Annotated in this window: 52 protein-coding genes (2 of these 52 running past the window's edge); 28 read left to right on the forward strand and 24 right to left on the reverse strand. The window is 66.1% G+C overall.

From position 1 onward, the window contains the following. The 4 genes from POM99_RS05680 to POM99_RS05695 form a co-directional block, all read right to left on the reverse strand. A protein-coding gene (locus POM99_RS05680; protein WP_277275890.1) for a beta strand repeat-containing protein crosses the window boundary here: on the reverse strand, window positions 1–3,811 show its 5' portion. 347 nt of this gene lie to the left of the window's left edge; only the first 3,811 of its 4,158 coding nucleotides appear in the window; it begins with the start codon at window positions 3,809–3,811; the stop codon falls past the left edge of the window. Window positions 3,812–3,986: 175 nt separating this feature from the next. After that, window positions 3,987–4,895, reverse strand: a complete 909-nt coding sequence (locus POM99_RS05685) for an SDR family NAD(P)-dependent oxidoreductase (protein WP_277275891.1) — start codon at window positions 4,893–4,895, stop codon at window positions 3,987–3,989. A 69-nt stretch (window positions 4,896–4,964) separates the two neighbouring features. Next, a complete protein-coding gene (locus tag POM99_RS05690) occupies window positions 4,965–6,062 on the reverse strand; it encodes a branched-chain amino acid aminotransferase (RefSeq protein WP_277275892.1) in 1,098 nt (365 codons plus the stop codon). Window positions 6,063–6,500: 438 nt separating this feature from the next. Continuing rightward, window positions 6,501–7,064, reverse strand: a complete 564-nt coding sequence (locus POM99_RS05695; protein ID WP_277275893.1) for a hypothetical protein — start codon at window positions 7,062–7,064, stop codon at window positions 6,501–6,503. Between POM99_RS05695 and POM99_RS05700 the strand changes: the two genes are divergently transcribed. The 3 genes from POM99_RS05700 (at window position 7,063) to POM99_RS05710 (ending at window position 8,916) form a co-directional block, all read left to right on the forward strand. Further along, entirely contained in the window at window positions 7,063–7,848 is a 786-nt protein-coding gene (locus POM99_RS05700) for a TlyA family RNA methyltransferase (protein ID WP_277275894.1), read from the forward strand. The genes POM99_RS05695 and POM99_RS05700 overlap by 2 nt on opposite strands. 128 nt (window positions 7,849–7,976) lie before the next feature. Continuing rightward, on the forward strand, window positions 7,977–8,531 hold the full coding sequence (locus POM99_RS05705; RefSeq protein WP_277275895.1) for a TspO/MBR family protein: 555 nt from the start codon (window positions 7,977–7,979) through the stop codon (window positions 8,529–8,531). 100 nt (window positions 8,532–8,631) lie between these two features. Next, window positions 8,632–8,916 (forward strand): accessory factor UbiK family protein, encoded by a 285-nt coding sequence (locus POM99_RS05710; protein WP_277275896.1) that lies wholly within the window; start codon window positions 8,632–8,634, stop codon window positions 8,914–8,916. A 4-nt stretch (window positions 8,917–8,920) separates the two neighbouring features. Here the strand turns inward: POM99_RS05710 and POM99_RS05715 are convergent, their stop codons facing one another. Further along, window positions 8,921–10,258: a sensor histidine kinase gene (locus tag POM99_RS05715; RefSeq protein ID WP_277275897.1), complete on the reverse strand. Its 1,338-nt coding sequence runs from the start codon at window positions 10,256–10,258 to the stop codon at window positions 8,921–8,923. 93 nt (window positions 10,259–10,351) lie between these two features. After that, window positions 10,352–11,560 (reverse strand): trans-sulfuration enzyme family protein, encoded by a 1,209-nt coding sequence (locus POM99_RS05720; RefSeq protein WP_277275898.1) that lies wholly within the window; start codon window positions 11,558–11,560, stop codon window positions 10,352–10,354. Between the two features lie 86 nt (window positions 11,561–11,646). Between POM99_RS05720 and POM99_RS05725 the strand changes: the two genes are divergently transcribed. Beyond that, window positions 11,647–12,948 (forward strand): phospholipid carrier-dependent glycosyltransferase, encoded by a 1,302-nt coding sequence (locus POM99_RS05725; RefSeq protein ID WP_277275899.1) that lies wholly within the window; start codon window positions 11,647–11,649, stop codon window positions 12,946–12,948. On the opposite strand, the gene POM99_RS05730 is transcribed toward POM99_RS05725, so the two are convergent. The 5 genes from POM99_RS05730 to recO form a co-directional block, all read right to left on the reverse strand. Further along, on the reverse strand, window positions 12,945–13,532 hold the full coding sequence (locus tag POM99_RS05730; RefSeq protein ID WP_277275900.1) for a twin-arginine translocation pathway signal protein: 588 nt from the start codon (window positions 13,530–13,532) through the stop codon (window positions 12,945–12,947). The two genes, POM99_RS05725 and POM99_RS05730, sit on opposite strands and share 4 nt — an antisense overlap. Window positions 13,533–13,604: 72 nt before the next feature. Then, entirely contained in the window at window positions 13,605–14,258 is a 654-nt protein-coding gene (locus POM99_RS05735; RefSeq protein ID WP_277275901.1) for a DUF2238 domain-containing protein, read from the reverse strand. 162 nt (window positions 14,259–14,420) lie between these two features. Next, window positions 14,421–15,545, reverse strand: a complete 1,125-nt coding sequence (locus POM99_RS05740; RefSeq protein ID WP_277275902.1) for a glycosyltransferase — start codon at window positions 15,543–15,545, stop codon at window positions 14,421–14,423. Between the two features lie 11 nt (window positions 15,546–15,556). Beyond that, a complete protein-coding gene (gene leuB, locus POM99_RS05745) occupies window positions 15,557–16,612 on the reverse strand; it encodes a 3-isopropylmalate dehydrogenase (RefSeq protein ID WP_277275903.1) in 1,056 nt (351 codons plus the stop codon). Beyond that, complete coding sequence (recO, locus tag POM99_RS05750) at window positions 16,609–17,232, reverse strand: DNA repair protein RecO (RefSeq protein ID WP_277275904.1); 624 nt, start codon at window positions 17,230–17,232, stop codon at window positions 16,609–16,611. The genes leuB and recO overlap by 4 nt, the downstream gene beginning before the upstream one ends. Window positions 17,233–17,319: 87 nt before the next feature. On the opposite strand from recO, the gene apaG reads away from it, so the two are divergent. The 3 genes from apaG to POM99_RS05765 all read left to right on the forward strand — a co-directional run bounded on the left by apaG (window position 17,320) and on the right by POM99_RS05765 (window position 20,641). After that, window positions 17,320–17,718, forward strand: a complete 399-nt coding sequence (gene apaG / locus POM99_RS05755; RefSeq protein ID WP_277275905.1) for a Co2+/Mg2+ efflux facilitator ApaG/CorD — start codon at window positions 17,320–17,322, stop codon at window positions 17,716–17,718. 32 nt (window positions 17,719–17,750) lie between these two features. After that, complete coding sequence (locus tag POM99_RS05760; RefSeq protein ID WP_277275906.1) at window positions 17,751–18,551, forward strand: LysR family transcriptional regulator; 801 nt, start codon at window positions 17,751–17,753, stop codon at window positions 18,549–18,551. Between the two features lie 86 nt (window positions 18,552–18,637). Next, window positions 18,638–20,641: a putative bifunctional diguanylate cyclase/phosphodiesterase gene (locus POM99_RS05765; RefSeq protein ID WP_277275907.1), complete on the forward strand. Its 2,004-nt coding sequence runs from the start codon at window positions 18,638–18,640 to the stop codon at window positions 20,639–20,641. 17 nt (window positions 20,642–20,658) lie between these two features. Here the strand turns inward: POM99_RS05765 and POM99_RS22385 are convergent, their stop codons facing one another. Then, entirely contained in the window at window positions 20,659–21,213 is a 555-nt protein-coding gene (locus tag POM99_RS22385; protein WP_313792113.1) for an MFS transporter, read from the reverse strand. Between the two features lie 30 nt (window positions 21,214–21,243). After that, on the reverse strand, window positions 21,244–21,885 hold the full coding sequence (locus POM99_RS22390; protein WP_313792114.1) for an MFS transporter: 642 nt from the start codon (window positions 21,883–21,885) through the stop codon (window positions 21,244–21,246). Window positions 21,886–21,996: 111 nt separating this feature from the next. Between POM99_RS22390 and dinB the strand changes: the two genes are divergently transcribed. Next, on the forward strand, window positions 21,997–23,130 hold the full coding sequence (gene dinB, locus POM99_RS05775) for a DNA polymerase IV (protein WP_277275908.1): 1,134 nt from the start codon (window positions 21,997–21,999) through the stop codon (window positions 23,128–23,130). Here the strand turns inward: dinB and POM99_RS05780 are convergent. Beyond that, window positions 23,119–23,604, reverse strand: coding sequence for an NUDIX domain-containing protein (locus tag POM99_RS05780; RefSeq protein ID WP_277275909.1), 486 nt, complete (start codon window positions 23,602–23,604; stop codon window positions 23,119–23,121). The genes dinB and POM99_RS05780 overlap by 12 nt on opposite strands. Window positions 23,605–23,833: 229 nt before the next feature. Here POM99_RS05780 and POM99_RS05785 point away from each other — a divergent pair, with 229 nt between their 5' ends. From POM99_RS05785 to POM99_RS05825, 9 genes are all read left to right on the forward strand, one after another. After that, the gene (locus POM99_RS05785) at window positions 23,834–24,214 is read left to right on the forward strand and encodes a hypothetical protein (RefSeq protein WP_277275910.1); all 381 of its coding nucleotides are present in this window, start codon (window positions 23,834–23,836) and stop codon (window positions 24,212–24,214) included. A gap of 108 nt (window positions 24,215–24,322) precedes the next feature. Then, window positions 24,323–25,174 carry a type II secretion system protein N gene (locus tag POM99_RS05790; RefSeq protein ID WP_277275911.1) on the forward strand — a complete coding sequence of 284 codons (852 nt, stop codon included), beginning with the start codon at window positions 24,323–24,325 and terminating at the stop codon, window positions 25,172–25,174. Beyond that, window positions 25,171–27,363 carry a type II secretion system secretin GspD gene (gene gspD, locus POM99_RS05795; protein ID WP_277275912.1) on the forward strand — a complete coding sequence of 731 codons (2,193 nt, stop codon included), beginning with the start codon at window positions 25,171–25,173 and terminating at the stop codon, window positions 27,361–27,363. The genes POM99_RS05790 and gspD overlap by 4 nt, the downstream gene beginning before the upstream one ends. Window positions 27,364–27,367: 4 nt before the next feature. Continuing rightward, entirely contained in the window at window positions 27,368–28,918 is a 1,551-nt protein-coding gene (gene gspE / locus POM99_RS05800; protein ID WP_277275913.1) for a type II secretion system ATPase GspE, read from the forward strand. A gap of 241 nt (window positions 28,919–29,159) precedes the next feature. Next, complete coding sequence (gene gspF, locus POM99_RS05805; protein WP_277275914.1) at window positions 29,160–30,392, forward strand: type II secretion system inner membrane protein GspF; 1,233 nt, start codon at window positions 29,160–29,162, stop codon at window positions 30,390–30,392. 110 nt (window positions 30,393–30,502) lie between these two features. Further along, the gene (gspG, locus tag POM99_RS05810) at window positions 30,503–30,940 is read left to right on the forward strand and encodes a type II secretion system major pseudopilin GspG (protein WP_277275915.1); all 438 of its coding nucleotides are present in this window, start codon (window positions 30,503–30,505) and stop codon (window positions 30,938–30,940) included. Between the two features lie 9 nt (window positions 30,941–30,949). After that, entirely contained in the window at window positions 30,950–32,068 is a 1,119-nt protein-coding gene (gene gspL / locus POM99_RS05815; RefSeq protein WP_277275916.1) for a type II secretion system protein GspL, read from the forward strand. Beyond that, window positions 32,065–32,538, forward strand: coding sequence for a type II secretion system protein GspM (gspM, locus tag POM99_RS05820; protein ID WP_277275917.1), 474 nt, complete (start codon window positions 32,065–32,067; stop codon window positions 32,536–32,538). Before gspL ends, gspM begins: the two co-directional genes overlap by 4 nt. After that, window positions 32,535–33,113: a hypothetical protein gene (locus POM99_RS05825; RefSeq protein WP_277275918.1), complete on the forward strand. Its 579-nt coding sequence runs from the start codon at window positions 32,535–32,537 to the stop codon at window positions 33,111–33,113. The genes gspM and POM99_RS05825 overlap by 4 nt, the downstream gene beginning before the upstream one ends. A 16-nt stretch (window positions 33,114–33,129) precedes the next feature. Here POM99_RS05825 and nhaA read toward each other — a convergent pair whose 3' ends face one another. Next, entirely contained in the window at window positions 33,130–34,287 is a 1,158-nt protein-coding gene (gene nhaA / locus POM99_RS05830; protein ID WP_277275919.1) for a Na+/H+ antiporter NhaA, read from the reverse strand. A 130-nt stretch (window positions 34,288–34,417) separates the two neighbouring features. Between nhaA and POM99_RS05835 the strand changes: the two genes are divergently transcribed. The 5 genes from POM99_RS05835 (at window position 34,418) to POM99_RS05855 (ending at window position 40,882) form a co-directional block, all read left to right on the forward strand. Beyond that, entirely contained in the window at window positions 34,418–36,121 is a 1,704-nt protein-coding gene (locus POM99_RS05835) for a glycosyl transferase family protein (protein ID WP_277275920.1), read from the forward strand. Further along, on the forward strand, window positions 36,121–37,314 hold the full coding sequence (locus POM99_RS05840) for a hypothetical protein (RefSeq protein WP_277275921.1): 1,194 nt from the start codon (window positions 36,121–36,123) through the stop codon (window positions 37,312–37,314). Before POM99_RS05835 ends, POM99_RS05840 begins: the two co-directional genes overlap by 1 nt. Window positions 37,315–37,376: 62 nt before the next feature. Beyond that, entirely contained in the window at window positions 37,377–38,291 is a 915-nt protein-coding gene (locus tag POM99_RS05845; RefSeq protein WP_277275922.1) for a sulfite exporter TauE/SafE family protein, read from the forward strand. A gap of 50 nt (window positions 38,292–38,341) precedes the next feature. After that, window positions 38,342–39,061: a TIGR02186 family protein gene (locus POM99_RS05850; RefSeq protein ID WP_277275996.1), complete on the forward strand. Its 720-nt coding sequence runs from the start codon at window positions 38,342–38,344 to the stop codon at window positions 39,059–39,061. An 81-nt stretch (window positions 39,062–39,142) separates the two neighbouring features. Further along, window positions 39,143–40,882 (forward strand): ATP-binding protein, encoded by a 1,740-nt coding sequence (locus POM99_RS05855; RefSeq protein WP_277275997.1) that lies wholly within the window; start codon window positions 39,143–39,145, stop codon window positions 40,880–40,882. Window positions 40,883–41,067: 185 nt separating this feature from the next. Here the strand turns inward: POM99_RS05855 and POM99_RS05860 are convergent, their stop codons facing one another. From POM99_RS05860 to POM99_RS05885, 6 genes are all read right to left on the reverse strand, one after another. After that, entirely contained in the window at window positions 41,068–42,534 is a 1,467-nt protein-coding gene (locus POM99_RS05860; RefSeq protein WP_277275923.1) for a PepSY domain-containing protein, read from the reverse strand. Then, entirely contained in the window at window positions 42,521–44,686 is a 2,166-nt protein-coding gene (locus tag POM99_RS05865; RefSeq protein WP_277275924.1) for a TonB-dependent receptor, read from the reverse strand. The genes POM99_RS05860 and POM99_RS05865 overlap by 14 nt, the downstream gene beginning before the upstream one ends. A 379-nt stretch (window positions 44,687–45,065) precedes the next feature. After that, window positions 45,066–46,154: a hypothetical protein gene (locus POM99_RS05870; protein ID WP_277275925.1), complete on the reverse strand. Its 1,089-nt coding sequence runs from the start codon at window positions 46,152–46,154 to the stop codon at window positions 45,066–45,068. A gap of 175 nt (window positions 46,155–46,329) precedes the next feature. Beyond that, window positions 46,330–47,790: an MATE family efflux transporter gene (locus POM99_RS05875; protein ID WP_277275926.1), complete on the reverse strand. Its 1,461-nt coding sequence runs from the start codon at window positions 47,788–47,790 to the stop codon at window positions 46,330–46,332. Window positions 47,791–47,796: 6 nt separating this feature from the next. Next, window positions 47,797–48,303 carry a YceD family protein gene (locus POM99_RS05880; protein WP_277275927.1) on the reverse strand — a complete coding sequence of 169 codons (507 nt, stop codon included), beginning with the start codon at window positions 48,301–48,303 and terminating at the stop codon, window positions 47,797–47,799. Beyond that, a complete protein-coding gene (locus tag POM99_RS05885; RefSeq protein WP_277275928.1) occupies window positions 48,300–48,815 on the reverse strand; it encodes a ubiquinol-cytochrome C chaperone family protein in 516 nt (171 codons plus the stop codon). The genes POM99_RS05880 and POM99_RS05885 overlap by 4 nt, the downstream gene beginning before the upstream one ends. Before the next feature lie 204 nt (window positions 48,816–49,019). Between POM99_RS05885 and POM99_RS05890 the strand changes: the two genes are divergently transcribed. The 5 genes from POM99_RS05890 to POM99_RS05910 all read left to right on the forward strand — a co-directional run bounded on the left by POM99_RS05890 (window position 49,020) and on the right by POM99_RS05910 (window position 52,602). Next, window positions 49,020–49,529 carry an outer membrane protein assembly factor BamE gene (locus POM99_RS05890; RefSeq protein ID WP_277275929.1) on the forward strand — a complete coding sequence of 170 codons (510 nt, stop codon included), beginning with the start codon at window positions 49,020–49,022 and terminating at the stop codon, window positions 49,527–49,529. 396 nt (window positions 49,530–49,925) lie between these two features. Continuing rightward, the gene (gene hslV / locus POM99_RS05895; protein ID WP_039333452.1) at window positions 49,926–50,483 is read left to right on the forward strand and encodes an ATP-dependent protease subunit HslV; all 558 of its coding nucleotides are present in this window, start codon (window positions 49,926–49,928) and stop codon (window positions 50,481–50,483) included. A gap of 146 nt (window positions 50,484–50,629) precedes the next feature. Next, window positions 50,630–51,931 carry an ATP-dependent protease ATPase subunit HslU gene (gene hslU / locus POM99_RS05900; RefSeq protein WP_277275930.1) on the forward strand — a complete coding sequence of 434 codons (1,302 nt, stop codon included), beginning with the start codon at window positions 50,630–50,632 and terminating at the stop codon, window positions 51,929–51,931. 53 nt (window positions 51,932–51,984) lie between these two features. After that, on the forward strand, window positions 51,985–52,389 hold the full coding sequence (locus POM99_RS05905) for a GFA family protein (protein WP_438822988.1): 405 nt from the start codon (window positions 51,985–51,987) through the stop codon (window positions 52,387–52,389). Between the two features lie 9 nt (window positions 52,390–52,398). Next, window positions 52,399–52,602: a DUF1737 domain-containing protein gene (locus tag POM99_RS05910; RefSeq protein ID WP_277275932.1), complete on the forward strand. Its 204-nt coding sequence runs from the start codon at window positions 52,399–52,401 to the stop codon at window positions 52,600–52,602. 118 nt (window positions 52,603–52,720) lie between these two features. Here POM99_RS05910 and POM99_RS05915 read toward each other — a convergent pair whose 3' ends face one another. After that, the gene (locus POM99_RS05915) at window positions 52,721–54,541 is read right to left on the reverse strand and encodes an ABCB family ABC transporter ATP-binding protein/permease (RefSeq protein ID WP_277275933.1); all 1,821 of its coding nucleotides are present in this window, start codon (window positions 54,539–54,541) and stop codon (window positions 52,721–52,723) included. Between the two features lie 134 nt (window positions 54,542–54,675). Here POM99_RS05915 and POM99_RS05920 point away from each other — a divergent pair, with 134 nt between their 5' ends. Then, the gene (locus tag POM99_RS05920) at window positions 54,676–54,990 is read left to right on the forward strand and encodes a hypothetical protein (protein ID WP_277275934.1); all 315 of its coding nucleotides are present in this window, start codon (window positions 54,676–54,678) and stop codon (window positions 54,988–54,990) included. Between the two features lie 19 nt (window positions 54,991–55,009). On the opposite strand, the gene POM99_RS05925 is transcribed toward POM99_RS05920, so the two are convergent. Both POM99_RS05925 and POM99_RS05930 read right to left on the reverse strand, forming a co-directional pair. Next, window positions 55,010–55,939 (reverse strand): retroviral-like aspartic protease family protein, encoded by a 930-nt coding sequence (locus POM99_RS05925; protein ID WP_277275935.1) that lies wholly within the window; start codon window positions 55,937–55,939, stop codon window positions 55,010–55,012. Between the two features lie 25 nt (window positions 55,940–55,964). Beyond that, window positions 55,965–56,823 carry the 3' portion of an oligosaccharide flippase family protein gene (locus POM99_RS05930; RefSeq protein WP_277275936.1) on the reverse strand. 713 nt of this gene lie beyond the right edge of the window, so the window shows 859 of its 1,572 coding nt (coding positions 714–1,572); its start codon lies beyond the right edge, outside the window — the gene reads right to left on this strand; its stop codon occupies window positions 55,965–55,967.

Here is a 56,823-nt window from a genome sequence, read left to right on the forward strand (position 1 = left end):
GGTTGATGCCGCCATCGCCGCGGATCGCATCGTCGAAGGCGCTGCCGGTCACGTTCTCGAAGCCGGCCAGCGTATCCGACACGCCGGTCCCGTCGTTAAGCGTCAGCAGGCGGCCAAGATTGACCGTCACCGCGCCATTCGCGTTGGCATAGGAGACCGTGTCGATGCCCGTTCCGCCATCCAGCGTATCGGCCCCGTCGCCCCCGGCGATCACGTCATTCCCGCCCAGGCCGGTGATGATGTTCGCGCCCTCGTCGCCGGAAAGCGTGTCGGCAAAGCCCGATCCGGTCAGGTTCTCGATGTTGATCAGCGTATCGGTGCCCTCGCCGGTCACCTGCGCAGTGGTGTTCTGGAGATCAACCGTGACACCGGCCGAGGCGGAGCTGTAGCTTGCAGTATCGTTGCCGCCGCCGCCGTTGATTGCATCGTCGCCGGAATTGCCCAGCAGCAGGTCGTCGCCCGCGTCACCGCGCAGCGTATCGTTGCCAGCGCCCCCGGTGAGGGCATCGTTGCCGGCGCCGCCAGACAGGCGGTTGGCGTTGAGATCCCCGATGAGGGAATCGTTGAAGAGCGATCCGGCCAGGTTTTCGATCCCGGTCAGGGTGTCGGTGCCGGCACCGATGGTGTTCTGCGCCGTGGTGACACCCAGATCGACAGCGACGGCGGCCGCTGCCTGCCGATAATTGACGGTGTCGTTGCCGGTGCTGCCGTCGAGCGTGTCGTTGCCGCTGTCGCCCAGCAGCAGGTCGTCGCCAAGGCCGCCCTGCAGGGTGTCGTTGCCACCCCCGCCAGAAAGCACGTCGGCGCCGTCGAGCCCCGCGATGGTGTTGTTGCCGCTGTTGCCGGCGATGCGGTTGTCCGCCGTGTTGCCGGTACCGTTGATCGCTGCACCGCCCTTCAGCGTCAAATTCTCAAGGTTCCCGCCCAGGGTATGGGTGATCAGGGAGAATACGGTGTCGATGCCCTGCGCAACCTGTTCGATCACCGTGTCGCCCGTGGAATCGACAACATAGGTGTCATCGCCCAGGCCCCCGCTCATCGCGTCGTTGCCGCTGGCGCCGTTGATCACATTGCTGCCGTTGTTGCCGATGATCGTGTTGTTCAGATTGTTGCCCGTCACCTGCCAGTTGTCTGAACCAAGGACGGTCAGGTTCTCCACGTTGGCCGACAGGTTGTAGGGCTGGACGGTCGGGGCGAACCCGGCGGTGATCACGCTGAGCACCACCATGTCCGTGCCCTGGTTGGCATATTCGGTGATCTGGTGGTCCCAGCCATAGACGCGATAGGTATCATTGCCGGTTCCGCCGGACAGGCGCGACCCATCGGCGGCGATGATCGTGTCGTTTCCGGCGTTGCCGCTGATGATATCGACGCCGGGGCCGATCCCGGTCACGATGTCCATCACGCCGCTCAGCACGCCCGTGCCGTTCAGCACATTGTCGCCCGCATTGCCGGTCATCCGGTTCACGGATGAATTTCCCATTCCATCGATATTGGTGCGGCCCAGCAGCACCAGGTCTTCCACCTCGGTCGGCAGCACGAACGAGACGGTCGCACGTACGGTGTCGTTGCCGTTGGCGGCCACCTCGCCGATAACGTCGGCGGAATTGTCGACGAGATAGGTGTCGCCACCGTCTCCGCCGATCAGGATATCGGCTTCCCCGCCGCCCCCGCCATCGAGCACATTGTCGGACTCGTTGCCGGTGATCTGGTTGGACAGCGCGTTGCCGGTGCCGTTGATGCTGCCAGCGCTGGACAGCAGCTGCAGCACTTCCACGTTGTCGTCCAGCACCCAGTCCACTCTGACTTGCATCATGTCATAGCCGCCATCGGCGCGTTCGATGATGATATCGCCATCTTTCACGATGTAGACGTCGTCACCTGCGCCGCCTTCCAGCGTGTCAACGGCCGTCGAACTGGCACTGTAGATGAAGTTGTTGCCGGCATTGCCGACGATCACATTGGAAAGGGAATTGCCGAAGAGGGACAGGTTGCCTGATCCCATGGCGCGCAGGTTCTCGACATTGGCCTCCAGTCCGCGGTCGACCGAGGTGAAGACCGTGTCGATCCCTTCGTTGGTGCGCTCGGTCACCGTGTCGCTGGTATTGTCGACGAAGTACGTGTCATTGCCGGCGTTGCCGATCAGCTTGTCGATGCCCGCGGCGCCATCCAGCACGTTGTCGGCCGAATTGCCGTAGAGCGTGTTGTTTTCGGCATTGCCGGTCAGGTTCCCGGCGGCGGTGCCCAGCAGGCGCAGCTGTTCGATGTTAGCCGCGGTGAGCACATAGGAGCCACGCGTCAGCACCGTGTCGAAGCCTTCGGCCCCGGACTCGACGATCAGGTCATTGCCGTCGACGATATAGGTGTCGTTGCCGGTCTTGCCGGTCAGGATATCGGCCCCGTCGCCGCCGTCGAGGATGTCGTTGCCGATGTTGCCGGACAGCGTGTCCTGTCCAGCACCGCCGACCAGCCGGTGCCCGTCCTGTCCGTTGACCTGGATCACGTTGTTGGCCAGATCGCCGGTGATGCTGGGCAGAACCGGCAGATTGTCCGCGTCATAGCGTAGCGAGTAATAGCTGGCGCCGCCCGAGCTGTATTCCACGAGATAGCCGCCCGTCGCATCGGCCACGATGGTGGGCACGCCGTGGGCGAAGATGATCGGTGGCACGTTCTCGTCGCCCACCAGTCCGCCTTGCGCGTCGAAGCGCTGGATATGCGTCTTGACCCCGTTGGGCCCGTCGTTTTGCAACCATGAAATGGCCCAGCCGCCGTCGCTCAGCGCCGTCGCGGTCACGTTGCCGGGCGGGAACGGCACGCCGCCGTAAGTGCCCACCGTGGTCAGCGGGCCCTGCTGCACCCCGGCGGAATCGAAAAGGCGATAGGTCACCTGCGTGCCCACCACGGCGGCAATCAGGAACCGGTCTCCCGAAAGGCCGATGGCGGCGACCTTCGGTCCGTTGATCGGGCCGATATCGATCGGCCCACCGACAAAATTGCCTACGGAATTGAATATCTGTACCTGAAACGAGGTGGCGTTGCCGTAAACCGCCACGAAGCCGCCGCCGGAAAGCGGGGCCAGTGTGGTGTTCAGTGCCACAATCCCCGCTGTGGCGTTCAGCCGGAACTCCGCGCCCAGGGCCACGCCGTTCACGTCATAGATGCGGCCATAGGTATTGGCTTCGCCCGGCCGGATGAAGCTGACCACGAATCCGCCAGACGCCAGCGATTCCACCGTCGGCAGGCTTTCCGATTGGGTGATGGCGGTGTTGTTGACCTGGAACTCCCCGCCAAGCCGCGTTCCGTCCGCCAGGAAGATCTGGCCCGTCACGCCATTGCCCGATCCGTCGGGCGTTACCCAAGTCGCCACGTAGTTGCCATTGCCCAGTGCCGCCACATCTGGGCTGATCTGGTTGAGCTGTGTCGCCACGCTCAACAGCGATTGCGGTCCGGTGCGTTCCCCGCTGGCCAGATAGCGCACACGGAACACGTCGTTGTCCACCGACTGGAGGGCAGACCAGACCGACACAATGCTGCCGTCGTTCAGCCGCGCGATCGCGTGGTCACCGTTCGAACTTGCACCAGAGGCAACCGTGCTCGGCCCGCCATAGCCAAGCGCGAACGTGCCATCGAGAAACTGGACGGATTCGATACTGTTCAGCGTGTCCGTGCCCGCCGAGCTGGTCACCGTCCAAACGCCGTTGATGTAAAGGAACGACGCCTGGTCCTGATAAACGTCGATTACTGCGACATCGCCGGTGCCGACAATACCTTGGTAGATGTCGTTGCCCGTGGTGCCGGTGATCGTGGCCATGTCTAGCTCCCCAAAAGATGACCGCGGGGCGCGCACTTATCCCAGCGGCCGCTGATTACGTATAAACACGTAATTATCACGCGCGGAGCATGTGGATTGTATGGATTCGACGCGAAGCGTCGCATTTGGTCCGGATCGGTTGGCGCCGTCCCGCTGTGGAACAGCGCTGGCCGGTTCAGCCCTTTGCCGCAGCCTGCAGCATGCCGATGATCATCTGCGCCTGTTCGCCGCCCGATCCGGGGGTGAAGTCATGACTGCGGTCCGATATCGCCGCCCAGTGCGCGGCAAAGCCTTCCACGGTGCGTTCATCCGGCGGCAGCAGCACGCCTTGGTTCATGGTGGTCCAGATCGAGTGATAGACACCCGCGCCTGCGCCGACGATGGCGTTGGTCGGCGCCTCATCTGAAACGAGGTAAAGCGCTGCCGGCACGACATTCTCCGGCGCGAACAGCTTGAATGCCTCGCCCGGCAGGATGTCCTCGGTCATGCGCGTGGCCGCCACCGGCATCAGCGTGTTGACCCGCACGTTGTACTTCGCACCTTCGAGGTAAAGCGTCCGCGTCAGCCCGGCGAGGCCCGCCTTGGCCGCGCCATAGTTCGCCTGCCCGAAATTGCCGAACATGCCGGTGGGTGATGTGGTCATCAGGATGCGGCCATAATTCTGCTCGCGCATCAGGTCCCACACCGCCTTGGTGGCATAGGCCGATCCCAGCAGGTGGACGCGCACCACGATCTCGAAATCCAGCGGGTCCATCTTGGTGAAGCTCTTGTCGCGCAGGATGCCGGCGTTGTTCACCAGCACATGCAAGCCACCCCAGGCCTCGCGCGTCTTCGCCACCATCTCCACCATCTGGTCGAACTCGGTCACCGAAGCGCCGTTCGGCATTGCCTCGCCCCCGGCGGCGCGAATTTCCTCGACCACTTGCAGCGCGGCGTCGGAATGGCCGGTGCCGTCGCGCGATCCACCCAGATCGTTGACCACCACTTTCGCGCCGCGCTTCGCCAGCTCCAGCGCATAAGCACGGCCCAGCCCGCCGCCCGCGCCGGTGACGATGGCAACCTTGCCTTCGAACGAGATGGTCATGTGCGGCACTCCCTCAAGCGCTTAACCGTGCAATTAAGCGGAAATGCCACCGCATGCCGGCCTTGGCAATCAGGCGATCCGCTTCACCCAGCCGTGGCTGTCAGCGGCTTCGCCCCGCTGGATCGCCACCAGCCGTGCGCGCAGCTTCTGCGTCAGTTGGCCGGGTCCGCCGCTGCCGATGGCGAATTCGCCATCACGGCCGGCAACCTTGCCTACCGGGGTCACCACCGCCGCCGTGCCGCAGGCGAAAGTCTCGACCAGCTTGCCGCTGGCCGCGTCGTCGCGCCACTGGTCCAGCGCATACCTTTCCTCGCGCACGGTCAACCCTTCCTCGCGCGCCAGCGCGATAAGGCTTTCGCGCGTGATGCCGGGCAGGATCGTGCCGCCCAGCGGCGGGGTGACGATCGTGCCGTCCGCCATCACGAAGAACAGGTTCATCCCCCCCAGTTCCTCGATCCAGCGGTGCTCGGCCGCGTCGAGGAACAGCACCTGGTCATGCCCCCGCAAAAACGCCTCGGCCGTGGGCACCAGGCTGGCGGCATAGTTGCCGCCGCACTTGGCCGCGCCGGTGCCGCCGGGCGCCGCACGGGTATAGTCGCTCACCCAGATCGAAACCGCCGGCGCGCCCGATTTGAAATAGTTGCCCGCCGGGCTGGCGATGACGAGGAAACGGTACTTCTTGGAAGGCCGCACGCCCAGGAACGCCTCGGTCGCGAACATGAAGGGGCGCAGGTAAAGCGATCCGCCCTCCACCGTGGGGAACCAGTCCTTGTCGGCCAGAACCTGCTGGCGCACGGCCTCCACGAACAGCGCTTCGGGCAGTTCGGGCATGGCCAGCCGCCGGGCAGACGCGTTGAAGCGGGCGGCATTGGCCTCGGGCCGGAACAGTGCGATGCCGCCGTCGGCCAGGCGATAGGCCTTCAGCCCCTCGAAGATTTCCTGCGCATAGTGCAGCACCGAGGCTGCCGGATCGAGCGGGATCGGGCCATAAGGCATCACCTTGGCATCGTGCCAGCCCTGCGCCTCGTCGTATTCGATCGAGACCATGTGGTCCGAAAACGCGGTGCCGAAGCCGGGGTTCGCCAGCACTTGCGCACGCACGTCCGCCGCAACCGGGGCGGGGTGGGGAATGCGGGCAAAGGCAAAGGTATCGGCGGCACTCGCCATGACGGAATCCTCTGGAGTCGTTGGTCAGTGGCGATTGAACGATTATTGCGCGTAAAGCAATAGGCTTGAAATAAATGTGAAGGGCCGCGTCCGGATCCGGAGCGGCCCTTCGCATGGTCAGCGGCCGGAAGTGCCGCCCACGAAGCCTTTATCGCTTAATCGAAACTCAGCGATAATGCCTCGCGCGGGACTGTACCGACCTCTCTGCTGAACCATGAGACATCGGATCACCTCCTTTCGCGCTGTTGAGCCAAAGTCGCCACCCTTGCAGATGGCTGGACCGGAGGGGCTTGGCCACCTCTGGCCTTGATCCGAATGTGATTCATCGCCGGCGAAACAACAAGACTTGAACGAAAAAAATTTGCCGTCAGTATTGCCGCTTCGCGCTCGCGATTGCCCATCGGGGTTGCCTGCGAAACGACCGATTTCCGCGTATCTTCACCGGCAATCTTCGATCACGCGCCCCACCTCTGCCCAGGCTGGCAAAACAAGGGTGGGTAAACCGTTCACTTCCACAAGGAATCGTCCGCGGCTGAACGCCATCGCGTCGAGCTGGGCGTCGCCGGCGGCGAAGGCGATCGCCATTACCGGAGCGCCTCCCTCGGTCGCCGGCGACGCGCCGAGCTGCTTCACCCCGGTGGACGTAGTGATCGACGCGGGGACCGCGGTTGCCGCCGTGCCGGCGCGCAGCAGCGAAACCGTGCGCGTGGCGCCGGTGCAGCGCAGCGTGATCAGCACTGCTCCCGCAGGATCGACGAACCGTGCCGCCGAACCACCGGTTTCCGCCGAATAGCGCCAGCCACCCGGCGTCACCGGGGCATCTCGCCAGTCGCGCCAGGCTGGTGCTTCGGGGGCACGCGGCGGCGGAGCCGGCTGCACGGTCGGCGCAGGCGCGGGGGGAGGCGGCGGCGCAGCCTGCGGAATGGGCGCACATCCCGCCAGGATCGCCAAGGACAGAACTATCGGCGAAAGGCGGCGCTGGCCTGCGTGGTTGATCTTCATGCCCCGGTTATGGGAGAGAGCGCGCGTGACCTCAACCCGCCCCCCCAAACCTTCCAAGGCCCGCGTCGACCAACTCCTGGTGGAGCGAGGCCTGGTCGAAAGCCGTGCGCGGGCGCAGGCGCTGATCCTCGCTGGGCTGGTTTTCGCGGGCGAAACCAAGATTGCCAAGGCCGGGCAGATGCTTCCCGCAGATGCCGCGCTCGATGTTCGCGGACGCGACCACCCGTGGGTTTCGCGCGGCGGGATCAAGCTTGCCCACGCCATCCAGCACTTCGGACTCGATCCTGCGGGCGTGATCGCCATGGATATCGGCAGTTCGACCGGCGGGTTTACCGACGTGCTGCTGCAGGGAGGGGCGGCGCACGTCTTCGCGGTCGATTCGGGCACCAATCAGCTCGCGTGGAAACTGCGACAGGATCCGCGCGTCACCGTGCTGGAACAGACCAGCGCCCGCATTCTCACCCCTGCCCATATCGATCGTCCCGCCACCTGGGTGGTTTGCGATGCCAGCTTCATCGGCCTGCGCAAGGTGCTGGAAGTGCCTTTGGCACTGGCGGCGCGGCCCACGCGGCTGGTGGCGTTGATCAAGCCGCAATTCGAAGTGGGCCGAACCGAGGTGGGGAAGGGCGGCGTGGTGCGCGATCCGGCTCTTCATGCAAGGGTCTGCTCCGAAGTGGAGGACTGGCTTCGACAAGAAGTATGGGAAATTCAAGGGGTTGTTGAAAGTCCGATCACCGGACCGGAAGGCAACGTGGAATTCCTGATTTCCGCTCTGCGATCTTAGACGATAATCGCGTTGCCTGTTCCGGGGTGGCTCGCCAATATCCGGTGCGAATCGATCAAGAATTAACCAATGTCCCACTCTTCTTCCGGGGCTTGGCCATCCAGCGGGGTCGCCGAAAAGCGCACGTCATGCGATATCTTGCTTCTCCCGCGCAGCTGCGCGCTTCTGTCATGCGTTGGGCCCTGTTCACCGTACCTGCCGTCCTCGGCCTCGGCTTCCTGTCGGGCTATGGGTCGGGCAGCGGTCCGGTCAGCCCGTGGTTCAACGCGCTGGAAAAGCCGGGGCTCTATCCCCCGCCGGCCACCTTCGGCATCGTGTGGAGCATACTCTACGTGATGATGGGCGTTGCCCTGGCGCTGGTCATCGCCGCGCGCGGCGCGCCGGGGCGGGGCCCGGCAGTCATCGCCTTCCTCGTCGGCTTCGCGCTGAACCTGTCGTGGAGCCCGGTGTTCTTCGCCATGCACCGCATGTCGCTGGCGCTTGGCATCATCGGCGGCATGGCCGTGGTGACGCTGGTCACCATCGTGCTGTTCTGGCGCGTGCGTGCGCTCGCCGGGGCGCTGCTCCTGCCCTACATGGCGTGGATCTGCTTTGCCGCACTGCTCAACTATCAGATCCTGGCGCTGAACCCGCAGGCCGATGGCGCGCCCGATCCTGCGCCCACCGTCCGCATCCAGCTCTGATATTCGCGCGCGGCCGCGGTCGCGCCCCACGTGGCACCTTGCGGGGCGCGGCTGCGCGCCCCATCTGGGCAGCACGGATCACACAGAAGGCCTTCCTCCCATGCAAAGCGAAAACCCGCTGCTCGCCGATTTCGTCAAGCTGCTGAACAGCGCCGCCGGCACCTTCGCCGGCATGAGCCGCGAAGCCGCCGGCACCGCGCGGGAAAAGGCGCGCGAGGTCTTCGGCGGCCTCGATTTCGTCAGCCGCGAGGAATTCGACACGGTGCGTGACATCGCCATCGCCGCGCGCGAAGAAGTCGATGCGCTCAAGGCCCGCATCGCCGCGCTCGAAGGTGCGCAGGCCAGCCAGGCCAGCGGCCTCGCTACGGACGGCGAAGCCCAGTAAGTCCTCAGCTGTTCAGCGTCCGGGCTTTCGTCGCATCGCAGTCCAGCGACCAGCGTAGCCCTGCAGGGTCATAGTCCAGCGTTACGTCCGCCAGCAGGCTCCGCGCCGGGATATGGCGGATCAGCGTGGTGCCGAAGCCGGTTCCGTCGGGCGCCTGCACCGGCGGTCCTGCAGTTTCGCTCCACGCGATCCGGAAACGACCGTCGCTCTCCTGCCATTCCAGCCGCACCCGGCCCGAAGGGCGTGATAGCGCGCCATATTTCAGCGCATTGGTCGCCAGTTCGTGCAGCGCCATGCCGATGATCTCGGCGCTACGTGGGGAAAGGTCGATCGGCGGGCCCTCCACGCGCACCTGTGCGCGGTGTTCGCGGCCCAGGATCGCCAGCTGCGCCTCGGCCAGCTCGTCCATGGGGATCGTCGCCCAGCCGCGCCGCACCAGCAGGTCCTGGTTGGCGGAAAGGCTCGTCAGCCGGTTCTCGAACCGCTCCAGGAACGCCGGGTCCGTGCCGCCTGATCGCCGGGCCAGCGCCTGCACCACCGCCAGCATGTTCTTCGACCGGTGGTTCACCTCCATCAGCAGCACGCGGATCTGCTCTTCCTTCTGCAGCAGCTCGGTCACGTCGGTGTTGGTGCCGAACCAGTAGGCGATCTGTCCGTCCTGGTCGCGGATCGGCTTCGCCCGGGACAGGAACCAGCAATACTGCCCGTCCGCGCCGCGCAGCGGAAAGGTGTCTTCCCACTCCCGCCCCGCTTCGATGTCACCACGGAACTTCTCGGTCACCCGCTCCACATGGTCGGGATGGTGGATTGCCTGCCAGCCCCATCCCTGCATGGTGCCGAACGTGGTGCCGGTGTAATCGTACCAGCGCTTGTTGTACCAGGTCAGCCCGCCATCGGGGGCAGCGATCCACGCCAGTTGCGAGATGTTGTCGGCCAGCATGCGCAGCCGCAGGTCCGTATCGCGCAGTGCAAGATCGGCGGCATGGCGCTCGGTCACGTCGCGGGCGATCTTGCTTGCGCCCATGATCATCCCGTCCGGGGTGAAGATGGGCGATACGGTCAAAGATACGCGGATCTTTCGCCCGTCCTTGCGAACGCGGATCGTTTCAAAGCTTTTCACCCGCTCGCCTCGGCCAATCCGGGCCAGGATGTCGTCTTCCTCGCTCTGACGATCGGGGGGTATCAGCCTGCGTATCGACTGGCCCACCATCTCGGCCTCTTCCCAGCCGAAGATGCGCGTCGCCGCCGGGTTCCAGCTGACCACGATTCCTTCGAGGTTCTTGGAAATGATCGCGTCGTCGGAGGATTGGACGATCGCGGAAAGGTGGGCTTCCGCCAGCAATGCACAGCGCTCCGGTCATGCCCCGCCCGGCCCCTATCCTATGGATCGGGCAAGGTAAAGCAACCGGATAAAAATGTATTTTGTTACAGTATCTTAAAGGCCTGCTTGGCGCAGCGCCTGATCCAGGTCGGCAATCAGGTCCTCCGGATCCTCGAGCCCCACGTTCAGCCGCAGCATTCCCTCGCCCACACCCATGTCGGCGCGGGTTTCAGGCCCCACGCCATGGTGGGTGGACGATGCCGGATGGCACATCAGCGATCGCGAATCTCCGATGTTGTTGGAGATGTCGATCAGCTCCAGCGCATCCAGCAGTGCGTGCGCCTGCGCGCGGCCACCATCGAGGTTGAACGAGAAGATCGGCCCGCCCGCTTTCATCTGCTTCTTTGCCAGCGCATGCTGCGGGTGGCTGGGCAGGAAGGGATAGAGCACCTGCGGCACGCGCCCTTCCATGAAGCTGGCCACCTTCAGCGCGCTTTCGCTCTGGCGGTGGATGCGCAGGTCCAGCGTCTCCAGCCCTTTCAGCACCACCCACGCGTTGAACGGCGCACAGTTGGGCCCGGTGTTGCGCTGGAACGGCAGCAGGACGTTATTGATGAACTCGTCCGAACCGCACACCGCCCCGGCCAGCACACGGCCCTGTCCGTCCATCATCTTGGTGGCGGAATAGGCGACGACGTCCGCGCCGAAATCCATCGGCCGCTGCAGCGCGCTCGTGGCGAAGGCGTTGTCCACCACGGTCACGATGCCGTGCTTCTTCGCCAGTGCACACACGAATTCCAGATCCACCACGTCCATCGTCGGGTTGGCCGGGCTTTCGAAGAAGAACACCTTGGTGTTCGGGCGGATGGCCGCCTCCCACGCGGCATTGTTGCCCGCGTCGATGGTGGTGCCGCTGATGCCGAAGCGCGGCAGCAGGTTGTCCACCAGCCAGCGGCACGATCCGAACGCAGCCTTGGCCGCCACCACGTGATCCCCGGCGGAAAGCTGGCACAGCAGCGCGGTGGTCATCGCCGCCATGCCGCTTGCCTGCGCGCGGCATGCATCGGCGCCTTCCAGCACGGCGATGCGCTCTTCCAGCATCTGCACAGTGGGGTTCTGCAGGCGGGAATAGGTCATGCCGTCCTGTTCCCCGGCGAAGCGCGCCGCCACCGTGGCTGCATCGTCATAGGTGAAGCCCGAGGTGAGGAACAGCGCCTCGCTCGTCTCGCCCATTTCCGAACGCCATGTACCTGCGCGCACGGCCTGGGTTGCGGGGCGCCACTTGGCGGTGATCGAACGGTCCTGGCCTGCTGTACGCTTCATGGCCCCCGCCTTAGTTTCCGCAAAGCGGCCGCGCAAGGCGCACCATTGCACAGCGCCCCCTGCATGGCGTAGGGCCTTGGCAGGTCATGGCGATACCCCGATTTCTCGATCCGGTCTGGACGCAGGCCCGCAGGCGCGGTCCCCTGCCGCTCACGCTCGCGCTGGTCACCGTGTTCTTCCTGGTGGTGCTGCACCGCCTCGCCATCCCGTCGAAGCCGATGTTCGACGAGATACATTACCTGCCCGCCGCGCGCCGGTTGATCGAACTGACCAGCCGCCTCAATCCCGAGCACCCCCTTCTGGGCAAGGAGATGATCGCGCTGGGCATGCGCGCCTTTGGTGACAATGCCTGGGGCTGGCGCTTCCCCAACGCGGTGCTCGGCGCGCTTGGCCTGTTCGGCGGGATGCGGGCGATGTGGTGGACCAGCCGTTCGCGCGCGGCCACGCTGCTGTTCGGCCTGCTGCTCGCCACCAACTTCATCTGGTTCATTCTCAGCCGCATCGCCATGCTTGATATGGCCATGGCCAGCATGATGTCGCTGGCCTTTTGGCAATGGGCGCTCGCTTGGGCGCGCGGGCGGCGTGTCCATCTTGTGCTGTGCGGGCTGTTCATGGGCCTGTCGCTCGGCGGCAAATGGAACGGCATCCCGCTGCTGGTCCTGCCTGGCCTGCTTTTCGCGTGGGACCGGTGGCGCGCTCTCGCCGGCCGCCGCCGCGAATGGCTCACCGCCCGCGATGTCGGCCCGGTCTTCGGCGTCTCGCTGGTCGAGGCTGCCGTCTGGCTCGGCCTCTGGCCGCTGTGCGTGTATTTCGCCACTTTCGCCCCGGCATTCTTCTACCAGGTGCAGCCGCTCACGCTGAAGGGGTTGATCCCGTGGCAGGGCTACATGCTCAAGCTGCAGGACAGCGTGGTGAAGCCGCACACCTACATGAGCAGGTGGTGGCAGTGGATCTTCAACCTGCGCCCGATCTGGTTCCTTTACCAGAACGTCGATGGCGCGCAGCGTGGCGTGCTGATGCTGGGCAACCCCTTTACCATGCTTGCCGGCATCCCCGCGCTGCTGCTGTGCCTGTGGGACGGGGTGCGCCAGCGCAATCGCCTGCGCCTCGGCCTCGTGGTGTTCTATGTCGCCGCGCTGGTGTTCTGGGCGCTGAATGGCAAGCCGGTGCAGTTCTATTACCACTATGAACTCGCCGCCACGTTCCTCATGGCCGCGCTCGCGCTGGTGCTGGCAGACTGGTGGGACGATGGCTTGCGCTGGCCGGCCTGGACCACCGCCGCCATCGCCGTGGTCCTGTTCATCGGCTTCTACCCGATCCTTTCGGCCGGAAAGCTGCCCCGCGCCAATTCCTATATCGACTACACCTGGCTCAAGAGCTGGCGCTAAGCCCCCGGCTTGCCCGCCGTCATCGCATCCCATTGTGCCCAGGGAATTGCTCGCCCTGGATAGGCCACGGCCTTGAACGGCCAGTCCCTGCGCAGCCAGTCCTGCACCCAGGCGTAAAGCTCTGCGTCAAACCCGGCGTCGTATTCCGCCTTGGTCACCCACAGCCGCACCACTGCATCGTGCCCCGGCACCGGGCTGGGCGAGACATACACACAGCCTCGCTCGCGCCTGCCGTCGGGCGTCAGCACGGCATAGGCAAAGGATTCGCGGTTGAGGAACCGCCGCTGTTCGGTCTCCATGTCCACCATCGCCTCGGCATCGGTGATTCCTGCATGAGGCCATGCCGTGCTGCGGGTGAAGGTCTGCTGCAGATGCTCGATGGAGGACATGTAGGCCGCAAAGTCTATCCTCACCAGCTTCGGCCCCAAAGGCTCCAGCCGGAAACCCTGTCCCTGAGCGGAGGTCGGCGCCGCAAACTCCGCCGTCACGAACGGCACCCTTACTGTTGTGGCAGTCTCCGCCTGCGCAGGCACTGCCTCCAACGAAGCGAACGCCATCGCCAACATCAGCAAACCCACCTTCATGAATCATGCTCCTCTCGGCAGAGACCTACCGCCTGAAATCGCAAGGGTAAAAACCCTTTGAAGGCGAATTTTTCAGTCCCCGCGTTGCAGCAGCCTTTGCAGCATAAGCAATGTCGCAGCGCTAAACGCACCCACCGTGGCGCAAGCCATGTCCTTCTGCGCGTCCCAAACATCGCCCTGCTGCCCGTTGTAGGCGTCGGCATCCGGCCCGGCCATCGACAGCGTAAGCAACCATTCGAAGATTTCGTATAGCGCGCTTCCCGCCAGCACGAATTCAACCGCGATGTACGTCGCCAGCCGTAGCGAGATGCCCCAGCGCCTGTTCAACCAAGACGAAATCGGGTGAACCCACAGCAAGCCAAAACCGAAATGCACGACCCGGTCATAGGAGTTGCGCTGGAGACCTAGCAGTTTGCCGGGCTCCGGCAGTCCCATCGTCTGCGCCCATGCGTCATAGGGCACGTAGGAGTAGATATAGCGCCCGCCCAGCGCGTGCAGCGCCAAAAACAGGCAGGTGCAGGCGATCGCGCTCGTCGGCAACGTTGGTTTGCGGGCCAGCCACACGAGGATGGCGATGATGGCCAGCGTCGGCAGGTTCTGAAGCGGCGCCAGCGCGGGATAGGGCGTGTCTAGCAGGCAGATCAGGGACCATGCTGCGGTGATGGCGAACAGGGCAGCCTGTGCCTTGGGTAGCCCAATCAGGTTGCCTGAGTGATCCCCGGTCACCGCTGCACGGACCAAGCAAGCAGGCCAACTGTGGCCATGGTCATGGCCAGAGCAAGGCCGCAACCCGCCCAGCCGCCACGCCGTTTGATCCAGCTGCTTCCTGAATGAAGTCTGTCAGCTGCGTCAGCAAAGTTCAGCAGGTCGAACAGGTCCACCCGAGCCTCAGCCGTACTTGCCCCACACGAACTTGCTGGAAAGCGCGAAATTCCACACCGAGGCGAGGATGATGCCCGCGATTGCCGCCGGATAGGTGTGTACGCCCACGCGCACCAGTGCGGTGGAAACGCCGATGTTGGCCAGCATGCCGAAGGCACAGGTCGCTGCGAACTTCAGCCAGCCACGCGCGATTGGGCCCAGGCCGCGCAGGCGCTTGTCGGAATAGGTCAGCTCATTGTTCAGCACGAAATTGAAGGTCATCGCGGTCAGCGCGGCCACCGTCTGGCCCACGATGAATGCCGCTTCCTTGGGATAGTGGCTCAGCTGCAGGTCCGTGCCGAACAGGCGCAGCACCAGCGTCAGCACCGTCAGGTGCACCAGCGCGCCAAGCCCACCCACCGTGCCGAACAGGGCAAAGCGCGTGGGGATGATGCGGCCCAGCCACTTGTCGTAAAGCCCCACCAGGAATTCGAACACCACCGTGCGGTCCAGCTTCGATTCTCCTTCCATCCGCGCCGAAAAGTTCATCGGGAATTCCTTCACCCGCAGCGGGGCATCCACTGTGGCCAGAATGTCCAGCAGGATCTTGAAGCCCACGCCGGAAAGGCGGTGCGCATCGGCGCGCAGCGTTTCGCCCTTCAGCATGAAGAACCCGCTCATCGGGTCGGACAGGTCCACGCCGGTCACCTTGCGGGCGATGGAATTGGCCACGCCCGATGCCTTTACCCTGTCGGGCCGGCCCCAGGCCTCGGTGCTCGACCCTTCGGCAAAGCGGCTGGCATAGGCCACGTCGTATTCGCCGCCGGTCACCGCCTCGTACATCAGCGGCAGCAGCTTCTCGTCGTGCTGGCCGTCGGCGTCCATCACCGCCACCACCGGCGCGGCAGTGGCGCACATGCCCTCGATCGCCGCGCTGGCCAGGCCCCGCCGGCCGATCCGCTCGATCACCCGTACCCGTGGATCTTCGCGCGCGATGCGCCGCGCCTCGTCCGCGGTGCCATCGGGGCTGTTGTCGTCGACGAACACGGCTTCCCACGCCAGCCCCTGAAGGGCTGCGTCGAGCCGGTTGACCATCAGCGCGATATTCTTGCGCTCGTTATAGGTCGGCAGGATGACCGCGAGTTGCAACATGACGCGGGCGCTTACAGCCTTGCAAGCACCGCGTCACCAATTTCCGTCGTCCCGGCGCGTCCGCCCAGGTCGCGGCCCAGCACGCCGTCTTCCAGCGCCTTGCCCACTGCCGCCTCGATCCGGTCGGCCGCGGCGGCCTGGCCCAGCGAATGGCGCAGCAGCATCGCGGCGGAAAGGATCGTCGCCATCGGGTTGGCCAGGCCCTGTCCGGCGATGTCCGGCGCGCTGCCGTGGATCGGCTCATACAAGCCATAGGTGCCATGCGCGGTCTTGCGTTCGCCCAGCGAGGCTGACGCCAGCATGCCGATCGATCCCACGCACATGCTCGCCTGGTCCGAAAGGATGTCGCCAAACAGGTTGCCGGTCACGATCACGTCGAACTGGCCGGGGTTGCGCACCAGCTGCATCGCCGCGTTGTCCACATACATGTGGCTCAACTGCACGTCCGGGTATTCCTTGTGGATTTCCACCACAACATCGCGCCAAAGCTGGCTGGTTTCCAGCACGTTGGCCTTGTCCACGCTGCACAGGCGGCCCTTGCGGCCCTGTGCGGCGCGGAACGCCACGTGGGCGATGCGCCGCACCTCGCTCTCGCAATACGACATCACGTCGTACCCTTCGCGCGTGCCGTCGGCGGCGGTGCGGTATCCCTTCTCGCCAAAATACACGTCGCCGTTCAGCTCGCGCACGATCAGCAGGTCGATGGCGCTGGCCACTTCGGGGCGCAGTGCGGAATGGTCTTCCAGCCCCTTGAACACCTTGGCCGGGCGCAGGTTGGCAAACAGGGTCAATGCCTTGCGAAGGCCCAGGATCGCCTGTTCCGGGCGCAGGTGGCGCTCCAGCGTGTCGCAATCGGGATCACCCACCGCACCAAACAGGATGCCGTCCGCCGCTTCGGCGATCGCCAGCGTTTCCGGGGGCAGGGGGTGGCCGTATGCCTTGTACGCCGCGCCGCCCACCGCCGCCTGCTTCATGTCGATGCCCAGGCCCAGCGCCTCGATCACGCGCACGGCCTCGTGCGTTACTTCGGGACCGATGCCGTCGCCGGGCATGATGACAATCTTCATGGGGTGTCCTTCCTGTCGATCCCGATGCGCTTCAGCCGTTCCAGCAGAATCGCGCGCAGCCCCATAACATCGCGCCCGCGATCGGCAAGCAGGCGGTTGGCAATCGCATTTCCCTGCCGCTCCAGCCGCGCCAGCAAGGTCTCCCAGTCCTCTTCCGGCGGCGGGGCGGGGGCCGTGCCGTATCCCACCTCGCGCAGCAGCAGTGCTTCATACCCCGCCAGCACCCGCGCCCAGCCGCGTGCCGAGGGCGCATGGCAGATCGCGTCCATCAGCGCGGATAGCCCGGCATGCAGCGCGGGGTAGGGGTGTCCATCGGGCAGCGTCGCCGCCGTCAGCCCTGTCGCCCAGCCAATTCCGGCGGCGGGCAGCGGCTCGGCCAGCCAGGGCGCCCTGCTCGCCACCAGTTCCACGCGGCCGCTGGGTAATCGGCTGTCGCCGCGGGCTCGCAGTTCGATCTCCACCGAATTGCCGGGGATCAGCACCGGGCGCAGTTCCCGCCCGCGCGCGCCTGCCACATAGGCGGCCAGCATGCCGTGCGCCGCTGTCAGCGCACGGATCACCGCACCATGCTCGCCATGCGGGCGCACGGCGCACAGCAGGGCGGGGGCGCGGATCAGCATCCGCCCGCTGTGGTCCACCCGCGCCTTTCCTGCAAGCGGCAACAAAGGCCGTTGGAACGGTTGGCGATGTAAGGTAGTTTGCCGCACATGAAGCAGCTCTTCCAGCATGCCGCGATGACGGATGGGGTGACTGTGCGTGTCGCGGTCAACTTCCTGCCGGAACAGTCCCGTGTCGACGCGGGCAAGTGGTTCTGGGTCTATCACATCCGTATCGAGAACAGCTCATCCCAGCAGGTTCAGCTGCTCACCCGCCATTGGCGCATCACTGATGGGCGAGGCCTGGTCAATTTCGTCGATGGCGAAGGCGTTGTGGGCGAACAGCCCTTGCTGCAGCCGGGGCAGAGCCACGACTACGTCTCGGGCTGCCCGCTCGGCACGCCCACGGGCAGCATGGAGGGGCACTACACGATGCAGCGTGCCGACGGCTCGCTCTTCGAAGTGGCGATTCCCTTCTTCCCGCTTGCGGCCCCCGCGCCTGCTGATTGACAAGACCCTGCTGAAAGCCTGATGGGAGGCCCATGAAGCGGACCCATCTGCCCCTCAACGGCCTGCGCGTGCTCGATGCGGCGGCGCGGCATCTTTCGTTCACCCGCGCGGCGGATGAACTGGCCGTCACCCCCGCCGCCGTGGGCCAGCAGATCCGTGCGCTGGAGGACCTGCTCGGTGTCGTGCTGTTCCGTCGCACGTCAAAGGGGCTGGAACTGACTGACGAGGCGCTGTCCGGCCTCGATGCCATCCGTGAAGGCTTCCTGCGCTTCGAAGAAGGCGTGCAGTCGATGCAGGCGGGCCAGTCCAGCCACGTCTACACCATCGCCTGCCCGCGTGATTTCTTCGCGGCTTGGCTCAGTCCACGCCTCGCCGCCTTCCGGGGAGACAATCCCCAGCTCCGCTTCGCCCTCGTCGGCGGCGATGCAGACATCGATTTTACCGAGGCGAATCTGGATCTTGCCGTGCGCTGGGCCGAAGGGCCGGGTGATCATGAAGGCGTCGCGCTGGGGCAGGCGGCCACGCTCGTGGTCGCGGCGCCGGGCGTCGATGCCAGCGCGCCGTGGATCGGCTGGCCGGGCGATCCCGCGCCCGATGGCAGCCAGGAAATCCCGTTTTCGGTTGGCGATGCCGGCACTGCAATCAGCGCGGCCGCCGCTGGGCTGGGCAAGGCGCGCGTGCCTTGGCTGCTGGGTGAGGCAGCGGTCGCCACTGGCCGCGTCCGCGCGCTGGGCGAGCCCGAACCCGGCCGAAAGGGATACTGGCTGGTCGCGCCACCGCCACAATGGCGCCAGAAAAAGGTCAAAGCACTGATCGCTGCGCTAACGACCTGAATCAAAACGCCGATCCGCGCGTCGCTTCGCCCGAACTCCCCCGCGGCCTTGATCGGAAATTAACCCTCCCGGCCTAGACCGGCAGGATGGACGGGAATCCGATCATCACCACGTCGCGGGTGCGCCACTTGCGCCTGCGCGGCTGGCTGCGCCGCACAGTGCAGGGCCTGTCCAGTGGTGCCGGTCGCGCCTGGACCCAAAGGCGCGGCGACGATTTCACCCGCGCTTATGTCGATAGCCTGTCGCAGCGCATGCCGCTGCTCTATCTCGTCGTCGTCTTCGATCTCGCGCTGCTTGTCGCCCGCTTTCGTGAAAGCGCGCCGCCGGTGCTGCTCGCTGGGGGCCTTGGCCTGGCCTGTTATGCCTTCGCCCGCGCGCTCTACTGGCTGCCCCACCGTGTCGCGAAGCGCGCCATCGAACGCCAGCGCGCCGATCTTGACAGCATGGCGCTCAAGGCGGCGATCTCCGGCATCGCCTTCGTCGGCTGGACGCTCGCGCTTTATGGCCACGGCAATGCCGATCAGCGCGGCCTTTCTCAGTTCGTGCTGGCCGTTACCATGTTCACCGGCATCCTCGGCGTCGGCCACGCCCCCCGCACCTCGCTGGCGCTGGCGTTGGTCTACTCGCTCCCTGCAACCGCGTTCTTCGTGTGGATCGGCGATCCCGGCGCAGCTTATCTCGCACTGATCCAGCTCGGCGTCAGCACCATCCTGCTGTTCATCGTGCATGGCCATCACCGCGATTTCGTGCGGCTCGAACTTTCGCGTCAGCAGCTCGCCCGGCGGGAGCGGCAGGCAGCGAAGCTCGCTGCCGCGCATTTCCGCCAAGCCACGGTCGATGCGCTCACCGGCGGGCTCAATCGCCGCGGCATTCTCGTGCGGCTCGAACACGCGCTGGCCGAAACCGGCGCACGTGTCCGTCCATGGCTCGCCTTGGCCGATCTCGACGGCTTCAAGCATGTCAACGATACTTACGGCCACGCTGCAGGCGATGCAGTGCTGCGGGCGGTTTCTACCCGCATTGCCGAGTCTCGGGGCGTCCTCGCCCATGGTCGCCTTGGGGGTGACGAATTCGCCATCCTGTTCGATTCCGCCTTCGATGCGCGCGCCGTGCTCGCTGCCTGCCGCCGCCTTTCCGACGCCATTCGCCAGCCGATCGGGCACCACGGCGCCACCCTGCGCCTGTGCGCCTCGATCGGCGTCCACCGCTTGGGACAGGAGAGCGCCAGCGCCTGCCTCGAACGCGCCGACGCCGCGCTCTACAAGGCGAAGGCAATGGGCGATGGGGCGGTCTGCCTGTTCGGCATGGAGGATGAACGCCTGCTGCAGCAGCGTATCGCCACCACCCGCCGCTTCAACGATTGCCTGCTCGAAGACCGCCTGCGCCTGCTCTACCAGCCGATCTTCGATCAGAGCGAAGGTCGCACCGTGGGGTTTGAGGCGCTTGCCCGCTGGTCGCCCGACGGGATAAACTGGCAATCCCCCGCCAGCTTTCTGTCGATGGCCGACGCCACCGGGCGCTCGGGCGAATTGACCCGCCTCGTCCTTGCCCGCGCGTTGCAGGAATGCCGCCCCACGAGCAAAGGCCTGCTGCTCGCGATCAACCTTTCGCCCCGCGATCTCATGCGCGAAGGCACGGTTGAGGCGCTTGCTGCGGTGGTAGAGGCCGAAGGGGAAAGCTCCACCGCCATCATTCTTGAAGTCACCGAACGCGCGCTCCTGGTCGATCCGGTGCGCGCCGCCGCGCAACTGCAGCGCTTCCGCGATGCCGGTTTCCGCCTGGCGCTCGATGATTTCGGCGCGGGCTGGTCGGGCCTGTCGCACCTGCGGGACCTGCCGCTGGATTACGTGAAGCTCGATCGCGCCCTGGCCGCGGCGCTTCCCGATGATCCGGGCGCCCGTGCCGTGGCGGGCATGATCGTGGCGCTGGCGTGGCAACTGGGCATCGTCTGCACCGCTGAAGGCGTGGAGACCGTTTCGCAGGCAGAGGCTGCCCGCGCCCTCGGCATCCACCTGATGCAAGGCTACCACTTCGGCTATCCCGAACCGGCTGCCATCGCCCTGGCCATTAGTGACAATGCCGCCGCCTGATCAGTGCGGTAGACCGGTTAGTGCAGTTCCATCATCGGCCGGGGCGATCCTGGCGGATACAGCCGGCGGAACAGCCGGCCCTTTTCGCTGAACAGCACAAGCAGCAGCGTGACTACCCCGCAGATCAGGAACGCTCGCGCCAGTGGCATGGCCGTGCCGTCGAAGGCCTGACCGATCACAATGCCCAGACCTGCGCCGATCACCATGCGCAGGAATGCCTGCACCGAACTTGCCGCCCCGGCGGTCCGCTCGAATGGCTGCAACGAGATCGAACCGAAGTTTGCGCCTATGAAGCCCACCATGCACATGTTCAGTGCCATCGCCGGCATGAACTGCCACAGCGCTTCGTGCTCCTGGCTGGCCAGCGAAATCTGCAGCAGGCTGATGCAGATATAGGCCAGCAGCGCCGCGTGGGAGACGCGTCGCGCCCCGAACCGCTCCACGATGCGCGAATTGAAGAAGCTTGCCACCGCCATGCACAACGCGGTTCCGCCAAAGATCAGCGGAAACCAATCCCCCGCGCCAAAGTGCTCGCCCACCAACTGCTGCGACGAATTGACATACCCCACCATGGCCCCGAACGTCAGTGCTCCGCCGAAGACTTAGCCGAAGGCCTGCCGGTTCACCGCCGCCTGCACCATGTTGCGCACGATCGATAGCGGCATGATCTCCTGTCGGTATTCCGGCCGCAGTGTTTCGGGCAGGCGCAGCAGCACCCATATGGCTATGCCCGTGCCCATAACCCCCAGGATGCCGAAGATCCAGCGCCACCCTGCAAACAGCTGGACCGCTTGCCCCAATGTCGGTGCCAACATCGGGATCAGCATGAACACCATTGATATGGTTGACATCAGCCGTGCCATTGCATCGCCTTCGTGCCGATCGCGGATGATCGCGCTGGGCAGCACCGCCAGACCCGCGCTGCCCACCGCTTGCACCGCGCGCAGCACCAGCAGCGCATTGAAGGTGGGCGCCAACGCGCATGCCGCTGACAGCGCCACATACAGTATCAGGCTGCCCAGGAGCACCGGCCTGCGCCCATATCGATCGGCCAGCGCACCGGGGATCAGTGCGCCAAATCCCGCCGAAATCAGGAACACCCCCACAACCAGCTGCCTGCGGTTTGGATCGGTTACGTGGAGGTCGCGGGCGATTTCGCCAAGCGCAGGCAGCATCGCGTCGATCGCCAGCGCCTGCAGTGCCATTGTCATCGCCATCAGTGCGACGAACTCCGCGCGACCCATCGCGGGCCCGCTGCCATGTTTCGGGGAGGAAGGCATGTCGGCCCTATAAGCAGGCTTCATTCATGATCCCAACCCTTTATGTTGCAATGCGAAACAGGTTATCATGTTGCCATGGAGCGGGATGAAGACCGGCAGGATGACGCGGACGAAGCCGGCACCGGCCTGCGCAAGATCATCCACGTCGATATGGATGCCTTCTTCGCCAGTGTTGAACAGCGCGATGATGTTTCGTTGCGTGGAAAGCCGGTGGCGGTCGGAGGCTCAGCCGGACGGGGCGTGGTCGCCGCCGCCAGTTACGAGGCGCGCAGATTCGGCGTGCGCTCGGCCATGCCTTCGGTCACCGCCGCGCGCCTCTGTCCTGATCTGATCTTCCGTCGTCCGCGTTTCGATGTCTACAAGTCGGTCAGCCAGCAGATTCGTGCCATTTTCCTCGATTATACGCCCCACGTCGAACCGCTCTCGCTCGATGAAGCCTATCTCGATGTAACCGCAGACTTGCGCGGCATCGGCTCGGCCACGCGCATTGCCGAACTGATCCGTGCCCGCATCCGTGCCGAAACCGGCCTCACCGCCAGCGCCGGCGTGTCCTACAACAAGTTCCTGGCAAAGCTCGCCAGCGACCAGAACAAGCCCGATGGCCTGTGCGTGATCCGGCCGGGGGAAGGGGCCTCCTTCGTTGCCGGCCTTCCGGTGAAGCGCTTCCACGGCGTCGGCCCGCGCGGCGCGGAAAAGATGGCCGCGCTCGGCATCCACACCGGGGCTGACCTGCGCCTGCGCGACCTGCCCTTCCTGCGCGAACATTTCGGCAGCCTGGCCGACTATCTCTACCGTGCCGCGCGGGGCATAGACCTGCGCCAGGTCCGCGTCGACCGTCCGCGCAAATCGGTGGGCGGTGAACGCACTTTCGAACGCGATATCTCCGCCGGCGCCACGCTGCGCGATACGCTGGAACACATTATCGACATCGTGTGGGACCGCATCGAACGCAGCGGGGCAAAGGGGCGCACTGTCACGCTCAAGCTGAAGTCCAGCGATTTTCGCACGATGACCCGCGCTCGTTCCTTCGCGCAGCCGGTGGCTGACAAGACCGCCTTCGCACAAGCCGGGCGGGATCTGCTCGATGCCGTGCTGCCCCTGCCGCAACCGATACGCTTGATGGGCCTCACCCTTTCCGCGCTGGAAGGGGAGGAGCCCAATCGCACCGCGCCCGCCGCACCCGCATTGCAGGCCGAATTACCCTTTTGAGGCCCGCCACCCCTGCCACCGGGCAATCGAATCGCGCGTCGCCGCGTTGGCTCCGTCCGGCAGCGCGTTCAGCGCAAAGAACGCCGCTTCCTCCAGTTCGCGCCCGTCCACGCGCGGCATGTCGTCGGTGGTTCCGGCGATCAGCTCGATCCGGTTGGTCCATCCCGAAGGAAACTGGCGCAGCACTGTGTCAAACCACACCGCGTCCTGCAACCGGCACCCCGTCTCCTCGCGCACCTCGCGCGTCGCGGTCTGCATCGGGTCTTCGCCGCGAGCAAGTCCTCCGCCGGGAAACATCCATTGCGTGCTCAGGTGGTACGAATGCCGCACCAGCAGCACTCGCCCTTCGCGGTCGAACACCAGCGCATTGGTCCCGCGCACCTCCAGCCGCAGCCACCCCCACACCCGCAACCGCATGGCATGCGCCAGCTTCAGCGCAAGACGGTGGAGCGGAGCGGGCAGGCGGGCGAACATGCCAGACCTCTGCCCGCTGCGACGCGTCCGCGCAAGTTCACCCCTCATCCAACGCTGGCCATCCAGCGCTGGCCCGGGTCGCAAGCGGCCCAGCCCGAACTGGCCGGGGATGACCAAGCGCAACGCCTGTTAACATCCCGCCACACCTCCTGTCCCGCTCCGGAACGCTCCTGCACATCCGTGGTTAACCGCGTGGACAGGCCCCAACCCGCTGGTGCATCACGAAAACATGATCACGCTCATCCTCGCATCTGCGCTCGCCGTTAACCTTCCCGTCGCCTCGATGGCGCCTGCGGACCATGCTGTGCGCTGCGCCGCGGCCAATGCGGTGGTTGCGGCCATGCTGGAAAGCGGCACGCCTTCGGCGGCCGATGCCGCCGATGCGCAGTGGTTCCGCCAGCGCCAGGCCGATTGGGCGGCGCGCTCGGCAACGCCTGAAACCGACGCGATTGCGCGGGAAACCCGCACTCTGTCGCAATCCGTGATTGCCGCCGGTGCGCCCGATGTGGCGCAGCGTCTGCTGGAATCCCGCCTGGGTGAATGCGAAGAGCCGGGCCGCGCCGAAGCGCGCGGCGCGGTCGATCCGGCGAACGGGGCCAACGCCGCCTGATACGGGCTGATACGCGCCCTCGCAGTTTGTAATTCCACCACTGCTTGTTATGGCTTCCCCCGTAGGCGGGCGCGGAATCGGGCGCGCCTGGAGGGAGCATCGGCGGCATTGGCTTGGCTTGAAGGTTTTGGCAGCATTCGCGGGTTCGCCCTGCCGGCAACGGCGCGGGCTCCCTCGCTGCACGCCCTGCTGTGGTGGCTTCTCGCTGCGGTCAACGGGCTGCTTGCCGCCGCGCTGGTCTGGTCGCTAGTCACCCCCGTATCCCCGCTCGGAAACTGGACGCCCGCCACCGTCCGCGTAATTCCCCCTGCGCAGCGCGCCACGCTGTTCGCTTCGGTCGATCCCTTCAATCGCGGCACGGCCCCTGCGGCGGCCGGCTCGGGCGGCGGCGCAGTCACCTCCCTCACGCTCACCCTCTTCGCCACCCGCGCAAGTGCGGGCGGGCAGGGCAGCGCGATCATCGCCGGGGCCGACGGCGTGCAGCAGGTCTATCGCACCGGAACCGAGGTGCAGCCCGGCGTCACCCTCACTGCCGTCGCCTTCGATCACGTCGAACTCACCCGCAACGGCGCGCACGAGATGCTCTATATCGATCAGTCCGACGCCGCCCCCAGCGCCGACGGCATCGTTGCTGAAAACCCCGTCGCCGCACCTGCGGCCGCCAATGGCCCTGATGCCGCACTCACCGTTGACGCCGTCCGTCGCGGCATCGGCTTCGGCCCTCGCGGCGAAGGCGGGCGCGTGGTCGGGCTCGAAGTCATGCCCCAGGGCGATGGCGCCGCCTTCCGCGCCGCCGGGTTCCAGCCCGGCGATGTCGTCACCACCGTCGCCGGTCGCCCCATCTCCGGCCCGGCCGACGCTGCGCAGCTGGCCGCGCAGCTGCGCCCCGGCGCCTCGATCGCGGTCACCGTTCGTCGCGGCAACCGCAACCTTCCCCTAGCAATTTCGCTGGCGCCATGAACCTCCGCACGCTTTTCATCGTTTCCGCCGCGCTGGCGCTCGCCACGCCGCATGTCGCGCTCGCGCAATACACGCTCAACGTGCGCGAGGCGGATATCCGCGCCTTCATCGCCGATGCCGCCGAAGTCACCGGGCGCACCTTCATCGTCGATGCGCGGGTGCAGGGTAAGGTCTCCGTGGTGTCCGACCGCACCCTCTCGCGCTCCGAATACTTCGAGGTGTTCCTCTCCACCCTGCGCGCCAACGGCCTCGTCGCCGTGCCCACCACAAACGGCGCTTTCCGCATCCAGCCGGTCGATGGCGCGGCCAGCCAGCCCACCCGCATCGGCAGCCGCGGCGCCGCCGCCAACCAGATGGTCACCGAAATCGTCCGCCTGAAGACCATTGGCGCGGCCCAGGCGGTGGAAACCCTGCGCCCGCTGGTCAGCAAGGAAGGCTCGCTCACCGGCAACCAGGCGGGCAACTCGCTGGTCATCGTCGATTACGCCGACAACATCCGCCGCATCCGCGCGCTGCTGGCCGACATCGATCGCGATCAGGCTTCCACCCAGACCGTGATCCTCGAACACGCCGGCGCGCGCGAGATCGCCACTGCGCTCACCCAGCTCATCCCCGCTGCGGGCGAAGGCGGGCGTACCCTCGCCAGCGTCGTTGCCGTGGACAGCGCCAACGCCGTCCTCATGCGTGGCGACGCCGCCATCCTGGGCAAGCTCGCCGCCATGGCCCGCCAGCTCGATGCGCGCGCCGCGCTGGGGGGCGAGATCAAGGTGCTCTGGCTCGATTATGCCGACGCCGCCGTGCTCGTCCCCGTGCTCGAACGCCTCGTCGGCGGCACCGGCGGCGGCGAGGTTGCCTCCGGTTCGCAGGCCCCGGTCTCGCTCGGCGGTGTCGGCGGCAATGCCAGCTCTTCCGCCGGCACGCTGGGCAGCACGCAGCCCGCGGGCGCCGCCGCCGCCGGCACCACGGGCACCAACCCCACCGGCGCCACCAGCGGCGGTCTCGGCAATGGGCCGATCAAGCTTGAAGGCGGGCGGGGCACCGCCACCATCACCCGCTATCCCGGCGCCAACGCGGTGATCATCGCCGCCCCCGCCGACGAACAGCGCCGCCTCACCGAACTGGTCCGCCAGCTCGATATCCCGCAGGAACAAGTGCTGGTCGAAGCGATCATCGTCGAGATTTCCGACAGCGTCGCGCGCAGGCTGGGCGTCCAGATGCTGCTCGGCGGCAAGGACATTCCCTTCGCCGTCACTAATTTCTCGAACGTCGCGCCCAACATCCTCGATGTCGCGGGTGGCCTCTATGCCGACAAGATCGACCAGACCACCACCGTCATCAACGGCAGCACCGTCACCACCACCACCAATTCCGCCACCGGAGACCTGCTGCGCCAGAACGCAGCCCGCGCCATCCTTGGCGCGCAGGGCGGCTTCGGCGGGTTCGCCACCGATATTGGCAAGAACCGCTTCTTCGGCGCGCTGATCAATGCGGTGCAGTCCGACAGCAATTCCAACATCCTGTCCACGCCGCACATCACCACCAACAATAACGTTCCCGCCTCGATCCTCTTCGGGCAGGAAATCCCGGTGGCCACGGGCGAGGCACTGTCGCAGGCCAATTTCAATAACACGTTCCGCACCATCCAGCGCCAGAACGTGGGCATCGAGCTCGACGTCACGCCGCAGATCAACGCAGGGGACCAGGTCCGGCTCGACCTGCGTCAGCAGGTTTCCTCCATCGCCGGCCCGGTCTCGTCCTCGAACAGCGAACTCATCATCAACAAGCGCGAGATCAAGACCACGGTTACCGTCGGCGATGGCGAGATCGTGGTGCTGGGCGGCCTGCTTGACGACAACGAGCGCCGCACCATCGAAAAGGTGCCCCTGCTCGGCAACATCCCGCTGCTGGGCGAACTGTTCAAGTCGCGCGGCAAGAGCCACGTGAAGACCAACCTGATGGTCTTCATCCGCCCCACGATCATGCGCAACGGGGCCGATCGCGCCGCGCTCACCGCGCGCCGCTATGGCGTGATCCGCGATGCCCAGGTCGCCTATGACCCCAAGCACGAACCCGGCATCGACGAACTGATCGTGGATTACCTCGGCGCCACTCTGCCCGCCACGCCGGTCCAGCCCGCCGCCGGTGACACCGTGATCGCGCCCAAGCCTGCCGCTCCCGCGCAGCCCTGAAGCCATGGCGAGCGCAGGCCTTCCCCCCGAACCTGCAATAGCCCCCGGCGTCGATTTCGCCGGGGCAATTCCTGTTGCAATCGCGCCTGCGTCCACTCCCTTGCTGCCTTATGCCCAAGCGCGAGACACCGGCTATCTCGTCGAAAGTCTTGGGGAAACCGCCACGCTCGCCATGCGCGAAGGCGCCGATCCGCTCCTCCTGCTCGATCTGCGCCGCCTGCTCGGCCGCCCGCTCGCCACCCGCCGCGTCACTGCGCCCGAGTTCGAAAAGCTGCTGGCTGAAGCCTACGCCGTCGATGGCAGCGCTGCGGCATTGGCGGGAGAAATGGGCATCGGCGACGGCCTCGATCCGCTCGCCACCGGCCTGCCCAGCGCCGAAGACCTGCTTGACAGCGCTGACGATGCCCCCGCCATCCGCCTGATCAACGGCCTCATCGCCGAAGGGCTGCGCCAGGGCGTGTCCGACATTCATGTGGAGCCCTATGAACAGGCGCTCGTCGTGCGGATGCGGGTGGATGGCGTGCTCGCCGAAAAGCTGCGCATGCCGCCGCATGTCGCGCCGGTGCTGGTCAGCCGCATCAAGGTCATGGCCCGGCTCGACATCGCCGAACGCCGCGTGCCGCAGGATGGGCGCATCACCCTCAGCCTTGGCGGCCGCCTGGTCGACGTGCGCGTCTCCACGCTTCCCGCCCGCACGGGCGAACGTGTCGTGCTGCGCCTGCTGGACAAGGAAAACGCCGGGCTCGATCTCGCCCATCTTGGCCTTTCCGACAAAGCGGCGGACGTGCTCACCCGCGCCATTGCCGAACCCAACGGTATCGTCCTCGTCACCGGCCCCACCGGCTCGGGCAAGACCACCACGCTCTATGCCGCGCTGCGCCTGCTCAACGATGGCCAGCGCAACATCCTCACGGTGGAAGACCCGGTTGAATATGCGGTCGACGGCATCGGCCAGACCCAGGTCAATCCCAAGGTCGGTCTCAGCTTTGCCGCCGGCCTGCGCGCCATCCTGCGGCAGGATCCCGATGTGGTCATGGTCGGGGAAATCCGCGATCGCGAAACCGCCGATATTGCGGTGCAGGCCTCGCTCACTGGCCACCTCGTGCTCTCTACCGTCCACACCAACGATGCCGCCGGTGCCATCACCCGGATGCGGGACATGGGCGTGGAACCCTTCCTCCTCGCCTCCACCCTGCGCGCGGTGATTGCCCAGCGCCTCGTCCGCCGCCTCTGCCCGCACTGCCGGCGCGAACACGCTATCGATCCCGGCATGGCCGCCGCCATCGGCATGAAGCCCGTCCGTCCGGTGTTCAAGGCCACTGGCTGCCCCCAATGCGCCCACACCGGCTATGTCGGCCGCATCGGCGTCTATGAAGCGCTGCGCGTGGATGAAGCCATGCGCCAGATGATCCACGATAACGCCGACGAAGTGGCCATCGCCCGACACGCCTTTGCTGACAGCCCCCGGTTGGCCAAGGCGGCCCGCCGCCTCGTTCGCGAAGGCCTCACCAGCCCAGAAGAAGCCGCCCGCATCCTCCGCCGGGAGGACGCGTGATGGTCGCCGCAGAATCAGGGACAGTCCCCTTTCTGGCGTCCTGCCATAAGCCCCTCCCCGTCGGGGAGGGGTTGGGGTGGGGGTTCCACGGCTCGGTCAGCACGCCACCCTACCACCCGGAAACAGGGACGGCCCTCCTTGCAGCCCCAGCCCTCCGCGCATCCCGAGCCTGTCGAGGGACAGGGGAGAAGGTTGGGGGTGCGGGCTCTCCACCGCAAACCATGCCGCAGGCCTCAAACTGATGGCCCGCTACGAATACCTCGCCATAGACCCCAAGGGGCATGAACGCCGCGGCGCCATCGAAGCCGCGGGCGAAAGCGAGGCGCATGGCAAGCTCGCCGCGCGCCAGTGGCATGTGGTGCGCGTCACCCCAGATGCCGCCGTCTCGGCTCGCCGGGCCGCGCACACCACCACTGCCAGCATTCCTCTGCTCGCGCCCCGCCTGTCGGCAAAGCAGCTCGCGCTGTTCACCCGCCAGCTTGCTTCGCTGGTCACGGTCAGCCCGTTGGAAGAGGCGCTGCGCACCATTTCGCGCCAGACCGAAAAGCCCAAGGCGCGGGTGATCCTCGGTGAAGTCCACGGTGCCGTGCTCGAAGGCCTGCCTCTGGCAGAGGCGATGCGTCGGGCCGAACCAAGCTTCCCGCCGATCTACCGCGCCATGATCGCCGCGGGCGAAAACAGCGGCAGCCTGCCTGGCATCGCCAATCGCCTGGCCGATCTGCTGGAAAAGCAGGCGCAGGTGCGGGGCAAGATCGTCGCCGCGCTCGCCTATCCCATCGTGCTCGCGCTCGTCGCCATCGCCGTCGTCACCGGCCTGATGGTCTCGGTCGTGCCACGCGTGGTCGAACAGTTTGACAATGCCAGCCACCAGCTGCCCCTGCTCACCCGCGCGGTGATCGGCGTTTCGCAGTTCCTTTCGGTCTGGTGGTGGGCGCTGTTGCTCGGCCTCGCGCTTGCGGTGTTCGGCTATCTGCGCGCCTTGCGCGATGAAGTGTTCCGCCAGCGCCGCGATCGGCTCGTCCTGCGCCTCCCCTTCATAGGGCGACTGGTGCGAGACATGCACGCCGCCGCGCTCGCCCGCACGCTCGCCACCATGATCGAGGCGCGCCTGCCGTTGGTCGATGGCCTGCGCCTGTCCAGCCGGACGGTGTCCAACCGCGTGCAGCGCGCCGCGCTTGAGGCGATCACCGAAAAGGTCCGCGCAGGCGGCTCGCTCTCCTCCGCCCTGCGCGAAGCCGATACCTTTCCTCCGTTGCTGGTCTATCTCGCGGCCAGCGGCGAGGCGGCAGGCCAGCTCGGCCCGATGCTGGAACGCGCGGCGGACTACCTGGAACGCGAATTCGAAGCCTTCACAAGCGCCGCCATGGCCATGCTCGAACCCGCGATCATCATTGTCATGGGCGCCCTCGTCGCCCTCATCATCCTCGCCATCCTGCTGCCCATCCTGCAGCTCCAGAACCTCACCGGATTGTGACCATGACCCACCCCGCGCAGCCCATCGACCGCCATGGCGAGGAGGCGCATGCCGTTCCCCCCCACTTCGTCATTGCGAGGAGCGCAGCGACGAAGCAATCCAGAGCACCCATGCGCAAGGCCCGCCCTGCGCCCAACGGCTTCAGCCTGATCGAACTGATGGTGGTGATCTTCATCATCGGCCTGCTCGCCACCGTGGTGCTGATCAACGTGCTGCCCAGCCAGGACAAGGCCATGGTGGTCAAGGCGCGCAGCGATATCGCCACGCTCAGCCAGGCGATGGAAATGTACCGGCTCGATCAGGCGACCTATCCCGATCAGGGGCAGGGCCTTTCGGCGCTGCGCACTGCGCCTGCCAATCTCGCCATGCCGCAGAACTACCGCGCCGGCGGCTATGTAAAGGACCTGCCCAACGATCCGTGGGGCCATCCCTATCAATACCAGATGCCGGGCCGCGATGGCCGCCCGTTCGAAATCTTCTCGCTCGGCTCCGATGGCCAGCCCGGCGGGTCAGACCTCGCCGCAGACATCTATGCTGACGCCAGATAGGCGACGACGATGGCTGCCGCTTCCCCTCCTTCTACCGGCCTGATTGCGCTGGCCCCCGCTGCGGCCGGGGCGCAGTGGCGCTGGTGGCGCGTGGGCGAGGGTGCTCTGTGGTCAATGGAAGAAGGGGACCTGCCGCCCGCGGTCGAAGGCCCCGCCACCGTGCTCGTGCCTGCCGCGCTCTCCCCGGTGCTGGACCGCCCGATGCCGGGCCTGCCCGTGCCGCAGGCGCTCGCCGCCGCTCGCCTGGCCGAGTCGGAGCGCCAGCTTGGCGGGCAGGCCCCACACGTCGCGGTCGCGGCCGATGGTGTCCGCCTGCTCGTCGCCCGCGTCGCCCCGGTCGATATGGACGCATGGCTCGCCGCGTGCGCCGCGGCCGGCCTGCCTGATGCCGCGCTGGTCCCCGCCGCGTTGGTCCTGCCGCGCCCCGATGCCGGCCCCGGTGCAGGAACCATGCTGGCCGACCTTGCCGGGCAGCACCTTGCCCGCACGCCCGATGCCGCCTTCGCTGCCGAGGACGCGTTGCTCGCTGCGCTGACCGATGCCGGTGCGGCGCAGACGCTCGACGATGCCGCGCTCGCTGCGCGCCTTGCCGCCGTGCAGGCCGCCCCGCCGCTCGATCTGCGGCAGGGCGTCTATGCCCGCGCCCGCGTCTCCTTCCTCGCCCTCCCTGACTGGCGTAGCCTTGCCCGCATGGCGGCATGTGCGGCGCTGCTGGCGCTGGCGGTGCTGCTGGTCTGGATCGTGCGCTGGAACCACGAAGCCTCGCGGCAGGAGGCGCTGGCCCTTGCGGCGGTGCAGGTGCGGTTCCCCACGGTGACGGATGTTGACAGTGCCGAGCGCGTGGTCGCGGCCGAGCTGGTGCGGCGCGGAACCGGGGCTTCGGGCTTCGGTGCACCGACGGCGGCGCTGCTCGATGGCTTGCGCGGCGCGCCCGGCGTGGCCCTGCGCGATCTCGGCTATGCGGCGGACGGCACCCTGCGCTTCACCGCAGCCGCCCCCCGGCCAGAGGACATCAACGCGGTGCTCGTGGCGTTGCAGCAGGCGGGCTGGAAGGTCACCGTGCCACCCTCGCTCGCCCCCGATCCCACTGGCGCGATCGTTGCCGCAATCACGGTGCGCGCGCCATGAACGGATCGCTGCTCAAGCGCTATGACGCGATGACCCGGCGGGAACGGGTGCTGATCGGCGTGGCGGCCACGCTGACCGGGCTGGTCGTCCTGGTCTATGGCGTGGTCCTGCCCGTGGGCCATGCCTTTGACGCCGCCGATGCCCGCCATGCCGAGGCCACGGTGCGGGCCGGGCGGCTGATCGCGGCGATGCGCGATCTGGACGCCCCGCCCGTGCGCAAGGCCGCTTCCGGGCCGGTCGATCGGCTGGTGGCCACCAGTGCCGAGCAGGCAGGCCTTGTGCTGCAGTCCAACCAGCCGCGCGGAGAGGGGGAGGCACAGGTTGTCGTGCCAGCCGCGCCGGCGGCTGCGGTGCTCGGCTGGCTCGATGCGCTGGGCGCGCAAGGGCTGGTGGTCGATGCGCTCACCGTCTCGCCCTCGCCATCGGGCACCGTGGCGGTCAGCGTCACGCTGCGCAGGCCAGCGCGGTGATCGGGCGGCTCGTCCTCGTGCGTCTGCGCGGCCTGCCGCTGCGGGCGCGGGCGGCGCTGGCGGGGCTGTTCTTCGCGTCCCTCGTCCTCTGCTTCCCGCTCCGCCTGGCCCTGGCCGCGATCCCCGGGCTGGCGGCGCGGGATGTGCAGGGGCCGGCCCTTTGGGGCGAGGTCTATGACCTGCGTTTTGGCCCGGTGGCGCTGCCCTATGCGCGGGCCGGGGTGCTGCCGTGGGGCGGGCTGTGGCTCTCCGCGCCCAACCTGCACGGCCGCGTCAGCCCCGGCAGCGTCACCGGCCTGACAGGCACGCTGCCGCTGCCGGGCGGGGTTGAGGGCGTGACCGAGGCAGAGCTGACCGACCTGACCGTCCGCTATGCCGATGGGCGCTGCGTGGCGGCATCGGGCATGGTGCGGTTCAGCATTGCCACCCCGACCGGCCCCCTTCCCCTGACAGGAAAAGCCCACTGCGCCGGACCCGACCTGGCAGTGAAGCTGGAGGGGCCCGGAGGGCTGGAAAAGGTGGAGTTGCGGGTGGGGGCCGGGGGGCGGGTAAGTTTAGGAACTTTACCCATGTGAGGCATGGTGTGTTTTTCTAATATATTGATTTAAAATTGTAAAAATTGATCGCTGCGGCGCCGGCCAGGGCGGAAAGCAAGGATCCGGCGAGGATTCCCAGCTTGGCCTGTTCGACGAGATGGGGATCGGCCGGGAAGGCGAGCCCGGCGATGAACAGCGACATGGTGAAGCCGATGCCGCAGAGCAGGGCCATGCCCCAGAGCTGGCCGAAGCTGGCCCCTGCAGGGCGGACGGCAATGCCGAGCCGTTCACACCCCAGCACCGCGAGCAGGATACCCGCCTGCTTGCCCAGCAGGAGCCCCGCCGCGATGGCCAAGGGCAGCGCACCGAAGCCGCCCGCGTCACCCAGCGAAACCCCCGCGTTGGCAAGGCCGAACAGCGGCACGATGACCAAGCCGTTGACCGGAACGAGCGCATGTTCCAGCCGCAGCAGCGGGCTGTCTCCGCGGCTGTCGAGCGCCAGCGGCACGGTAAGCGCGGCCAGTACGCCGGCAATGGTGGCGTGGACACCGGACTGCAGCACCGCCAGCCACAGCACCACCGTCCCGAGCAGGTAGGGGACAAGCGATTTCACACCGAATCGGTTGAGCGCGAACAGCACTGCCAGGACTGCCGTCGCCGCGCCGAGCCAAGGCAGCGAAAGCCCTGCGGTATAGAACACGGCGATCACTACGACGGCGCCGAGATCATCGACGATGGCTACCGTGAGCAGGAACAGGCGGATCGATGGGGGCAGCCCGCGTCCGACGAGCGCAAGGACGCCAACGGCAAATGCAATGTCGGTGGCGGCTGGAATGGCCCATCCGCGGTGCAGCATGGGATCGCCCCCGGCAATGGCGAGGTAGACCAGCGCAGGCACAGCCATGCCCATCAAGGCGGCGACCACCGGCAGGCGCCTCGCATCCGCGTGCGACAGCTCCCCAATCAGAATTTCCCTTTTTATTTCAAGACCAACGACGAAAAAGAAGATCGCCATCAGGCCATCGTTGATCCAGCCGTGCAACGTATCGAGCGGCGCGGCTGGCAACAGCGCCGGAGGCAGCGGCAGGGCATGGTGCCACAGACCGTGCCACGCCTGCGCCAGCGGAGAATTGGCGAGCAGCATGGCCAGGATCGAGCAGCCGATGAGCACGAGACCGGGGGCCAGCTCACTGTGCGTAAGGCGGTGCAGCAAGCCTTTGGGGCCTCTCGAATTTCTCGCCATTCTCGAAGCAAATCCTTGTTGCGACTACGTTGTTTTACTTACGCCCGAGGCATAGTCTGCGTCCAGGGGTGGGTTCCGTCAACCGGGCGGGGGCGAAAGTATGATCTGGTCCGGCAATCTGTTCTGGTCGGCAGCGGCGTTCGAGTGGCTCGGGCGAATCGAACACGAACTTCTGCTGTTTGCGGCGGTGTGGTTCGCGATCGGTGCCATCGACGAATTCGCTGTCGACGTGCTGTATCTGTGGCTCCGGCTGACCGCGCGGGTGCAGACCCTGCGCCTTCAGCCGCGCGCGATTCTGGCGCAGGCCGGAGTCAAAGCCCGCGAGGTGGCGCGCACGGTGCCACTGGCCGCAGGACATCCCCCACGCTGGGTTCGCGAACCAGCGCCGTTCGACCATCCTGCCTTTGCCGATGGCGGATTCGACGGCGCAGCCCCCTTGCGCGGCCTGGCGGCGGTGCTGGTTCCAGCATGGCGCGAGGCGGCGGTGGTGAGTTCGATGCTGCGCCATGCCCTGAAATCCTGGCCACAGGCGGAACTGCGCATCTATGCCGGCTGTTATCGCAACGATCCGGCGACGTTGACCGCGATGATTGCGGCGGCACATGGCGATCACCGCATCCGCATCGTGATCGTGAATCGTGACGGTCCGACGACAAAGGCGGACTGCCTGAACCGGCTGTACCAAGCACTGTGCGAGGACGAGCGCCGGATGGGCCGTGCGCGCAGCGTGATCCTGCACGATGCGGAAGATATGGTGCATCCGGCTGCGCTGGCCCTGATGGATGCGACGCTGGACGATGCGGACTTCGTGCAGTTGCCGGTGCGGGCGGAGCCGCAGGACAGCAGCCCATGGATTGCCGGGCATTACTGCGACGAATTTGCCGAAAGCCATGGCAAGGCGATGGTGGTGCGCGATTGGCTGGGCACCGGTCTGCCCGCCGCGGGAGTCGGCTGCGCATTTCGCCGAGAGACAGTGGACCAGATCACGCGTGAACGCGGGGCAGCCGAACCCTTTGCCGCCGAATGCCTGACCGAGGACTATGAATGCGGGCTGCTGATCGAGGAGATCGGCGGGGTGGCGCGATTTGTGCGGGCGCGCGACAGCGACGGGTCGCTGGTGGCCACTCGCGAGTTCTTTCCCGGCCGGCTGGCTGCGGCGGTGCGACAGAAGACGCGCTGGCAACACGGCATTGCGCTCCAGGGGTGGGACCGTATGGGCTGGCGCTGGCGCGGCAGCCAGCAACCGCTGGCCGAACTGTGGATGCGCCTGCGTGACCGGCGTGGGCCGTTCACCGCGGTCGTGCTGGCCTGTGCTTACCTGCTGATTGCCATCTGGCCGCTGCTTGCGCTGGCTGAATGGGGCGGGCTGTATCAGCCGCAGCCGATCGCGCCGTTGCTGCAGGCGCTGCTGAAGGTGAACTTTGCCGCGCTTGGGTGGCGGGTTGCTTGGCGGGTGGCCTTTACCACGCGCGAATATGGCCTGGTGCAGGGAATAATGTCGGTGATCCGCATGCCGGTGGCCAACGTGATCGCGATCATGGCCGGGCGCCGGGCGATGGTGGCGTACCTGGTCAGCCTGCGCAACGGCAAGGTGAAGTGGGAACACACGGTGCATACACGCCACCCGGCGGCCGAAGCGCTGGCGGCGGAAGACGGCACGCGGCGCCTTGCCAAGCACGAGCGGTGGCTGAAGGAATTCGGGCGGTTTCGCCAAGAGCAAGAGCCGGCCCACCGGACGCACGCCGCGATATCCGGGGAGGTGCAGCCAGGCGTGAGCGGTGAAAGCCTTGGCCTCTGTCCCTGATGCCCGATCAGACGATACTCCGCAGCCGCCGCCCCGGCCAGCCGGTGCTGGCACTGGGGCTGCTGCTGACTGCGTGGATTGGCGTGCGCGGCGTGTGGATCGGCACAGCGATCGATGGCCATGCCGGGGGCGATGCGGTTGCGGGTGGCAGCGGCGCGGTGCAGCAGGATGCGCCGCGTCGGCCGACGGCACCGGCGCAACAGGCCACCGACCGGTTGCCAAAGGTTGTGCCGACCCGGACCGGGCCATGGCGCGGGGTGGCAGGCGCTGAAACGCCCGTGCCCGGATTGCTGCTGAACGGTCGGGATCCGGGGATGCGCGCCTGCGGGCGGGCCGGACCGGACCTTGCCGGCCTGGCAGAAGGACCTGGACCAGTGCTGCGTGACGGGCCGGATGAACACCCAGCTGGGGTGGCTGATGACGCAGCGGACACCACGGCCGGCCTGGATGCGCCCGCCGGTCCATTCGTCCGGCGTGGCGATAACACGAAGCGTGCCCGCAGTTCCGATGCGGGGCGGTGGAGCGCGGACGGGTGGTTCGTGCTGCGGCACGATGGGCCAGAGGGCATATCGTCGCAAAGACCGGGCATTGGCGCGGGCGCCTATGGTGGCAGCCAGTGGGGCGTGGTGGCGCGCTATTCACTGGTTCCGGGATCACGGGTGAAACCACAGGTCTATGGCCGGTTGAGCGGTACCGTGGGCGGACCATTCCGCGACCGCGAGGCGGCGCTGGGCTTGGCCGTGCGGCCGCTGGCGCGCGTGCCGGTGCAGGTGCTGGCCGAGGCGCGGGTGCGGCAGGGTGCCGGCCAGGCGCGGGTGGCCCCGGCGCTGGCGCTGGTGGGCGGGCTGACCGGGCGGTTGCCCGCCGGCGCGGAAGTGGACGGCTATGCGCAGGCCGGCTGGGTTGGCGGACATGACGCCACCGCGTTCTTCGACCTGCAGGCGGTGATGGACCGGCGGCTGGCGGAGGCACCGGACGGCGTGGTGCTGCGCGGTGCCGAATTGCGCGTTGGCGCGGGCGCATGGAGCGGCGGGCAGCGTGGTGCGGCGCGGCTGGACATCGGCCCGCGCCTGACCATGCGCGCCAAGGTGGCAGGTGTGGGATCGCGCGTGGCGCTGGACTGGCGCTTTCGCGTGGCGGGGCAGGCGCAGCCGGGCTCTGGCCCGGCGCTGACGGTGGCGGCGGGGTTTTGAGGGAGGTGTGAAACCCCGTGCGGGGTTGCTTTGCGGGCTTGGGGCGTTAGCCTTGGGACAGGATGGATGTGTACCTCCCCATCGCCAACCTTTCGGTCAACGGGCTCGTGATCGTGGGGCTCGGGGCCCTGACCGGCCTGCTTTCGGGCATGTTCGGCGTGGGCGGCGGGTTCCTGACCACGCCGCTGCTGATTTTCTATGGCGTGCCGCCCACGGTGGCGGCGGCTTCGGCAGCAAGCCAGGTGACCGGGGCCAGCGTTTCCGGCGCGTTTGCGCACGCCCGGCGCGGCGGCATCGATTACCAGATGGGCGCGGTGCTGGTGGCCGGCGGCGTGATCGGGACCGGACTTGGCGCGCTGCTTTTCCGGCTGCTGCAGGCGCTGGGGCAGATCGATACGGTGATCAACATCCTCTATGTGGTGCTGTTGGGCGGGATTGGCGGACTGATGGCGCAGGAATCGCTGACCGCGCTGCGTGCGCACAGGCGAGGCGTGCCGGTGCCCGCGCGCAAGCGGCGCCACCATCCGCTGATCGCCAGCCTGCCGTTCCGCTATCGGTTCTATCGCTCGGGCCTGTATATCAGCCCGCTGGCGCCGCTGCTGCTTGGCACGGCCACGGGCATCCTAACCATGCTGATGGGCATAGGCGGCGGGTTCATCCTGGTGCCGGCAATGCTCTATATCCTGGGCATGGGCGCGGGCGTGGTGGTGGGCACCAGCCTGTTCCAGATCCTGTTCGTGACGATGGCGACAACGATGATGCACGCGCTGACCACGCGAGCGGTGGACATCGTGCTGGCGGTGCTGCTGCTGATCGGATCGGTATCTGGCGCGCAGGTGGGGGCGCAGTTTGCGCAGAAGGCGCGGCCCGAGCAGCTGCGCCTGATTCTGGCGGCGATCGTGCTGGGGGTGGCGGTGCGCATGGCGCTGGGGCTGGGCTGGCGGCCGGATGAGATTTACACCGTGGTGTCACTGTGACCGGTGCAGGCGCGGCTTGGCGGATTGTTCTTGCCGTTCTTGCGTTGGTGATGCTGGGTGGGGCGCGGGACCCGATTCTGGTGCCGGAAATCTCGCAGCATGAAATCCAGGTACGACAGGGGTTTACCGGGGCGGACCTGTTGTTGTTCGGCGCGATCCTGTCACCGGAAGGATCGCGCGCGGCGGGGGACTATGACATCGTGGTGGTGCTGGAAGGGCCGGTGCGATCGATCGTGGTGCGCGAAAAGCAGAAGGTGGCTGGCGTGTGGGTGAACGCGCAGGCGAGCGAGTTCCGATCAGCGCCCAGCTTCTTCGCCATCGCCAGCAATCGCCCGATCCGCCAGATCGTCGACGACAAGACTGCGGCGATCTATGAACTGGGGCTAGACTGGCTGCAGCTGTCACCGATCGGGGTGATCGAGCCGAAGCTGCAGCAGCGCTTTTCCGCCGGGCTGGTGGATCTGATGAAGCGGCAGGGGCTGTACCAGCAGAACGAGGGCGGGGTGCAGATCCGCGAGCAGGTGCTCTACCAGGCGCGCATATCGCTGCCATCCAGCGTGCAGACCGGGACCTATACCGCCGAGACCTTTGCCGTGCGCCGGGGCAAGGTGGTGGCGAGCGCGGTGACGCGGGTGGAAGTGACCAAGGAAGGCTTCGAACGCTTCGTGGCGGTGAACGCCCAGCGCAACGGGCTGATCTATGGGCTTTTTGCGGTGCTGCTGTCGGTGGCGATGGGGTGGATTGCTGGGCGGCTCTTCGCGCTCGTATGACGCTCGTTTAGCACGATCTTAACCTTGGGCGATTAACCGCATGGGTGTGAAAGTGCCTTTGCGGCGAGGGGTTTCGTGACGATGTCGGACATGAGCAGCCAGGGCTTTGCGGGCCGTCATCCCGCTACGGCGGCCGATGTCGCGCCCGGGCACGTACCGCCGGTGGCCGAGCCGGCTGCTCCCCAAGCATCCCCAGTGCGCGAGGCATCTGCCAATGCGCGCCAGCCGCTGGGCGTGGTGATCGACGTGGCGGGATCGGGCAGCACCATCGCGCTGGACCTGAAGCGGCTGGAAGAATGCATGGCCGATGCCGACCCGAGCATTTCGCTTTCGGGCCAGGTGGGCAGCCAGATCAAGATCCGCGTGGGCAATGCCTGGCTGCTGGCCAGCGTGCGCACGCAGCGCCAGGCCGCCAAGAGCGACGGCGCGGGCAGCATCATCGCGCAGGTGGACTTCCTGGGCGAAGGCGAGGAAGAGCGCCTGACTGGCAAGATCTATGGCTTCCGCCGCGGCGTGACGCGCTATCCGGTGCCGGGGTCATACATCTACCCGGCGACCAGCAGCGACCTTCGCCAGATCTATGCCAGCGACGGGCGCACCAACATCACCGTGGGCACCGTGTTCCCCACGCGCGACATCCGCGCCGGGCTTTATGTCGACGCGCTGCTGGGCAAGCACTTTGCGCTGCTGGGATCGACCGGCACCGGCAAATCGACCAGCGCGTCGCTGATCCTGCACCGCATCTGCGAGCTTTCCCCGGAAGGCCACATCGTGATGATCGACCCGCATGGCGAATACATGCAGGCCTTCAGCACCATCGGCCAGATACTCGACGTATCGAACCTGCAGATGCCATACTGGCTGATGAACTTCGAGGAGCACTGCGAGGTGTTCCTGACCAGCAGCGGGACCGACCGGCAGGTGGATGCCGACATCCTGGCCAAGTGCCTGCTTGCCGCGCGCCAGCGCAACCGGCTGGCCGAGGCGATCGGCAAGATCACCGTGGATTCGCCGATCCCCTATCTGCTGTCGGACCTGACCAACATCTTGCAGAACGAGATGGGCAAGCTGGAGAAGGGCACCAATTCCGTGCCCTATATGCGGATCAAGACCAAGATCGAGGAGATCAAAGGAGATCCGCGATACCAGTTCATGTTCAGCGGCATGCTGGTGGGCGATACGATGAGCGAGTTCCTGGCCAAGGTGTTCCGCCTGCCCGCCAACGGGAAGCCGATCAGCATCATCGACGTGTCCGGCGTGCCGAGCGAGATCACCAGCACCGTTGTCGCCGTGCTTAGCCGCCTGGTCTTTGACCACGCGATCTGGGCGCGCGACGAGGAAACCCGCCCCGTGCTGCTGGTATGCGAGGAAGCGCACCGGTATGTGCCCAACGAGAAGAACTCCGACGGCAGCTCGGTCGGCCGCATCCTTTCGCGCATCGCCAAGGAAGGGCGCAAGTACGGCGTGAGCCTGGGCCTGATCACGCAGCGCCCGTCAGACCTGGCCGAAGGCGTGCTGAGCCAGTGCGGCACGATCATCGCCATGCGCCTGAACAACGAACGCGACCAGAGCTTCGTGAAGGCGGCGATGCCCGAGGGCGCGCGCGGGTTCCTCGACTCCATCCCGGCGCTGCGCAACCGCGAATGCATCATCTGCGGCGAAGGCGTGTCCATCCCCATCCGCGTTTCGTTCGACGAACTGGAAAAGCCCCTGCGCCCCGCCAGCGCCGACCCCAGTTTCAGCCAGCTTTGGAGCAAGGCCGGCGGCGAGGAACTGGCCGTGGAACGCACCGTGCAGAGGTGGCGCGCGCAAAGCCGGTGAGGCGGGCCTAGTTTGGGCTATTGCGGCCGTTAGCAAGCGGCTCCTTGACGTTCAGTCCCCGGCAGAAGCGGACTTTCGACCAATCGCCGGGAGCGGACTGCTGACTCCGACGCGCCTGATTCTGCTTAAGCATTAGCCAAGACCCGGCGTGATCGAGGCATGCCTATGGAGCGATTGCGAAAAGTCTAGCGATTCAAGCGCCGCCAGCCGATCACGACGCCACTCAATGCGATGACGAGGCCTGCCAGCGACATCAGCCACAGAACAAGATCCCAGGCTGGTCGTGCCTGGGTCAGGCCATTCATATCCCATTTGTGAAGCAGGTCGAACGCCCAACGATAGACACGGCGCCGGCTGTCAGTCTCGCCAACGATCGCACCACTCGCCGGGTCGATATAGACCCAGCTTCGCGCCGAATCATCATAGCGTACGCGCATGACGGGGAGCAGGGGTTGGCCATCCGTTTCGTACCAATAGGCGTCCGGTGCGTCCAGGCGATCGACTGCGACGATCTGCCCCTCGGGCACAAGCTGCCCAGCGCGCTGCAAGACGGCTGCGCGATCTGTCTGCCACTGTGTGAGTGTGTTGCCATTCAAGACGATGGCCTGCTTCGCACCATGTTCAATCACTACCTGTGGTGCACCAAGGCTCCAGCGGATGCGGACCTGCTTAGCCCCCGCGGAAGTCCGTTCCAGCGCACTCAGTGCGAGTGTCAGTGGCTTGTCGACTCCCGCATAGCTGATCTGGGAAGTGCGACTGAGCCCCGGGCTGGCGAAAAGCCGTCCGGGGTCGACCGACAGCCAGCCACTGAAAATCCACGTTGTAAGGAAGGTACCACCAGCAAGTCCTGCGATGTGATGCCATTTCATCCAGCCGCGATAAGGTGTGATCCGTCTGGCGCTGTAGCGGCGGCGTCCCGCGCGCAGCCTTAGCAAGCCGATCCACAAGCCGGTTATCGCGCCGATAATGCAGGGGCCAGACACCCACATCACCACTTGCCGCCAGAGCAGATTGTTCTGCCGCAGCACCGTGGGGTAGATCCAGTGCGGTACCGATCCCAACCAGTTCCAGAACCGTTCGTTCGCATTGGTATCGAGCACCACTTCGCCGGTCTGCGACGAGACATACAGTACCCGACCACCATCGCCGGCCAGTGCGGCCTTCCACAGTGGCCGGTGGCGATCGAAGTTGCCGGCGACGGTCCATTGATCGCGATCGACCGCGATGATCGCGCGAACGGCTCTATGGCCGAAATCGCCGGCAATCCTGCGCGCCGAAGAAACATTGGTTTCAGCCAGACCTTGGCCCGACACGGCGGAAATTGACAGCAGGCGAGCGTTCCAGGTTTCGATCTGCCAGACCGGCGCGCGATCGCGCATTTCCAAAGTCAGGCTGCGCACGGGTTCGCCACCTGCACCTCGACGCGCTGCCTCCGCCGACACCCGCACGGCAGACCAGTTGATCGGTGTTTGCCCCGCAAGCCGTTCTGCCTTGCTGAGCGACGGGAAGGGAACATAGATCATGACCAGGCCAGAAAGGAGCCAGATCGTGAAGAGCAGGCAGGTGACGATGCCGATCCAGCGGTGAACCAGAAAGAGCCAGCGCCTGAGATGATGGGCAAGTGCGCCGCCAAGCATGTCAGAGGTGGACACGAACCGTAAGAACAAGCGAGCGCGGACGGCCGAGGATCCATTGTTCGTCATTGTAGGTGGTGGTGGCATAATCCTTGTCGAAAAGGTTGTACACCCGAAGGTCCATCGCGACATTGTTGGTCACGGCATGGCTCAGTCCCGCATCGATGACGGCATATGCGGGTACGCGGAAGGCATTGGCATTGTCGGAATAGGTGCGGCCAACATAGCGAAGTCCGGCCCGCACTTGGACGTGTTTCGCCGCATCCCAGCGCAGCCAAACATTGGCTGACTCCTCTGGAACGCCCGGTGGCGTCTTTCCGGTGTAGATGTTGGTGCCGCTGACGAAGTCGTCAAAACGCGCATCGAGAAGGGCGCCATTCGCATCGATGCCGATGCCCAGCGGCAGATCAAGCGTGATCGAAGCCTCGAGACCTTTTGACGAGCGCTGGCCGACCTGCTCGATCGGGCTGGTCGCGGTCCGCTGTGACAGCAAGCCCTGCTTGACGATGCGATAGGCCGCGATCGAGGCCGTTCCCCGGCCGCCAAGGAAGCTGGCCTTGGCCCCGATTTCAACCTGATTGCCGGTGGCATTGCTGAACTGGGTCTGTGAACCGGAGTAGGTGGTCAGCGTGCCGAGCGGATCGGTGCCCGTTGAATACTGTCCATAGAGAGACACGGTCGCGGTCGGCTGGTAAACTGTGCCAATCCGCCAGGTCGTATTGTGTAGCGTTTTGGTGAAGAGTCGCGGACCGATAACGCCCGCGGAGTCGATGTTCTGGCGATAGACCCGGTCGTGCTCGTCACGGAGGCCGACGACGATCGAAAGCTGGTCGCTGAAGCGCAACCGGTCTTCGATAAAGAGGCTGTATTCGGTGGTGCGCGTTCGGAATCGCGGCCCAATACCCTGAGTATCCAAGAACTGCCCTGGATTGAACGTCTGCGGATTAACGAAATCCTCTTGCAGATCCGAGCTGAAGTTGTTCGAGTAGGTCAGATTGACCCTGTTGACATCGAACCCGATGACCATGTCATTGCGGATGCCGCCCAAGGAACTGCCCCACTTGATGCTGCCTTGGTCACCAATCTGTGCCTGATCGTGAAAGATGACCAGATTGTCGGTGCGGTAGATCGTTCCGGGGGTGCCAGACGTGCCATTGTAGCCATTGGGACAGTCGCCGTTGGCACCGATCCAGCAATAGCTTTCAAGATTCTTGAACAGGCGCTTACTGGTGAGCCAGTAAGCGATGTTGGACAGGCTGATGTCCGCCGACGGAGACCATTCCGCAGTCAGGATTAAGCGATTGTCGCGATAATGCAGGTTCGAGTCAGCGACATTGTAGTTGCGGCGCCGGATGGTCGTGTCGAGCTTGCCGTTGATTAGCGGCGTGCCGAAATACCCGATCGGCCGCTGGTTTGCATAATCGTCGCGCAGCGTGAGCGAGAACGTTTCCGAGGGAGCAAAACGCAAGGCTGCCGACAGGGCATAGCTGCTGGACTCTCCCCGATCGACATAGCCGTCGGATCGACGGTAACTGCCATCGGCTCGGTAAGAAAGCGTGTTGCCTAGTGGCCCACCCGCACCCGCCGCAACATGCCAGCTGTTCTGCGCACCATAGCTGGCTTCACCGTCAACCTCGGTTCTCGTGGTGTTCGGTCTCTTGGTGATCACATTGACTGCGCCGCCAAGTGCACCTTGCCCGTAGAGCACAGACGACGGACCGTTCAGCACCTCGACCCGGCCCACGTTGAACGGATCTGCCGGAAAGGTGATCGTACCTGCAACCGGAAAGAGACGAATGCCGTCATAGAGCTGTAGGACTGAACCTTGTCCGCTGAAGCCGCGCACGACAAGCGCGGTTCCGCCATTGCCGGGGTTTGCAGAACTGCTGATACCTGGCGCGCGGGTGACCGCATCTACGATAGTCAGATCCCCTCGTGCGCGCAGTTCGTCGCCATCGACGATCGAGACGGTGGCGGGGGTTTCCAGCGGTGTCAGACCAAGGCGGCTTCCGGTCGACGCCGGCTCCATCAGTGCGGCCTGCGGCCTGCCCACCACAAGTATGTCGTTGTTCTGAGGATCGTCCGCTTCGACCGCGCGCGCGTCTGTTTCAGCCCACATTGCCGTGATTGTCCACCCGACCAGTGCAAGCGTCCGCACAGTGAATTTCATACTAACCCCCAAAGATCTGGATCAAACGGTGGTTAGGGCGCCTCAGTGCCAGTGCCAGTTTTATACCGTAACCGGCGAATAAGTCGCAGGTTACATCGGCGTTACAACAGCTTGCAGTTCCGCAACCACAGGCGATTTAGCATTTCAGCCAGGCACTGGCTCACCACCGGACGGCCAGTGCGGTGGCCATATTTCAAGCGGTAACACGCGAACAAACGATAAATCGTCAGATCAAAAGTCCATAGGCATATCTGAGATCAGGAAACGAGGGCCTGGATCGGGCTGGACGCGAAGCGCCGGTGAGCAGTTTTTTGGTAACAGCGCGGGAGTGCGCGGAGCGGCGCTATCCTGACGAAGGCGGGTGGGGGGCGAGGAGGGGTCAGGCGAGGGGTGGGACGGTGCCGGGGGGCAGTTCTGTGAACGTGCCTTTGCGCGGGCGGTTGTGGCGGAGCCAGCGGAAGAGGCGGGGGATGGCGACGACGATGAGGGCGAGCTTGACCAACACGATCAGCGGGCCGCCGACGAAAAGGGTGAGCAGGACCACGAGCGCGACAAAGCCGCCGATCAGGACCGACGCGGCATAGCGCAGCGGGGAGACGCCGCCGACGATTTCGGCCGCCTGTGCGGGGGTGGCCGTGGCAGCATCACGCAGGCGCAGGGCGAGGCCACGGACCAGCAGGGCATAGTTGAAGCTGCGGTCTTCGAACTGGCCGACGCCCTGAAAGCTGCAGCTGTCGATGCCGAAGGTGGCGCCGCTGCGGGTGCGGACTTCGGCGGTATAGCGCCGGGGCTTCTGCCAGGATGGGGCGAAGCGCAGCGTGAGGCGGGCGATTTCGCCATAGGGCAGGCTGTGCTGCGTGGCGCCACGGGTGATGAACAGCGAGAAATCGCCCAGTTCCCAGCTGTGCGGCCTGGGTTCTACCAGGCTTTCGACCTTTTCATACTTGAAAGGGGGGGCATCAGGCTCGGGCCCGGTTTCGGCTGGGGCGGCGGGCGTGGTTTCGGGCAGATCGTGCGTGCGTTCGATGGCGCGCATCTGGGCCATGCCTTCATCGAACAGGGCGCGGATGGAGGGGGAATCCTCCATCATGGTGCGCATGGTCATGCCATCGAGCAGGGCATGCGTGCTTTGCGGATCGCCCTGTTCATAGGTGAGCCGGGCCGCCAGCAGATCAGCCAGAGCGGCAAGGCGGCGGGCATCGGGATCGGCATCGTGGGCAAAAAGCGCGGGAACCTGCGCGAACGTTTCCAGCGCGTCGCCCGTATCGCCGCTCTCGCGCTGGCTGACGGCGAGGGTGGTGAGGATATCGGCGGCGAGCGCGGAAGGCATTGCGACGGGATCGGCCTGCCAATCGCGGAACAGATCACGCAGGATAGCCTGCGCTGCGCCGTGATCGCCATCGTGCATGGCGCTGACGGCGGCGTCATAGAGCTTGCGCGGCATGGCGCCGCCGGTGCTGTCGGTCATATGTGCAGTCCCCCTGGGGACATGGAGCGCAGGGGGCGGGGGAGAGTCAAGTTTGTTGGATGCGCGAGAGAGGCGTCCTCCCCAGGCTTGCGGCACCGGCCCGCTCCCCCGCCCGGCCACCCAACGGAATTGTACGATGTGGGTGGCCGGGCGGGGGAGCGGGCCGGTGCCGCAACTACAGACTGGGACTCATCCTTCCGGCGCAGTCGCCGTCGGCGCGGGTTTCCTCGGCGCATTCGTCCTCGTCGACCGCGCGGGCCTTTTCGCGCCAGCCGGGGCGGCGGTAGGCGACGGTGGCGAGAGTGGCGGCGATGAGCGAGCCGATGGGGAAGGCCAGCCAGATCGCGTCAGCCCCCAAGGTGGGGTGGGCGAGCCAGTAAAAACCGATGCGGCCCGGGTACATCGCGATGGCCAGCACCACCAGCGGCGCAATCACCACGCCACCCGCGCGCATCGTGCCGAACAGGACGATGGTGACGCCGAAGAGCACGAAGCTCCAACTGGCGATGAACTGGATGTGGCGGGCGAGATCGACCGAGGGGCTGCCCTGGCCGAGGAAGAGTTCGAGCACCGGGCGATCGAAGGCGAGCAGCAGCAGGGTCATCGCGCCGGTGATCGCGGTGTTGAGGATCAGGCCGGCGCGGGTGATCTGGCCCAGCCGGCCAGACAGCCCGGCGCCGATCGCCTGCGCGGCCATGGCGCTGAGCGCGGCGGAAATGGCCATGGCGGGCATCTGCAGGTAGGTCCATACCTGAAGGCTGGCGCCATAGGCGGCGCTGACCAGCGCGCCTTCGCGGTTGACCAGGCCGATCATGATGATCCCCGCCATCGAGATCAGCAGCATCTGCGCGCCCATCGGCAGGCCCTTGGTGACGATGTAGCGCAGCTCGGCCCGCGCGGGGATCAGGTAGTGCAGCTCTGCCCCGCGCAACCGCAGCGGCAGGTTGCGGGCATAGACATAGAGCACCAGCGCGATCATCGAGACATAGCTGGCAAGCGCAGTGGCGAGCGCGGCCCCGGCGATGCCGAGGCGCGGGAAGGGGCCGATGCCGGCGATGAGCAGCGGGTTGAGCGCGACATCGAGCACGACCGAGAGGATCATGAAACGCAAGCTCGTCTGCGCATCGCCCGCGCCACGCAGGCCCATGCCGAGCATGACCGTGATCATCGAGGCAGGCATGGCGACGAAGATCACCCGCAGGTAGGCGAGCGCGAATCCGAACACGTCGCCCGGCGTGGACATCGCCCGCAGCAGCGCCGGGGCCCCCAGCCAACCGGCGGCGGCCACCACCATCGACAGGCCGACGCAGAAGCCGATGGCCGAGCCGAAGGTGCGCCGTGCGGCATCGACATTGCCCGCGCCGAAGGCCTGCCCGACCTTGACCGTGGCGGCCATGCCGAAGCCGAATACCGCAGCGAAGACCAGGAACATCACCACATTGGCATTGGCCGTGGCGGCGAGCGCGCTTTCCCCCAGCAGCTGGCCCACCCACACGGAATTGACCGAGCCGTTGAGCGACTGGAGGATGTTGGACGCAAGCGTGGGTGCGGAAAAGACCAGCAGCGTGCGCAGGATCGGACCCTTGGTGAGATCGCGATGGTGCGACCGAGGTGCGGCTGAAGCCGGTGCGTCCACCCCCGGTCAGCCCTGTTTCTTCAGTGCGGCGAGCGCGGCGAAGGGGCCGGACGAGGGATCGCCCGCAAGGTTGTGCTCTGCCCGCGCGCGGTCCGCCTCGGGCCCTTCGGCAAAGGGATCGATGGCAAGCGCGAGGGTCTGGGCGATCGCCTCGCCCAGATCGAGGGTGACGCCTTCGTATTCGATCTCGTCGCAATCTTCGGCGGTGATTTCCAGCTCCTCGTCCACATGGGCGGCGGCGGGGTGGACGAAGCGCAGGTTCACCGGCTCGTCGATCTTCACCGGGAAGTCCTCGCCCGAAATGGCGCAGGGCTGGACAATGGCGGCGGTGAGCCGGCCGGTGGCGGTGACCGCATCGCCTTCCCGCACAAGGCGTACTTCGGCGCGCATTTCGTCAATCGCGGAAATGCCGAAGCGGCCGGCCAGGCGGCGGCACTCGGCCTCGTCAGGCACGAGCACCACGGGATCGGCCACGATGTGGCGCACGTCGACGATGCGGGAGAACTCGCTCACCGGCCGATCTCCCCATCGAGCACGCGGAAGGCTGGCACGAGCGCGAGCCCGGCGGCAAATGCACGGGCGCGGCGCGCGACGACCAGCGGATCGGCCCCTTCGACCAACGTGACATTGCGCCCGACAGCCTCGGCCAGCGCCTGTTCCCCGGCATCGAGCGCATCGCGATAGGCGCCGAGGCGGCCGCCGAGCGTGCCCATCAGCTTGCCCACATGCTTGCCCACGATCACATCACCCACGCCGGATTCGCGCAGCTGGCCGTCCATGTCTTCCACGAACAGTTCGGTCAGACGCACGGACGGCTCGATCAGCTCCGGCTCGCGCTCCATGCGCAGCAGCACGATGGAGAGGACCAGGGTGACCGCATCGAAGCGCCCTGCGACGGTGTCGGCCACGCCGCAATCGCGGTACCATTCCTTTTCGCGGGCGATCTCCACCACGCGATACCACAGCGGGCGGGCGACATCGCGGTCATCCTTGCGGGCACCGAAAAGGCGGGTCAGCAGCGACATGGCCGAGGCATTCCTTTCACCGCCCCCTGTTCAGGAGGCATTCAATAGCGGTAATCCATCGCCACGGGGCATCGCGCGCGCAGCCGGCATTGCGGTGGCGCGGCGATGCCCCTAAGGCAGTGGCGATATAGGGTGAAGGCGCGGGAAGGCAAACGGCCCGCGCGGGCATCCGGCGACGATGGCCTTTCGTGATGGCCCTTGAGCATGGCGGAGTTTGGAATGCGGATTGACGGGCGGATCGGGCGGAGTGGCCTTGCTCTGACGCTGGCGGTGCTGGCGGCGGGCTGTTCCAGCATCCGCGACCACCGCGGCTACCTGATCGATCCGGCGCTGACCGATTCGGTGCAGCCGGGCGTGGACAACCGCGTTTCGGTGGAACGATCGCTGGGCCAGCCCACGTTCAAGAGCCAGTTCGGCAAGCAGAGCTGGTATTACGTGTCGATCGACACCAAGCAGAAGCCGTTCACCCGGCCACGCACCAGCAACGAAGTGATCATGAAGATCGACTTTGACCCCGCCGGCAACGTGGCCGCCATCCAGCGCGGCGGCATGGAGCACGTGGCGCGGATCAACCCCGACGGCCACAAGACCCCGACGCTGGGCCGCGACCGCAGCTTCTTCGAAGACCTGTTCGGCAACATCGGCGCCGTGGGCGCGGTGCCGGGCGCGACCAACCAGGGCGGGCCTGCGGGCACGGGGCCGAACGGGAGCTGATTGCGGGCTTTCGAGGTCTGGGTTTGAAGGGGGCGGCCTTTGCGGGTCGCCCTTTTTTGTTTTTGGTTCGCGCAGATGGCGCAGAGGACGCGGAGGGATGCAGGCAGGGTTGCGCCGTCGGTTTCGCGTAAAGACGCGAACCCGCGAAGAGGAAGCGACCAGTGGCCCTGTCGTCGCTTCCGGCAAAGCAGCGTTGTTGCCGCAGAACGTTGTCTGCGGAGCTTTCTCACGTTTTTGCGTCTTCGCGTCTTCGCGCGAAACGGATTTCTTCCCGACCACTCCGCCTCCCGCTTCGCAGGCGGTCCCCCTCGCCATTTGTCCTGCGGAAAAACGGCGACGAACTGAGGAGGCGCTTAGCCTCCTTGCAACGCGCCGGCGGGTTCCCATATGCCGGGCATGGACGATAGCAGGGCCAGCCACGGCCTGATCCAGTGGCACGGGACCACCATTATCGGGGTCAAGAAGAACGGCCGGACCGTGATTGCGGGCGATGGCCAGGTTTCCATGGGCAACACGGTGATGAAGCCCAATGCGCGCAAGGTGCGGCGGATAGGTGATGGCAAGGTCATCGCCGGGTTCGCGGGCGCGACGGCGGATGCGTTCACGCTGTTCGAGCGGCTGGAGCGCAAGCTGGAGCAGCATCGTGGGCAGCTGATGCGCGCGGCGGTGGAGCTGGCCAAGGACTGGCGCACCGACAAGTACCTGCGCAACCTGGAAGCGCTGATGATCGTGGCCGATGCGGAAACGATGCTGATCCTGACGGGCAATGGCGACGTGCTGGAGCCCGAAGGCGGCATTGCGGCGATCGGATCGGGCGGGAACTATGCGCTCGCCGCGGCGCGGGCACTGACCGACTATGAGGACGACGCCGAGAAGATCGCCCGCCGGGCGATGCAGGTGGCGGCGGAAGTCTGCGTGTTCACCAACGACCGGGTGACGGTCGAGGAGATCTAGTCCCCCTCCCGCCTGCGGGAGGGGTCAGGGGAGGGCCTGTTCGCGGCATTCCCCAACATGCCCTCCCCCGACCCCTCCCGCAGGCGGGAGGGGAGAAGAGTGGACTCAACGCCCTTCGTGCAAGCGGAGGGGAGAAGAGAGAAACGATGAACGATTCCCTTACGCCCAAGGCCATTGTCCGCGCGCTGGACGAGCATATCGTGGGGCAGACCGCCGCCAAGAAGGCGGTGGCAGTGGCGCTGCGCAACCGCTGGCGGCGGCAGAAGCTGAGCCCCGAGCTGCGCGACGAGGTTTCTCCCAAGAACATCCTGATGATCGGGCCGACGGGCTGCGGCAAGACCGAGATCAGCCGCCGGCTGGCCAAGCTGGCCGATGCGCCGTTCGTGAAGGTGGAGGCGACCAAGTTCACCGAGGTCGGCTATGTCGGCCGCGATGTGGAGCAGATCGCCCGCGACCTGGCCGAGGAGGCGATCCGGCTGGAGAAGGAGCGCCGGCGCGGTGCGGTGCGCGATGCCGCGAGCAAGGCGGCGATGGATCGCCTGCTGAAGGCGCTGGTGGGCGATGGCGCGAGCGAGGCGACGCGCGAGAGCTTCAAGCAGCGCCTGTCCGACGGTTCGATGAACGATGTCGAGGTTGAGATCGAGGTGGAGGATGCGCCCTCCATGCCGATGGAGATCCCCGGCATGGGCGGCGGCATCGGCATGATCAACCTGTCCGACATGATGGGCAAGGCGTTTGGCAAGCAGGCGTTGAAGCGGCGCAAGATGCGCGTGGCCGATGCCTGGGACAAGCTGGTGGACGAGGAGTCCGAAAAGCGGATGGACCAGGACGACGTGGCGCGTGAGGCGCTGAAGAACGCCGAGACCAACGGCATCGTGTTCCTGGACGAGATCGACAAGATCGCGGTGAGCGACGTGCGCGGCGGATCGGTGAGCCGCGAGGGCGTGCAGCGTGACCTACTGCCGCTGATCGAAGGGACGACGGTGGCCACCAAGTATGGCCCGATGAAGACCGACCACGTGCTGTTCATCGCCAGCGGCGCGTTCCATGTGGCCAAGCCGAGCGACATGCTGCCCGAACTGCAGGGCCGGCTGCCGATCCGGGTGGAGCTGAAGGCGCTGAGCGAGGACGACTTCGTGCGCATCCTTTCGGAAACGCGGGCGAACCTGGTGGAACAGTATTGCGCGCTGATCGGCACCGAGCAGGTGACGCTGGACTTCACGCCCGAAGCCATCCGCGCCATCGCCCGCACCGCGGCGCAGGTGAACGAAAGCGTGGAGAACATCGGCGCGCGGCGGCTGCAGACGGTGATGGAAAAGCTGCTGGAAGAAGTGAGCTTCGACGCCGAGGACCGCGTGGGGACCACGGTGACGGTGGACGAGGCCTATGTCGCCGAGAAGCTGGGCGGGCTGGCGGCGAACGCGGATTTGAGCAAGTATATCTTGTAGGATCGGCAATGTTCCTGCCATGTTCCATAGATCGACTCGTTGGGAGAGTGACCATGGTACTTGCGGGCGGGTGTCATTGCGGCGCGGTGCGATACAGAGTGGACGGGGCCCCTATGCACGTCGCGCTTTGCCATTGCAGCGATTGCCGCAAGAGCGCGGGCGCGCCGATGGTCTCTTGGGCGATGTTCAGGGAAGACCAGTTCGTTGTGACGCAAGGCGAGGTGACCACGTGTAACTCGTCAGGCGCATCGATGCGCAGCTTCTGCCCGAGATGCGGCACCGGTCTGTTTTTCACCAATGCCGAGACACTGCCGGGAATCGTTGATGTGCAGTCAGCCACGCTGGATGATCCCGACCAATTGCCGGCCCAAGTCCATATCCAGACAGCGGAGCGCATCAGCTGGATGGCAGGCCAACACACCTTGCCCGAGTTTGCGCGTTTTCCTGGTGAGGAGTAAGCAACCGGGATGACCTACCAGACACCCGAAGACCGCCCGATCTATCGCCTGCTGACCGGCAAGGATGACCGTGCCTTTTGCGAGCGCGTGACGGAGGCGCTGGCGCAGGGGTGGCGGCTCTATGGCTCGCCATCGATCACCTATGACGGCGGGATGGACTGCGTGAAGGTGGCGCAGGCGGTGGTGTGGCACGAGGCCGATGTGGTGAAGTGAGGGCGGGCATCACCGCGAGCGTCGAGCCCCACCCCGCTGCGACTAGCGGACCTGCGGTTCGGCAAGTCTTGCTGCCCCTCCCCGGCGGGGAGGGGGTGGGGGCAATTGCCTGCGGGGGCTACTCCGCCGCTTCGCTGAAAGAGTCGCTTTCGGCGGCCTGGCGAGCCCACATTTCGGCGTAGAGGCCGTCGCGGCGGAGCAGGTCGGCGTGGCTGCCCTGTTCGGCGAGGCGGCCCTGGTCGAGCACGAGGATCGTGTCGGAATCCGCGATGGTCGATAGGCGGTGCGCGATCGACAAGGTGGTGCGGTGGCTGGCGACGGCGCGCATGGTGCCGAGGATGTCCTGCTCTGTGCGTGTGTCCAAGGCGCTGGTGGCTTCGTCGAACAGCAGGATCGGCGGGTTCTTCACAAGCGTGCGGGCAATGGCGACGCGCTGCTTTTCCCCGCCCGAAAGCTTCAGCCCGCGTTCGCCGACTTCGGTATCGAGGCCCTGCGGCAGGCGGGCGATGAAATCGGCGATGGATGCGCCCTTTGCCGCCGCGGCGACGTCTTCGGCGGTCGCGCCTTCACGGCCATAGGCGATGTTGTAGCCGATGGTGTCGTTGAACAGCACCGAATCCTGCGGAACGATGCCGATGACGGCGCGCAGGGAGGCCTGCGTGACCTGTGCGATATCCTGCCCGTCGATGAGGATGCGGCCCGAAAGCGGATCGTAGAAGCGGAACAGCAGGCGCGCGATGGTGGACTTGCCCGCGCCGGAGGGGCCGACGATTGCGACGCGGCTGCCTGCGGACACTTCGAAAGAGAGGCCATGGAGGATGGTGCGATCAGGGTCATAGCCGAAGACCACGTTGTCAAAGACGATCGACGGCTGGCGCACCACCAGCGCTGGCGCGCCGGGGGCATCGGCCACTTCCACCTGCGTGTCGATCAGGCGGAACATCTCGGCCATATCGATCAGGCCCTGGCGGATGGTGCGATAGACCATGCCGAGCATGTCGAGCGGGCGGAACAGCTGGGTGAGGTAGGTCTGCACGAAGACGAGCTGGCCGGCGGTGTATTCACCCTTGGCCCAGCCCCACACGGTGTAGGCCAGGGCCCCCGCCATCAGCAGGTTGACCACCAGGGCCTGCGCGATGTTGAGAAGGCCGAGGCTGTTCTCGCTTTTCACCGCAGCTTCGGCATAGGCGCGGGTGGCGGCGGCATAGCGGGCTTCTTCGCGCGCCTCGGCCCCGAAATACTTCACCGTCTCGTAATTCAGCAGCGAATCCACAGCGCGGGCGAGGGCCTGGCCATCGAGCCGGTTCATCCGTTCGCGCAGGTGCGTGCGCCATTCGGTGATCGCGCGCGTGACCCAGATATAGGCGACGACCGCGAGCCCCGTGGCGGCGACGAGGCCCCAGCCGAAGTTCAGCTGGAAGATCACCGCGACGACGATGAGCTGAAGCACCGTGGGCGCAATGTTGAACAGCATGAAATAGAGCATCGTGTCGATGCTCTTGGTGCCGCGCTCGATCACCTTGGTCACCTCACCCGTGCGCCGGGCGAGGTGGAAGCGCATGCTGAGGCGGTGCAGGCGGGCGAAGACGTTTTCCGCCAATGCGCGCGTGGCGTCCTGGCCGACGCGTTCGAACACGATGTTGCGCAGGTTGTCGAACGCCACGCCACCGAAGCGGCCCGCAGCGTAAGCGAGCACGACCAGCATGACAAAGACCAGCGGCTTGGGCCCGGTAACGTTCATCGCGTCGACCGCCCACTTCAGGGCATAAGGCAGCGCCAGCTGGATGCCGGTGGAAATCAGGATCAGCCCGCAGGCGGCGATGATGCGCCAGCGCAGCGCCGGATTATCATGCGGCCACAGGTAGGGCAGGAAGCGGCGCAGGGTGTTCCAGCCATCGTGGCGGGCGGCAGGATCGCGGGTGGCGGTATCGGGGGGCATGGCGTTGCAGATAGGCATTTTACGCCGATCCGCCAGTGGGGAGATGTTTGCAGGGGCGAAGAAGGGTTTGGGGATTGGCTTGGCTCTGTCCGGACGGCAATTGTAGATCGTGGCTGCCATGCTACGTTGAGCGCATGACATTCTACCCAGAGTTTCAGCCATCCCGCCTGCGCGAGATAGTGTGGAACATGTGGGACCCGATCGGTCTGGCAGACGGAAATGGCCGGTACGGTGCTGATTGCGCCGACGAGTACGACAGCTATCTCCTGCAGGTTGTCAGCCAGCTTTGTAACGGCCGTTCAAGGGACGAGGTTGCAGCTTATCTTGTCGACATAGCGACCGAGCACATAGGTTTGGGTGACGCAGACCCAAACGCGGCGGCGGCGACCGCGAATGCAATCTCAAACTACCTTACATCTTTGCCGGATGGCCCGAAGGCAGTCCGTTGAGCCCTTGCCGGTTTAAGGCCTAGAGCAGAACGTTGTCCGGCAGGTCGAAGAGGATGCGTTTGGCGGCGAAGTCTATCGCCACGCGGTGGAACAGGCGCAGCTGGTCCATGCCGAGGAGCAGGGCGGGGCGCTTGACCATGCCGAGCCGTTCGAACGGCGGCGCATCGGCGAAGGCGATCATCGTGTTGCTGACGGTGACGCTGCCGAACTTTAGTTCACGCGCGATGCCAAGATCGGCGGTGATCGCCTGGCCGGTGACGGACATCAGCTGCGTGGTCTGCTGCTTGTGCCTGCGGGCGAGCTGCCTTTGCAGGGCGCGGTTGCCGATGGACGTGTCGGACCCCGTATCGATCACGACATCGGTGCGCACGCCATCGATGATCGCGTTGGTCATGATCAGCTGGCCCGAGCGGCGGCGCGCGGTGACGACGATATCGAACCCGCCATTGCCACCCAGCATCTCGGCATCGCCGATGGCCATGCGGTTGCGGTCAAAATCGAGCAGCACCCGCTGGCCCTGCAGGCTGTCGAGCCCGACGATGCCATCGGCACCGATATGCGCATCGTCAAGCAGCGGCGCGGTTAGGCCATAGAAGCTGCGGCGGCCGAGGTTGATCTCCTCCACATCGACCAGATCGACCTGCTGTTCGCCCGCCACGCCCACGATCAGCGCCTGACCGCTGGGCGCAAGGCCGAGCCGGGTGGCGACATCGCGCGAGAGCACGGTGCGTTCCGCGCCGGTATCGATCAGGAACGCGAAAGGCCCCTTGGCGCCGATGCGCACGGGCACGGTCATCCGGTCATGCGCGTCGGTGCGGGTGGACAGGACATCGACCGCGGCGGCATCGGGCGCGCCCTGCTGCGCAACGGCGATCGGCAGGCTGGCGATGGCTGGAGCCACCGCGGACAGGCTTGCAGCGGCGGCGGCGATCAGCGGGTGGATGGCCATGGCGTGTTCTCCCAGATGGGAAACCTTACGCCTTTGCCGCGCCCTGCGCCATGGCGGAATGCCGAAGGAACGGCAGCCCACGCAGGAAGGGCACGGTGGTGGCGATTTCCGCCAGCATGCCTGTGATCTCGGCAAAGAGCGGATGGCGCACAATGCGCAACATGGCGAGCCACAGGGCCACGCCGGCGAACACCATCAGCGCGTTCTGCGCCAGGCCGCTGCGCGCGGCGGGCGCCCACAGCGCATAGGACAGCAGCAGCGGCGCAACGGCGGCCACGGTGACCGCTGCGCTGCGCAGCCAGACCGACGCAAGATCACGCCACGAGAAGCCGAGCATCTCGCGCATGAAGGGAGCATAGACCACGACCCACAGCACCCCATGGGCAAGCCGGCTGGCCGCTACCCACGCGAGGCCAAACGGCGCGGCGAGCGCGAGTAGCACCACCGAGGCCACGGTTTCGGCAAGGTTGCGGTGGAGCAGGCCCTTCATCCGGCCCAGCAGCAGCGGCAGGTCCGCGTTGAGCGGCAGCGCGACATAGCAGAGCTGCGACAGCGCGATCCACCACAGCAGCGGCGCGGCGGCCAGCCAGCGCGGGCCATAAAGCGTGGACACGAGCGGTTCGGCCAGAACGGCGATGCCCGCCATCGCAGGCCAGGTGACGCCGGTATAGGCCGCGACTACGCGCAGGTAAGGCGGGCCGAGCGGATCACCGCTATCGCGCACACGGCGGAAGGCGGGGTAGAACACGCCCGTCACCGCACCCGCCACCAGCATGCGCAATTGCAGAGCAAGGCCCGAGGCACGGGCGAAGAGGCCGACGGCGGCGCTGTCTATCAATCGGCCGATGACCAGTTCAGGCGCGCGGGCGGTGACCGAATTGCAC

Source organism: Novosphingobium cyanobacteriorum (assembly GCF_029436685.1).
GTDB lineage: Bacteria > Pseudomonadota > Alphaproteobacteria > Sphingomonadales > Sphingomonadaceae > Novosphingobium > Novosphingobium cyanobacteriorum.

What these genes read in the sequence shown, in the direction of transcription:
- POM99_RS05685 (WP_277275891.1), bottom strand. Translation starts at nt 4,895, where the DNA reads ATGACCATCTCGTTCGAAGGCAAGGTTGCCATCGTCACCGGCGCGGGC.
- POM99_RS05690 (WP_277275892.1), bottom strand. Translation starts at nt 6,062, where the DNA reads ATGGCGAGTGCCGCCGATACCTTTGCCTTTGCCCGCATTCCCCACCCC.
- POM99_RS05700 (WP_277275894.1), top strand. Translation starts at nt 7,063, where the DNA reads ATGCCCCGGTTATGGGAGAGAGCGCGCGTGACCTCAACCCGCCCCCCC.
- POM99_RS05695 (WP_277275893.1), bottom strand. Translation starts at nt 7,064, where the DNA reads ATGAAGATCAACCACGCAGGCCAGCGCCGCCTTTCGCCGATAGTTCTG.
- POM99_RS05705 (WP_277275895.1), top strand. Translation starts at nt 7,977, where the DNA reads ATGCGATATCTTGCTTCTCCCGCGCAGCTGCGCGCTTCTGTCATGCGT.
- POM99_RS05710 (WP_277275896.1), top strand. Translation starts at nt 8,632, where the DNA reads ATGCAAAGCGAAAACCCGCTGCTCGCCGATTTCGTCAAGCTGCTGAAC.
- POM99_RS05720 (WP_277275898.1), bottom strand. Translation starts at nt 11,560, where the DNA reads ATGAAGCGTACAGCAGGCCAGGACCGTTCGATCACCGCCAAGTGGCGC.
- POM99_RS05725 (WP_277275899.1), top strand. Translation starts at nt 11,647, where the DNA reads ATGGCGATACCCCGATTTCTCGATCCGGTCTGGACGCAGGCCCGCAGG.
- POM99_RS05730 (WP_277275900.1), bottom strand. Translation starts at nt 13,532, where the DNA reads ATGAAGGTGGGTTTGCTGATGTTGGCGATGGCGTTCGCTTCGTTGGAG.
- POM99_RS05740 (WP_277275902.1), bottom strand. Translation starts at nt 15,545, where the DNA reads ATGTTGCAACTCGCGGTCATCCTGCCGACCTATAACGAGCGCAAGAAT.
- leuB (WP_277275903.1), bottom strand. Translation starts at nt 16,612, where the DNA reads ATGAAGATTGTCATCATGCCCGGCGACGGCATCGGTCCCGAAGTAACG.
- recO (WP_277275904.1), bottom strand. Translation starts at nt 17,232, where the DNA reads ATGCTGATCCGCGCCCCCGCCCTGCTGTGCGCCGTGCGCCCGCATGGC.
- apaG (WP_277275905.1), top strand. Translation starts at nt 17,320, where the DNA reads ATGAAGCAGCTCTTCCAGCATGCCGCGATGACGGATGGGGTGACTGTG.
- POM99_RS05760 (WP_277275906.1), top strand. Translation starts at nt 17,751, where the DNA reads ATGAAGCGGACCCATCTGCCCCTCAACGGCCTGCGCGTGCTCGATGCG.
- POM99_RS05765 (WP_277275907.1), top strand. Translation starts at nt 18,638, where the DNA reads ATGGACGGGAATCCGATCATCACCACGTCGCGGGTGCGCCACTTGCGC.
- POM99_RS22385 (WP_313792113.1), bottom strand. Translation starts at nt 21,213, where the DNA reads ATGGTGGGGTATGTCAATTCGTCGCAGCAGTTGGTGGGCGAGCACTTT.
- POM99_RS22390 (WP_313792114.1), bottom strand. Translation starts at nt 21,885, where the DNA reads ATGGGTCGCGCGGAGTTCGTCGCACTGATGGCGATGACAATGGCACTG.
- dinB (WP_277275908.1), top strand. Translation starts at nt 21,997, where the DNA reads ATGGAGCGGGATGAAGACCGGCAGGATGACGCGGACGAAGCCGGCACC.
- POM99_RS05780 (WP_277275909.1), bottom strand. Translation starts at nt 23,604, where the DNA reads ATGTTCGCCCGCCTGCCCGCTCCGCTCCACCGTCTTGCGCTGAAGCTG.
- POM99_RS05785 (WP_277275910.1), top strand. Translation starts at nt 23,834, where the DNA reads ATGATCACGCTCATCCTCGCATCTGCGCTCGCCGTTAACCTTCCCGTC.
- gspD (WP_277275912.1), top strand. Translation starts at nt 25,171, where the DNA reads ATGAACCTCCGCACGCTTTTCATCGTTTCCGCCGCGCTGGCGCTCGCC.
- gspE (WP_277275913.1), top strand. Translation starts at nt 27,368, where the DNA reads ATGGCGAGCGCAGGCCTTCCCCCCGAACCTGCAATAGCCCCCGGCGTC.
- gspF (WP_277275914.1), top strand. Translation starts at nt 29,160, where the DNA reads ATGGCCCGCTACGAATACCTCGCCATAGACCCCAAGGGGCATGAACGC.
- gspG (WP_277275915.1), top strand. Translation starts at nt 30,503, where the DNA reads ATGCGCAAGGCCCGCCCTGCGCCCAACGGCTTCAGCCTGATCGAACTG.
- gspL (WP_277275916.1), top strand. Translation starts at nt 30,950, where the DNA reads ATGGCTGCCGCTTCCCCTCCTTCTACCGGCCTGATTGCGCTGGCCCCC.
- gspM (WP_277275917.1), top strand. Translation starts at nt 32,065, where the DNA reads ATGAACGGATCGCTGCTCAAGCGCTATGACGCGATGACCCGGCGGGAA.
- POM99_RS05835 (WP_277275920.1), top strand. Translation starts at nt 34,418, where the DNA reads ATGATCTGGTCCGGCAATCTGTTCTGGTCGGCAGCGGCGTTCGAGTGG.
- POM99_RS05840 (WP_277275921.1), top strand. Translation starts at nt 36,121, where the DNA reads ATGCCCGATCAGACGATACTCCGCAGCCGCCGCCCCGGCCAGCCGGTG.
- POM99_RS05845 (WP_277275922.1), top strand. Translation starts at nt 37,377, where the DNA reads ATGGATGTGTACCTCCCCATCGCCAACCTTTCGGTCAACGGGCTCGTG.
- POM99_RS05850 (WP_277275996.1), top strand. Translation starts at nt 38,342, where the DNA reads ATGCTGGGTGGGGCGCGGGACCCGATTCTGGTGCCGGAAATCTCGCAG.
- POM99_RS05855 (WP_277275997.1), top strand. Translation starts at nt 39,143, where the DNA reads ATGTCGGACATGAGCAGCCAGGGCTTTGCGGGCCGTCATCCCGCTACG.
- POM99_RS05865 (WP_277275924.1), bottom strand. Translation starts at nt 44,686, where the DNA reads ATGAAATTCACTGTGCGGACGCTTGCACTGGTCGGGTGGACAATCACG.
- POM99_RS05870 (WP_277275925.1), bottom strand. Translation starts at nt 46,154, where the DNA reads ATGACCGACAGCACCGGCGGCGCCATGCCGCGCAAGCTCTATGACGCC.
- POM99_RS05885 (WP_277275928.1), bottom strand. Translation starts at nt 48,815, where the DNA reads ATGTCGCTGCTGACCCGCCTTTTCGGTGCCCGCAAGGATGACCGCGAT.
- POM99_RS05890 (WP_277275929.1), top strand. Translation starts at nt 49,020, where the DNA reads ATGGCGGAGTTTGGAATGCGGATTGACGGGCGGATCGGGCGGAGTGGC.
- hslV (WP_039333452.1), top strand. Translation starts at nt 49,926, where the DNA reads ATGGACGATAGCAGGGCCAGCCACGGCCTGATCCAGTGGCACGGGACC.
- hslU (WP_277275930.1), top strand. Translation starts at nt 50,630, where the DNA reads ATGAACGATTCCCTTACGCCCAAGGCCATTGTCCGCGCGCTGGACGAG.
- POM99_RS05905 (WP_438822988.1), top strand. Translation starts at nt 51,985, where the DNA reads ATGGTACTTGCGGGCGGGTGTCATTGCGGCGCGGTGCGATACAGAGTG.
- POM99_RS05910 (WP_277275932.1), top strand. Translation starts at nt 52,399, where the DNA reads ATGACCTACCAGACACCCGAAGACCGCCCGATCTATCGCCTGCTGACC.
- POM99_RS05915 (WP_277275933.1), bottom strand. Translation starts at nt 54,541, where the DNA reads ATGCCCCCCGATACCGCCACCCGCGATCCTGCCGCCCGCCACGATGGC.
- POM99_RS05920 (WP_277275934.1), top strand. Translation starts at nt 54,676, where the DNA reads ATGACATTCTACCCAGAGTTTCAGCCATCCCGCCTGCGCGAGATAGTG.
- POM99_RS05925 (WP_277275935.1), bottom strand. Translation starts at nt 55,939, where the DNA reads ATGGCCATCCACCCGCTGATCGCCGCCGCCGCTGCAAGCCTGTCCGCG.